The sequence below is a fragment of the Lentzea sp. NPDC058450 genome (assembly GCF_042721395.1).
In the GTDB taxonomy this organism is placed as follows: domain Bacteria; phylum Actinomycetota; class Actinomycetes; order Mycobacteriales; family Pseudonocardiaceae; genus Lentzea.
In genome coordinates, this window is the sequence record NZ_JBHXLO010000001.1 from 171675 (window position 1) to 225650 (window position 53976).

The 53976-nt window shown below is 70.4% G+C and carries 60 protein-coding genes and 1 pseudogene (2 of these 61 running past the window's edge); 32 read left to right on the forward strand and 29 right to left on the reverse strand.

Annotated features, from left to right (window positions below; all coding sequences use genetic code 11):
• Positions 1 to 435, forward strand: partial view of a hypothetical protein gene (locus ACFWNN_RS00815; protein WP_382437723.1) — the 3' portion only. 102 nt of this gene lie to the left of the window's left edge; the window shows 435 of its 537 coding nt (coding positions 103–537); its start codon lies off the left edge, out of view; its stop codon occupies positions 433 to 435.
• 13 nt (positions 436 to 448) lie between these two features.
• On the opposite strand, the gene ACFWNN_RS00820 is transcribed toward ACFWNN_RS00815, so the two are convergent.
• The 5 genes from ACFWNN_RS00820 to ACFWNN_RS00840 form a co-directional block, all read right to left on the reverse strand.
• Positions 449 to 1027, reverse strand: a complete 579-nt coding sequence (locus ACFWNN_RS00820; RefSeq protein ID WP_382437724.1) for a DUF2510 domain-containing protein — start codon at positions 1025 to 1027, stop codon at positions 449 to 451.
• A gap of 4 nt (positions 1028 to 1031) precedes the next feature.
• The gene (locus ACFWNN_RS00825) at positions 1032 to 2366 is read right to left on the reverse strand and encodes a DUF4041 domain-containing protein (RefSeq protein WP_382437725.1); all 1335 of its coding nucleotides are present in this window, start codon (positions 2364 to 2366) and stop codon (positions 1032 to 1034) included.
• Between the two features lie 54 nt (positions 2367 to 2420).
• Positions 2421 to 3440, reverse strand: coding sequence for an LLM class flavin-dependent oxidoreductase (locus ACFWNN_RS00830; RefSeq protein WP_382437726.1), 1020 nt, complete (start codon positions 3438 to 3440; stop codon positions 2421 to 2423).
• On the reverse strand, positions 3437 to 4021 hold the full coding sequence (locus tag ACFWNN_RS00835; protein ID WP_382437727.1) for an NADPH-dependent F420 reductase: 585 nt from the start codon (positions 4019 to 4021) through the stop codon (positions 3437 to 3439). Before ACFWNN_RS00835 ends, ACFWNN_RS00830 begins: the two co-directional genes overlap by 4 nt.
• A gap of 72 nt (positions 4022 to 4093) precedes the next feature.
• On the reverse strand, positions 4094 to 4873 hold the full coding sequence (locus ACFWNN_RS00840) for an alpha/beta fold hydrolase (protein ID WP_382437728.1): 780 nt from the start codon (positions 4871 to 4873) through the stop codon (positions 4094 to 4096).
• Positions 4874 to 4940: 67 nt separating this feature from the next.
• On the opposite strand from ACFWNN_RS00840, the gene ACFWNN_RS00845 reads away from it, so the two are divergent.
• From ACFWNN_RS00845 to ACFWNN_RS00855, 3 genes are all read left to right on the forward strand, one after another.
• A complete protein-coding gene (locus ACFWNN_RS00845; protein WP_382437729.1) occupies positions 4941 to 6410 on the forward strand; it encodes an ABC transporter substrate-binding protein/permease in 1470 nt (489 codons plus the stop codon).
• Positions 6407 to 7174, forward strand: coding sequence for an amino acid ABC transporter ATP-binding protein (locus tag ACFWNN_RS00850; RefSeq protein WP_382437730.1), 768 nt, complete (start codon positions 6407 to 6409; stop codon positions 7172 to 7174). Before ACFWNN_RS00845 ends, ACFWNN_RS00850 begins: the two co-directional genes overlap by 4 nt.
• A gap of 108 nt (positions 7175 to 7282) precedes the next feature.
• A complete protein-coding gene (locus ACFWNN_RS00855) occupies positions 7283 to 7591 on the forward strand; it encodes a DUF1540 domain-containing protein (RefSeq protein WP_382437731.1) in 309 nt (102 codons plus the stop codon).
• Between the two features lie 2 nt (positions 7592 to 7593).
• Here ACFWNN_RS00855 and ACFWNN_RS00860 read toward each other — a convergent pair.
• Both ACFWNN_RS00860 and ACFWNN_RS00865 read right to left on the reverse strand, forming a co-directional pair.
• A pseudogene (locus ACFWNN_RS00860) lies at positions 7594 to 8010 on the reverse strand (MgtC/SapB family protein); the annotation flags it as partial.
• Between the two features lie 202 nt (positions 8011 to 8212).
• Positions 8213 to 9037: an aldo/keto reductase gene (locus tag ACFWNN_RS00865; protein WP_382437732.1), complete on the reverse strand. Its 825-nt coding sequence runs from the start codon at positions 9035 to 9037 to the stop codon at positions 8213 to 8215.
• A gap of 30 nt (positions 9038 to 9067) precedes the next feature.
• Here ACFWNN_RS00865 and ACFWNN_RS00870 point away from each other — a divergent pair, with 30 nt between their 5' ends.
• The gene (locus ACFWNN_RS00870) at positions 9068 to 9709 is read left to right on the forward strand and encodes a TVP38/TMEM64 family protein (protein WP_382437733.1); all 642 of its coding nucleotides are present in this window, start codon (positions 9068 to 9070) and stop codon (positions 9707 to 9709) included.
• Between the two features lie 81 nt (positions 9710 to 9790).
• On the opposite strand, the gene ACFWNN_RS00875 is transcribed toward ACFWNN_RS00870, so the two are convergent.
• A complete protein-coding gene (locus ACFWNN_RS00875; RefSeq protein ID WP_065919117.1) occupies positions 9791 to 10135 on the reverse strand; it encodes an RNA polymerase-binding protein RbpA in 345 nt (114 codons plus the stop codon).
• A gap of 238 nt (positions 10136 to 10373) precedes the next feature.
• The gene (locus ACFWNN_RS00880; RefSeq protein WP_382437734.1) at positions 10374 to 11129 is read right to left on the reverse strand and encodes a thymidine kinase; all 756 of its coding nucleotides are present in this window, start codon (positions 11127 to 11129) and stop codon (positions 10374 to 10376) included.
• Positions 11130 to 11617: 488 nt separating this feature from the next.
• Between ACFWNN_RS00880 and ACFWNN_RS00885 the strand changes: the two genes are divergently transcribed.
• Entirely contained in the window at positions 11618 to 11965 is a 348-nt protein-coding gene (locus ACFWNN_RS00885) for a PadR family transcriptional regulator (protein WP_382437735.1), read from the forward strand.
• The gene (locus ACFWNN_RS00890; protein WP_382437736.1) at positions 11962 to 12843 is read left to right on the forward strand and encodes a hypothetical protein; all 882 of its coding nucleotides are present in this window, start codon (positions 11962 to 11964) and stop codon (positions 12841 to 12843) included. The genes ACFWNN_RS00885 and ACFWNN_RS00890 overlap by 4 nt, the downstream gene beginning before the upstream one ends.
• Here the strand turns inward: ACFWNN_RS00890 and ACFWNN_RS00895 are convergent.
• Both ACFWNN_RS00895 and ACFWNN_RS00900 read right to left on the reverse strand, forming a co-directional pair.
• Entirely contained in the window at positions 12840 to 14246 is a 1407-nt protein-coding gene (locus ACFWNN_RS00895) for an MFS transporter (RefSeq protein ID WP_382437737.1), read from the reverse strand. The genes ACFWNN_RS00890 and ACFWNN_RS00895 overlap by 4 nt on opposite strands.
• A gap of 54 nt (positions 14247 to 14300) precedes the next feature.
• Entirely contained in the window at positions 14301 to 15062 is a 762-nt protein-coding gene (locus tag ACFWNN_RS00900; protein WP_382437738.1) for a glycerophosphodiester phosphodiesterase, read from the reverse strand.
• Positions 15063 to 15359: 297 nt separating this feature from the next.
• On the opposite strand from ACFWNN_RS00900, the gene ACFWNN_RS00905 reads away from it, so the two are divergent.
• The 3 genes from ACFWNN_RS00905 to ACFWNN_RS00915 all read left to right on the forward strand — a co-directional run bounded on the left by ACFWNN_RS00905 (position 15360) and on the right by ACFWNN_RS00915 (position 18437).
• On the forward strand, positions 15360 to 15701 hold the full coding sequence (locus ACFWNN_RS00905; RefSeq protein WP_030475304.1) for a hypothetical protein: 342 nt from the start codon (positions 15360 to 15362) through the stop codon (positions 15699 to 15701).
• A gap of 72 nt (positions 15702 to 15773) precedes the next feature.
• Entirely contained in the window at positions 15774 to 17777 is a 2004-nt protein-coding gene (locus ACFWNN_RS00910) for an EAL domain-containing protein (RefSeq protein ID WP_382437739.1), read from the forward strand.
• Positions 17778 to 17828: 51 nt separating this feature from the next.
• On the forward strand, positions 17829 to 18437 hold the full coding sequence (locus tag ACFWNN_RS00915) for a VOC family protein (RefSeq protein WP_382437740.1): 609 nt from the start codon (positions 17829 to 17831) through the stop codon (positions 18435 to 18437).
• A 2-nt stretch (positions 18438 to 18439) separates the two neighbouring features.
• Here ACFWNN_RS00915 and ACFWNN_RS00920 read toward each other — a convergent pair whose 3' ends face one another.
• Positions 18440 to 18904 carry a PPOX class F420-dependent oxidoreductase gene (locus tag ACFWNN_RS00920; RefSeq protein WP_382438389.1) on the reverse strand — a complete coding sequence of 155 codons (465 nt, stop codon included), beginning with the start codon at positions 18902 to 18904 and terminating at the stop codon, positions 18440 to 18442.
• Positions 18905 to 18914: 10 nt separating this feature from the next.
• Between ACFWNN_RS00920 and ACFWNN_RS00925 the strand changes: the two genes are divergently transcribed.
• Positions 18915 to 19754: an alpha/beta fold hydrolase gene (locus ACFWNN_RS00925; RefSeq protein WP_382437741.1), complete on the forward strand. Its 840-nt coding sequence runs from the start codon at positions 18915 to 18917 to the stop codon at positions 19752 to 19754.
• On the opposite strand, the gene ACFWNN_RS00930 is transcribed toward ACFWNN_RS00925, so the two are convergent.
• The 4 genes from ACFWNN_RS00930 to ACFWNN_RS00945 form a co-directional block, all read right to left on the reverse strand.
• Positions 19751 to 20938, reverse strand: coding sequence for a diguanylate cyclase (locus tag ACFWNN_RS00930; RefSeq protein WP_382437742.1), 1188 nt, complete (start codon positions 20936 to 20938; stop codon positions 19751 to 19753). The genes ACFWNN_RS00925 and ACFWNN_RS00930 overlap by 4 nt on opposite strands.
• Before the next feature lie 241 nt (positions 20939 to 21179).
• Entirely contained in the window at positions 21180 to 22439 is a 1260-nt protein-coding gene (locus tag ACFWNN_RS00935; protein ID WP_382437743.1) for an MFS transporter, read from the reverse strand.
• A 3-nt stretch (positions 22440 to 22442) separates the two neighbouring features.
• The gene (locus ACFWNN_RS00940) at positions 22443 to 23786 is read right to left on the reverse strand and encodes a carboxylesterase/lipase family protein (RefSeq protein WP_382437744.1); all 1344 of its coding nucleotides are present in this window, start codon (positions 23784 to 23786) and stop codon (positions 22443 to 22445) included.
• A 133-nt stretch (positions 23787 to 23919) separates the two neighbouring features.
• Positions 23920 to 25419, reverse strand: a complete 1500-nt coding sequence (locus ACFWNN_RS00945) for a carboxylesterase/lipase family protein (protein ID WP_382437745.1) — start codon at positions 25417 to 25419, stop codon at positions 23920 to 23922.
• Positions 25420 to 25558: 139 nt separating this feature from the next.
• On the opposite strand from ACFWNN_RS00945, the gene ACFWNN_RS00950 reads away from it, so the two are divergent.
• From ACFWNN_RS00950 to ACFWNN_RS00960, 3 genes are read left to right on the forward strand one after another with little or no spacing between them, the layout of a single operon-like run.
• Positions 25559 to 26215 carry an HAD family hydrolase gene (locus ACFWNN_RS00950; protein WP_382437746.1) on the forward strand — a complete coding sequence of 219 codons (657 nt, stop codon included), beginning with the start codon at positions 25559 to 25561 and terminating at the stop codon, positions 26213 to 26215.
• Positions 26212 to 27216 (forward strand): phosphotransferase family protein, encoded by a 1005-nt coding sequence (locus ACFWNN_RS00955; RefSeq protein ID WP_382437747.1) that lies wholly within the window; start codon positions 26212 to 26214, stop codon positions 27214 to 27216. Before ACFWNN_RS00950 ends, ACFWNN_RS00955 begins: the two co-directional genes overlap by 4 nt.
• Positions 27216 to 28427, forward strand: coding sequence for an acyl-CoA dehydrogenase family protein (locus tag ACFWNN_RS00960; RefSeq protein ID WP_382437748.1), 1212 nt, complete (start codon positions 27216 to 27218; stop codon positions 28425 to 28427). Before ACFWNN_RS00955 ends, ACFWNN_RS00960 begins: the two co-directional genes overlap by 1 nt.
• A 31-nt stretch (positions 28428 to 28458) precedes the next feature.
• Here ACFWNN_RS00960 and ACFWNN_RS00965 read toward each other — a convergent pair whose 3' ends face one another.
• The 4 genes from ACFWNN_RS00965 to ACFWNN_RS00980 are packed head-to-tail and all read right to left on the reverse strand — an operon-like array spanning position 28459 to position 32331.
• Positions 28459 to 28815 carry a VOC family protein gene (locus ACFWNN_RS00965; RefSeq protein WP_382437749.1) on the reverse strand — a complete coding sequence of 119 codons (357 nt, stop codon included), beginning with the start codon at positions 28813 to 28815 and terminating at the stop codon, positions 28459 to 28461.
• Positions 28816 to 28826: 11 nt separating this feature from the next.
• Positions 28827 to 29540, reverse strand: a complete 714-nt coding sequence (locus ACFWNN_RS00970; protein ID WP_382437750.1) for a poly-gamma-glutamate hydrolase family protein — start codon at positions 29538 to 29540, stop codon at positions 28827 to 28829.
• Positions 29541 to 29599: 59 nt separating this feature from the next.
• On the reverse strand, positions 29600 to 30448 hold the full coding sequence (locus tag ACFWNN_RS00975; protein ID WP_382437751.1) for an LD-carboxypeptidase: 849 nt from the start codon (positions 30446 to 30448) through the stop codon (positions 29600 to 29602).
• Positions 30445 to 32331, reverse strand: a complete 1887-nt coding sequence (locus tag ACFWNN_RS00980) for a prolyl oligopeptidase family serine peptidase (RefSeq protein ID WP_382437752.1) — start codon at positions 32329 to 32331, stop codon at positions 30445 to 30447. The genes ACFWNN_RS00975 and ACFWNN_RS00980 overlap by 4 nt, the downstream gene beginning before the upstream one ends.
• Before the next feature lie 78 nt (positions 32332 to 32409).
• Between ACFWNN_RS00980 and ACFWNN_RS00985 the strand changes: the two genes are divergently transcribed.
• Together ACFWNN_RS00985 and ACFWNN_RS00990 are read left to right on the forward strand one after the other, a co-directional pair.
• Positions 32410 to 32976, forward strand: coding sequence for a DUF3090 domain-containing protein (locus ACFWNN_RS00985; RefSeq protein ID WP_382437753.1), 567 nt, complete (start codon positions 32410 to 32412; stop codon positions 32974 to 32976).
• A gap of 1 nt (position 32977) precedes the next feature.
• Complete coding sequence (locus ACFWNN_RS00990) at positions 32978 to 33766, forward strand: SCO1664 family protein (protein ID WP_382437754.1); 789 nt, start codon at positions 32978 to 32980, stop codon at positions 33764 to 33766.
• Here ACFWNN_RS00990 and ACFWNN_RS00995 read toward each other — a convergent pair.
• Positions 33763 to 36021, reverse strand: a complete 2259-nt coding sequence (locus tag ACFWNN_RS00995) for a P-loop NTPase fold protein (protein WP_382437755.1) — start codon at positions 36019 to 36021, stop codon at positions 33763 to 33765. The two genes, ACFWNN_RS00990 and ACFWNN_RS00995, sit on opposite strands and share 4 nt — an antisense overlap.
• Before the next feature lie 212 nt (positions 36022 to 36233).
• On the opposite strand from ACFWNN_RS00995, the gene ACFWNN_RS01000 reads away from it, so the two are divergent.
• The 4 genes from ACFWNN_RS01000 (at position 36234) to ACFWNN_RS01015 (ending at position 39362) form a co-directional block, all read left to right on the forward strand.
• Complete coding sequence (locus ACFWNN_RS01000) at positions 36234 to 37268, forward strand: S66 peptidase family protein (protein ID WP_382437756.1); 1035 nt, start codon at positions 36234 to 36236, stop codon at positions 37266 to 37268.
• Positions 37269 to 37409: 141 nt separating this feature from the next.
• Positions 37410 to 37838: a hypothetical protein gene (locus ACFWNN_RS01005; RefSeq protein ID WP_382437757.1), complete on the forward strand. Its 429-nt coding sequence runs from the start codon at positions 37410 to 37412 to the stop codon at positions 37836 to 37838.
• A 5-nt stretch (positions 37839 to 37843) separates the two neighbouring features.
• Positions 37844 to 38545, forward strand: a complete 702-nt coding sequence (locus ACFWNN_RS01010; protein ID WP_382437758.1) for an aminoglycoside phosphotransferase family protein — start codon at positions 37844 to 37846, stop codon at positions 38543 to 38545.
• A gap of 10 nt (positions 38546 to 38555) precedes the next feature.
• The gene (locus ACFWNN_RS01015; RefSeq protein ID WP_382437759.1) at positions 38556 to 39362 is read left to right on the forward strand and encodes a DUF3097 domain-containing protein; all 807 of its coding nucleotides are present in this window, start codon (positions 38556 to 38558) and stop codon (positions 39360 to 39362) included.
• Here the strand turns inward: ACFWNN_RS01015 and ACFWNN_RS01020 are convergent.
• The gene (locus ACFWNN_RS01020) at positions 39343 to 39783 is read right to left on the reverse strand and encodes a DUF3592 domain-containing protein (protein WP_382437760.1); all 441 of its coding nucleotides are present in this window, start codon (positions 39781 to 39783) and stop codon (positions 39343 to 39345) included. The genes ACFWNN_RS01015 and ACFWNN_RS01020 overlap by 20 nt on opposite strands.
• 98 nt (positions 39784 to 39881) lie before the next feature.
• Between ACFWNN_RS01020 and ACFWNN_RS01025 the strand changes: the two genes are divergently transcribed.
• The 5 genes from ACFWNN_RS01025 (at position 39882) to ACFWNN_RS01045 (ending at position 44624) form a co-directional block, all read left to right on the forward strand.
• Positions 39882 to 40307 (forward strand): NfeD family protein, encoded by a 426-nt coding sequence (locus tag ACFWNN_RS01025; RefSeq protein ID WP_382437761.1) that lies wholly within the window; start codon positions 39882 to 39884, stop codon positions 40305 to 40307.
• A gap of 37 nt (positions 40308 to 40344) precedes the next feature.
• A complete protein-coding gene (locus ACFWNN_RS01030) occupies positions 40345 to 41550 on the forward strand; it encodes an SPFH domain-containing protein (protein ID WP_382437762.1) in 1206 nt (401 codons plus the stop codon).
• A gap of 154 nt (positions 41551 to 41704) precedes the next feature.
• Positions 41705 to 42127 carry a YciI family protein gene (locus ACFWNN_RS01035; protein WP_382437763.1) on the forward strand — a complete coding sequence of 141 codons (423 nt, stop codon included), beginning with the start codon at positions 41705 to 41707 and terminating at the stop codon, positions 42125 to 42127.
• Positions 42128 to 42188: 61 nt separating this feature from the next.
• Complete coding sequence (locus ACFWNN_RS01040) at positions 42189 to 43463, forward strand: RNA polymerase sigma factor (protein ID WP_382437764.1); 1275 nt, start codon at positions 42189 to 42191, stop codon at positions 43461 to 43463.
• An 84-nt stretch (positions 43464 to 43547) separates the two neighbouring features.
• Positions 43548 to 44624, forward strand: a complete 1077-nt coding sequence (locus tag ACFWNN_RS01045; RefSeq protein ID WP_382437765.1) for a hypothetical protein — start codon at positions 43548 to 43550, stop codon at positions 44622 to 44624.
• A 36-nt stretch (positions 44625 to 44660) separates the two neighbouring features.
• Here the strand turns inward: ACFWNN_RS01045 and ACFWNN_RS01050 are convergent, their stop codons facing one another.
• Positions 44661 to 46079 carry an amidase gene (locus tag ACFWNN_RS01050; protein ID WP_382437766.1) on the reverse strand — a complete coding sequence of 473 codons (1419 nt, stop codon included), beginning with the start codon at positions 46077 to 46079 and terminating at the stop codon, positions 44661 to 44663.
• Between the two features lie 50 nt (positions 46080 to 46129).
• On the opposite strand from ACFWNN_RS01050, the gene ACFWNN_RS01055 reads away from it, so the two are divergent.
• Together ACFWNN_RS01055 and ACFWNN_RS01060 are read left to right on the forward strand one after the other, a co-directional pair.
• Positions 46130 to 46627, forward strand: coding sequence for a hypothetical protein (locus ACFWNN_RS01055; protein WP_382437767.1), 498 nt, complete (start codon positions 46130 to 46132; stop codon positions 46625 to 46627).
• A 72-nt stretch (positions 46628 to 46699) separates the two neighbouring features.
• Positions 46700 to 47572, forward strand: coding sequence for a pentapeptide repeat-containing protein (locus tag ACFWNN_RS01060; RefSeq protein WP_382437768.1), 873 nt, complete (start codon positions 46700 to 46702; stop codon positions 47570 to 47572).
• Between the two features lie 3 nt (positions 47573 to 47575).
• Here the strand turns inward: ACFWNN_RS01060 and ACFWNN_RS01065 are convergent, their stop codons facing one another.
• Positions 47576 to 48076 (reverse strand): CGNR zinc finger domain-containing protein, encoded by a 501-nt coding sequence (locus ACFWNN_RS01065; protein ID WP_382437769.1) that lies wholly within the window; start codon positions 48074 to 48076, stop codon positions 47576 to 47578.
• A gap of 26 nt (positions 48077 to 48102) precedes the next feature.
• On the opposite strand from ACFWNN_RS01065, the gene ACFWNN_RS01070 reads away from it, so the two are divergent.
• Together ACFWNN_RS01070 and ACFWNN_RS01075 are read left to right on the forward strand one after the other, a co-directional pair.
• Positions 48103 to 48309, forward strand: a complete 207-nt coding sequence (locus ACFWNN_RS01070; RefSeq protein WP_382437770.1) for a hypothetical protein — start codon at positions 48103 to 48105, stop codon at positions 48307 to 48309.
• Positions 48296 to 48910, forward strand: coding sequence for a TetR/AcrR family transcriptional regulator (locus tag ACFWNN_RS01075; RefSeq protein ID WP_382437771.1), 615 nt, complete (start codon positions 48296 to 48298; stop codon positions 48908 to 48910). Before ACFWNN_RS01070 ends, ACFWNN_RS01075 begins: the two co-directional genes overlap by 14 nt.
• Here ACFWNN_RS01075 and ACFWNN_RS01080 read toward each other — a convergent pair.
• Positions 48893 to 49426 (reverse strand): AAA family ATPase, encoded by a 534-nt coding sequence (locus ACFWNN_RS01080; RefSeq protein ID WP_382437772.1) that lies wholly within the window; start codon positions 49424 to 49426, stop codon positions 48893 to 48895. The two genes, ACFWNN_RS01075 and ACFWNN_RS01080, sit on opposite strands and share 18 nt — an antisense overlap.
• Before the next feature lie 10 nt (positions 49427 to 49436).
• A complete protein-coding gene (locus ACFWNN_RS01085; protein ID WP_382437773.1) occupies positions 49437 to 50300 on the reverse strand; it encodes a sucrase ferredoxin in 864 nt (287 codons plus the stop codon).
• 113 nt (positions 50301 to 50413) lie between these two features.
• Between ACFWNN_RS01085 and ACFWNN_RS01090 the strand changes: the two genes are divergently transcribed.
• Positions 50414 to 50785 (forward strand): DoxX family protein, encoded by a 372-nt coding sequence (locus tag ACFWNN_RS01090; RefSeq protein WP_382437774.1) that lies wholly within the window; start codon positions 50414 to 50416, stop codon positions 50783 to 50785.
• Here the strand turns inward: ACFWNN_RS01090 and ACFWNN_RS01095 are convergent.
• A complete protein-coding gene (locus ACFWNN_RS01095; RefSeq protein WP_382437775.1) occupies positions 50776 to 51105 on the reverse strand; it encodes a hypothetical protein in 330 nt (109 codons plus the stop codon). The two genes, ACFWNN_RS01090 and ACFWNN_RS01095, sit on opposite strands and share 10 nt — an antisense overlap.
• The gene (locus ACFWNN_RS01100; RefSeq protein WP_382437776.1) at positions 51102 to 51689 is read right to left on the reverse strand and encodes a PadR family transcriptional regulator; all 588 of its coding nucleotides are present in this window, start codon (positions 51687 to 51689) and stop codon (positions 51102 to 51104) included. Before ACFWNN_RS01100 ends, ACFWNN_RS01095 begins: the two co-directional genes overlap by 4 nt.
• 49 nt (positions 51690 to 51738) lie before the next feature.
• Here ACFWNN_RS01100 and ACFWNN_RS01105 point away from each other — a divergent pair, with 49 nt between their 5' ends.
• Both ACFWNN_RS01105 and ACFWNN_RS01110 read left to right on the forward strand, forming a co-directional pair.
• A complete protein-coding gene (locus ACFWNN_RS01105) occupies positions 51739 to 52434 on the forward strand; it encodes an SDR family oxidoreductase (RefSeq protein ID WP_382437777.1) in 696 nt (231 codons plus the stop codon).
• Positions 52435 to 52484: 50 nt separating this feature from the next.
• Complete coding sequence (locus ACFWNN_RS01110) at positions 52485 to 53114, forward strand: class I SAM-dependent methyltransferase (RefSeq protein WP_382437778.1); 630 nt, start codon at positions 52485 to 52487, stop codon at positions 53112 to 53114.
• Here the strand turns inward: ACFWNN_RS01110 and ACFWNN_RS01115 are convergent.
• Positions 53111 to 53976, reverse strand: the 3' portion of a protein-coding gene (locus ACFWNN_RS01115) for an epoxide hydrolase family protein (RefSeq protein WP_382437779.1). The gene runs 223 nt beyond the window's last position; 866 of the gene's 1089 nt are visible here — the last part of the coding sequence; the start codon falls outside the window, past its right edge — the gene reads right to left on this strand; its stop codon occupies positions 53111 to 53113. The genes ACFWNN_RS01110 and ACFWNN_RS01115 overlap by 4 nt on opposite strands.

A 53976-nucleotide genomic window follows, 5' to 3' on the forward strand; every position in this document is an offset into this window, starting at 1 on the left:
GCCACCGCGACGTCCGCGAAGCAGGAGGAACGGCCCCGCGAACGCCTCGACATGACCCCGGAGGACCTCGAGGCCCTCCAGGCGCCGCACGACCAGTGCATGATCGACCAGGGCCTCGACCGCAAGGGCCGCGCTGCCGAGCCCGGCAGGCCGCAGCCCACCAAGGAGGAGCTCGACAAGGCGCTGAAGGCCTGCGAGCACAAGGACCCGCTGCCGCCGTGGGAGAAGGACGCCACGAACCCGGAGGCGCTGGACTTCGCCAACCGGGTCGTGCAGTGCCTGCGCGGCAAGGGCGTCCGCTACGTCGAGGTCCACAACGAACCCGGTTCGACCATCGTCAGCTACGCGTTCGGCGGCCCGAACAACGACGCGGCGTCCATCTCGCTCGGCCTGGAACACGCGAAGGAGTGCGAGATCGCCTCCTCCAAGAAGTGAGGCGGACGGCCGCTCAGACGATGTCCAGGCGAGGTGCCGTGGACGCCGACTGGGCGGCCTGCACGACCATCTGAGCGTCACCGAGGTTGGCGACGCGGACCGAGAACGCCGGAACCGCACGTTTCGTCGGCTTGGTGACGTAGACCGAGAACATGCGCGACGCGCGGTCGTAGACGACGGCCTTGGCCTGGTTCCAGCCGACGTGGAGGAACTGCTTCCTGATCAGGCCGACGAAGAGGAAGAGCAGGCGCTGGTTCGTGCACACGAGCACGCCCTGCCCTTCACCCGCGGCGCCCGTGAGCGCGAGCACCCGCTCCTCGGAGCTGAGGTGATCACCCAGGAGGTTGATCTCCTTCATCGAACCGACGAGCAGACCGCGCACCCGGTCCACAGCCGCCGCCACGTCCGGTCGCAGGGCAGGTTGTGGCGGTTGAACCGCCGGCGACGGCTGCGCGGCGACCGGCGCGATCTGGCGGACCGCGGTGTGGAAGGTCCAGCGCTGACCGTCCCAGTAACGCACGAGCGCGTCGTCGAGGGGATCGGGCAACCACGCGGCGAGTCGTGCCGGCGCTGGCACAGGTGGGTAGGTCATGCCGTCACTCACCATCGTCGGACAGGTCGCCGTCGGCGCCGACGGAGGACAGGACGAGCGAGCCCGGCGCACCCTGCCTGTTCGACTCGGACGCACGCCACTCCAACGCCTCGGCGACGTCGTCGTACTGCAGGACGGGACTGTTCTCCAGTCGCACGACCAGGTCCTTGACCTCGGAGGGGGTCGCGTAGAAGAACTCGCGCCGGTGGTTGACCAGGTTGACGCGCTTGTGGCTCAGCTTCTGGTGCAACGCGGTCTCCAGCCCGACCGCGTCCTCGGAGAAGATCAGCGCGTGGGTGTCGAACCGGAACGGCACCGAAGCGTCACCGAGCTCCCTGACCCGGTCCATGGGTTCCTGCCGGCGCGTCATGCCGATCTTCACGACACCGGGGCCGAACGCGCCGATGTTGGAGATCACGTAGACGTAGCCCAGCCGGACGTTGGCGGCGCGCTGCTCGACCCCGGCGATCGCGTCGTCGACCGAGGCGAGCTGTTGCTCGGCCTTCGCCAGCGCCTCGACGTCGCCGTTGGCCCGCAGCTTCGCGACCGCCGCGAGGTAGTGGGCCCGTTCCTTGGCCAGACGGGCGCGTTCGCGTTCGATCTCCTTCATGACCTTGGCCTCCTCGCGCAGCCGGTCACGCTCCGCCTTGGCCTGTTCCCGTTCTTCCTCCACCTTCACGAGGTGGTCGGCGGTCAGGTCGATCTCCCGCAACCGCAGCCGGTGGTAGTCCGGCGAGACGGCGATGCGCATGAGGACACCGAGCTTGCTGATCGTGTCCTTCGTGGTCGTGAGCCGCTTCTTCACCGACTCACGGGTGTGCGGCTTCACCGAGCGCACGGCCATGTCCGCTTCGGAGTTGTAGGCGCGAAGCATGAGCTTGGCCATGTCTCTGCCGAGTCGCTGGCCTTCCTTGACTGACCCGTTGACCGCCCAGTCGACGTGACACGACACGGCGTCGCCCTTGGCGAACTCCTTGATCCGCAGCTTCAGCTCGGCCAGCGCGTCCTTGTACGCCACCGCGTCGCTCAACGGATGCGCGTACTCGTAGACGCCGACCTCCTGCAGCAACGCGAGATCACGCGTCTCGACGAGCTGGGACCGCCAGGCGTCCACCTCGGCCTGGAGCTGACGCTGGGTCGTGCCGAGCGTCACGTACTCGCTCTTCTTGTGCTCCACGGCGGCACGCAGCTGCCGGAGCTCGCCTTCCAACGCCGGGGTGCCTGCGCCGCGGAGCTGACCGACCCAGCCGCGCAGCTCCGCGATGGTGCCGTGCGCCTCGGCCAGCTGCTGCCGAAGCGCGACGACCTCTGCGTTCTCCTTGTTGCCGAACAAGACCACTCCCCAGAACGTGCGGACGTGTCTGGAGCATCGCGTGGTCGCCGAACATCATTACTAGGCCAGCATGTCGCGCACCATGGGGACGACCTTCGTGCCGTAAAGCTCGATCGTGCGCATCAGCGACTCGTGCGAGAGCCCGCCGATGCCGTACTTCAGGTCGAACCGGCTGGCGTCGAGCTTCTTCATGGTGCGCGCCATCTTCTCGGCCACGGTGTCCGGCGAGCCGACGAACAGCGCGCCGTGCGGCCCCACCTCGTGCGCGTACGACTCCGGCGTGGGCGTGGCGAACCCGCGCGTCTTGCCGAGGCGCCCGATCACGTCCAGGTAGTGCGGCCAGAACTCCTCACGTGCCTGCTCGTCGGTCTCCGCCACGTGGCCGGGGGAGTGGATGCCGATCGGCAGCGGGTCGCGGCCGAACTTCTCCAGCGCGTGCTTGTAGAGCTCGGAGAACGGCGCGAACCGGCCGGGGTGGCCGCCGATGATCGCGAGCATCAGCGAGAACCCGTACGACGCGGCCCGCACCACGGACTGCGGGCTGCCGCCGACACCGATCCACGTCGGGAACGGCTCGGTGTACGGCACGACGTCCTGGTCGGTCAGCGCCGCGCGGGTCTTGCCCTGCCAGGTGATCGGGCCGCCCTTGAGCAGCTCGGCGAAGAGGTGGGTCTTCTCCTCGAACAGGTCCTCGTAGTCGGCGAGGTCGTAGCCGAACAACGGGAACGAGTCGACGCTCGACCCGCGGCCCAGGATGATCTCGGCGCGGCCGTCCGACACGGCGTTCAGCGTGGAGAAGCGCTGGAACACCCGCACCGGGTCGTCCGAGCTGAGCACCGTCACCGCCGACCCGAGGTGGATCGTGGACGTGCGCGCGGCGATCGCGGCCAGCACCACGTCGGCCGCCGAGAGCGGCATGTCCGGGGTGTGGTGCTCGCCGATGCCGAAGAAGTCGAGGCCGACCTGGTCGGCCAGCACGCCCTGCTCGACGACGTTGCGGATGGTCTGCCCGTGCGTGATCGGCGTGCCGGACGCGTCGTGCGTGACGTCGCCGAAGGTGTCGAGGCCGAACGTGGTCATGACTGCTCCTTCAAGAAGGTCTCGAACTCGTGCCGGTGGGCCGCGACGCCGAACAGCGGGCTGCCGGGTTCGAGCAGCCGTCCGGCGGCCAGCGGGCCCATCGGCACGGGGTCGAACCCGATGCGTTCCAGGAACTCCGCGACGGCTCTGAGCGCGTCGGGGTCGTTCCCGGCGAACCCGACGGCACGGCCGCCGGCGGGTTCCATGTCCTGGTAGGCCACGTGGTTGAGGGTCTTCACGACCTGCGCGCCGGTCAGCCGTTGCGCGACCTCTTCACTGGTGCCCAGCGGGTGCTCCGACGGTGGCCAGTGGTTCATCGCGTCGATGACGACCTTGCCGGCGAACGTTCCCGGAGACAGCGCCGGGAACCGGTGCCACGGGATGGCCAGCACGACCAGATCGGCGTCCTGCACGGCGTCGGCGGTGGTCTGCGCGACGGCGCCGGGCGCGAGGAAGTCGACGATCATCTCGATCCGCGCGGGATCTCCCGACCCCGCGATGCCCACCTCGTACCCCGCCGCCAGGGCGAGGCGCGCGAGGACGGGACCCACGTGGCCCGCCCCCAGAACAGCGATCTTCACAGCCCACCCGATCCAGTTGGTTGATGTGTCATCAAGCCTAACCGGACCAGCCCCCGGATAATTCCAGGGGGTCTAGAGGGTCGCGCCGAGGAACCTCTCCAGGTGCGGGTTCACGTCGCCGGAGTGGGTGAGGCTGAGGAAGTGCGCGCCGCCGTCCACCAGCACCAGCGGTTCGGCCTTCGGCAACGCCGCGACGAGTGCTTCCGCCTTCGCGACCGGGTAGGCGAGGTCCGCGGTGCCGTGCAGCACGAGCGCGGGCACTTCGATCGCACCGATCCGGTCCAGCACGCCCTCGCGGGAGACCAGTGCGCTCATGATCAGCCGCAGCCGGTCGGGCTCCACCGCGCTCCACTTCGGCGTCCAGCCCGACGGGTCGTAGTCGCCCAGGCAGATCTTCGCCACGGCCTCGATCACCGTCTCCGGCCCCTGCGCGATCCACACCTCGGCGAGCTGCTCGTACGCGGCGGCCACCTGCTCGTCCTCGGGCTCGCCGGACGTGCCCAGCAACGCCAGCGCGGTGATCCTCTCCGGCGCCAGCAACGCCATCCGCATCGCCACGAAGCCGCCCTGACTCGTGCCGATCACGGCCGCTCGGGAGACGTCCAAGGCGTCCATCACGGCGAGGGCGTCGCGCGCCACGTCCCAGTGGTCGAACGGCGCCGTGGCGGGGGTGTCGCCGTGGCCGCGCTCGTCGATCGCGATCAGCCGGTACCGGTCACCGAACGCCGCCACCTGCGGCGCCCACATCGTCACGTCCATCAGATAGCTGTGCAGCAGCACGACCGCCGGGCCGTCACCACCGTGGTCCACGTAGGACACCGACTGCCCGTCCGCCGTGGTCAGCGTAGCCATGCCGCACACCCCGTCCCGCATAGTGGATCTTCAGCGGCGCCCGCCCGGTTCGCTCTACCCTGCCCGGATGCGACAAGTGTTCAGGGGCGCGGTGCTGCTCCTGCTGCTGTTGATCGTCGTCCCCGCACCGGCGTACGCGCAACAAGAGCAACCACCGTTGGTCCGCGTCGGCACCGAGGGCACGTATCCGCCGTTCTCCTTCCACGACCCCTCGACCCAGGAACTGACCGGGTACGACATCGAGGTCATCAAGGCGATCGGAGCCAAGGCCGGGTGGCGGCTGGAGTTCGTCGAGACGCAGTGGGACGCGATCTTCCCCGCGCTCGACGCGTCCCGCATCGACCTCATCGCCAACCAGGTGTCGCGCAACCCCGAACGCGCCGCCAAGTACGGCCTGTCGAGCACCTACACCTACTCGCGCGGCGTGATCGTGCGGCGGACGGGCGACGACCGGATCAAGTCCATCGCGGACTTGCGCGGCAAGACCACCGCCCAGTCCAGCACCAGCAACTGGGCCAAGGTCGCCCGCGACGCCGGCGCGAACGTCGAGGCGGTGGAAGGGTTCGCGCAGGCCGCCGCGCTGCTGCAGCAAGGTCGCGTGGACGCGATCGTCAACGACAACATCGCCGTGCTCGACTACCTCGCCACCACCGGCTCGAAGGACGTCGAGATCGCGGGCGACGCCGGGCAGGCGGGCAGCGAACAGGTCCTCGCGTTCCGGCAGGCCGACGGCGCGTTGCTCACGCAGGCGAACACGGCGATCGACGCGTTGAAGGCCGACGGCACGTTGCGCGGCATCTCGCAGAAGTACTTCAAGGCCGACGTGTCCGTTGAGGACGGTGGCGCGGCGGACCTGTCCGAAGGCCGCGGTCCGCGCAGCACGTGGGACATCCTGGCCTCGACGGCGTGGCCGATGTTCGTGGGGCTGGTGAAGGTCACCATCCCGCTGACCGCGCTGTCGTTCGCGATCGGCCTGGTCCTGGCGTTGCTGGTGGCGCTGGCCCGGATCTCGCCCTACCGGGTGCTCTCCGGCCTCGCACGGGCGTTCATCTCGATCATCCGCGGCACGCCGTTGCTGCTGCAGCTGTTCATCGTCTTCTACGGCCTGCCGCAGATCGGCCTCAAGTTCCCGCCCTTCACCGCCGCCGTGGTCGCGTTCTCGCTGAACGTCGCCGGTTACGCGGCCGAGGTGATCCGCTCGGCGATCCTGTCCGTGCCGAAGGGACAGTTCGAGGCGGCCTCCACGATCGGCTTCGGCTACGCGCAGACGTTGCGCCGCATCGTGCTGCCCCAAGCCGCGCGCACCGCCGTGCCCCCGTTGTCCAACACGCTGCTGTCCCTGCTGAAGGACACCTCACTGGGCTCGGTCGTGCTGCTGACCGAACTCTTCCGCGAGTCGCAGCTCGCCGCGGCCGAGAGCAACGAGTTCCTCGCGCTCTACGCCTTCGCGGGCCTCTACTACTGGGTGATCTGCGTGGCGCTGTCCGCCGGGCAGAAACGACTGGAGACCAGGCTGAACAGGTACGTGATCGCATGACCGACATCCGCATCGAGGTCTCCGGCCTGCACAAGTCGTTCGGCTCGCTCGACGTCCTGCGCGGCATCGACTTCAGCACCCCGCGCGGCACCTCCACGGTGCTGCTGGGCCCGTCCGGCTCCGGCAAGACCACCCTGCTGCGCTCGCTCAACGTCCTCGACACCCCCGACAGCGGCGTGGTCCGCATCGACGACGTGTCGGTCGACTTCTCCGCGCTGCCGCCCGGCAAGGCGGGCCGAGCCGAGGGCGCCCGGCTGCGCGCGCAGAGCGGCATGGTGTTCCAGTCGCACAACCTCTTCCCGCACCGCACGGTCCTGCAGAACCTCACCGAGGGCCCGGTCGTCGCCCAGCGGCGACCCCTCGAAGAAGTCGTGGCCGAAGCGCGGGTCCTGCTGGACCAGGTGGGCCTCGCCGACAAAGCCGATTCGTACCCGTACCAGCTTTCCGGCGGACAACAACAACGCGTAGGTATTGCCCGTGCGCTCGCTTTGAAACCTCGCGTCGTGCTGTTCGACGAGCCCACTTCCGCACTTGATCCCGAACTGGTGGGGGAGGTGCTCGCCGTGATCAAGGACCTGGCCTCGGAAGGGTGGACCACGGTCATTGTCACGCACGAGATCCGGTTCGCCGAGAAGGTCGCCGACCAGGTGCTCTTCCTCGACGGCGGCGTGATCGTGGAACGCGGAACCCCAGGTCAGGTCATCGGTGATCCAGGCGAAGAACGCACCCGCAAGTTCCTGCGCCGCGTTCTGGACCACGAGTGAAATGATTCTTGGAGGATAGGCTCGCCTAATCCCTCTCGAATTGCGGGGCCCCTGCCGCGGTGGCATCGTCCGGATTACCGAACCTTTCCCACCACGGCAGGAGCGGACATGACCACCCTCGAGAACAGGCCGATGCCCGCAGTCCACGACTGCAGCGTGAGCGACTGCTCCTACAACCACGACGGCTGCCACGCGTTCGCGATCACCGTGCGCGGCGACAACGGCGCGGCCGACTGCGGCACGTTCATCCCGCTGGGCACGAAGGGCGGCCTGGACAAGGTCGTCGCGCAGGTCGGCGCCTGCTCCCGCACCGACTGCACGCACAACGCCTCGCTGGAGTGCACGGCGCAGAGCGTGCGGGTCGGGCAGGGCGAGGGCGACCACCACGCGAACTGCCTGACGTACCAGCCGCGTTAGTCGTCCTCCTTGCGGTCGACGGCCCTGCCGAGTTCGCGCAGGCCCACGTTGACCGCGATGATCGCGACCGTGCCGGCCGCCGCGACGACGTGCAGTCCGGCGCCCGCGAGCGAGCCCACCGCGGCCGCGCACCAGAGCGTGGCCGCGGTGTTGAGGCCGCGCACCGACAGGCCGTCGCGCAGGATCACGCCCGCGCCCAGGAAACCGATGCCGGAGACCACCTGCGCCGCGACGCGGGTGGGGTCGCCCTGGCCGTCGAAGCCCTGGGCGGACAGCAGGACGAACAACGCGGCGCCCACGGCCACCAACGCGTTGGTGCGCAGGCCCGCCATCCGAGCGCGGTACTGCCGCTCGAAACCGATCAGCGCGCCGAGGCCCATGCTCTCGGCGATGCGCAGGGTCATGTCGAAGACGTGCATCGTGTGACTCCCCTTGTGTGCAGGGGTGTGCGTCACACGCCAGAACTCAAGCGTGCGAGGTGCGGGCACCTGCGCGGGCTACTGTCGCCTGGCATGTGTCGCTCACCTCGCTTCCTTGTGTCGTGGTCGGTGAAACCGAGCAGTCACGTTAGCGGGCCGTGCGTGAGCCCGGAGTGAGAGTGGGACGCGCGTCTCATTCCGGCTAGAGCATCGCCAGCGGCGTGGGGCCGGCCGGGGGAGGGAAGGCGCGGTCCAGGTCGGCCAGGTCCTCGGGGGACAGGCGCAGATCGCGCGCCGCCGCGTTCTCCCGGACGTGCTCCGGCGTGCCCGCCTTGGGGATCGCGTTGACGTGCGGGTGACGCAGCACCCAGGCGAGGGCGACCTGCGCGGGCGTGGCGTCGTGCCGGGAGGCCACGGCGGCCAGGGCGGGGGAGCCGAGCAGGCGGCCCTGTTCGACGGGGGAGTAGGCCATGATCGGGATGCCCGCACCGGCGTGCCACGGCAGGAGGTCGTGCTCCGGGCCGCGGCGGGTGAGGTTGTAGAGGATCTGGTTGGTCTGGCAGAAGCCCGGCAACGCGGTGAGCTCGCGCATGTCGTCCAGGTCCAGGTTGCTGACGCCCCAGTGGCGGATCTTGCCCGCCTCGGTGAGGGCCGCGAAGCCGTCGACGGTCGCGGCGAACGGGACGTTTCCGCGCCAGTGCAGCAGGTAGAGGTCGAGGCGGTCGGTGCCGAGGCGGCGCAGCGAGGCCTCGCAGGCGCGGACGGTGCCCGCCGCCGACGCGTGGGACGGCAGCACCTTCGACACCAGGAACACCTCGTCGCGGCGACCCTCGACCGCCTCGCCGACGAGTTCCTCGGACACGCCGGAGCCGTACATCTCGGCCGTGTCGATCAGCGTCAGGCCCAGGTCGAGGCCTGTGCGCAGGGCGGTGACCTCCTGCGTGCGCCGGGACGGGTCGTCGCCCATCATCCAGGTGCCCATGCCGAGCGCGGGGACGGTCTCGCCGGAGGGGAGCAGCACGGTCATGGGCTCCAGCCTGCCGGGTACGTTGGGCTGATGCGACGTGTGGGCCTGATCGTGCTGGTGCTGCTCGTCGTGGCGCTGGCGGTGGCGGCCCAGTTCGTGGATCTGCCCGATGGTGCGCAGTTGCGTGCCCTCGTCGACCGCGCCGGCGGGTGGGCGCCCATCGCGTTCGTGGCGGTGTGCGCGGCGGGCACGGCGGTGTTCTTCCCCAAACCGGTGCTCGCGACGGCGGCGGGACTGCTGTTCGGCGTGGGGTGGGGGAGCGCTCTCGCGATCATCGGGTTCACGGCGGGCGCGATGATCGCGTTCGGGGTCGCGCGCGGGCTCGGCCGGGAGACGGTCAAGGGCTGGCTCGGGGCGCGCCTCGCCGTGCTGGAACGGGTCTTCGAACGGCGCGGGGTCGAGGCGACGCTCGTGATCAGGTTGTTGCCGGTCCTGCCGTTCACGCTGGCGAACTACGGCGCGGGCGTGACCTCGGTGCGCGGCCGGCACTTCGCGCTCGGTACGGCATTGGGGCTGGTGCCGTCGACGGTGCTCGCCGCCGTGCTGGGGGACGCGCTGAGCGATCTCGGCTCGCCGCGGTCGATCGTCGCGTTGGCGATCTGGGCCGTGCTGGCGGCCGTGGGCGTGTGGTGGGGCCGGAACTTGATCACAGGCGCTCTGCGGGCCTCCTAGGGGCCTTTGTGTGGCACGCAAAAAGCCGTCCCGGCGGGAGACCGGGACGGCTTGAAGCGTCTGCGACCTTGCGGGCCTGGATCAGGCCGTGCGGGTGCGGCGTCCGCGAAGCTCTTCGAGCCGCTCGTCGAGCAGCTCCTCGAGCTCGGGGATCGACCGGCGCTCCAGGAGCATGTCCCAGTGCGTGCGCGGCGGCTTGATCTTCTTCACCTCCGGCTCGACACCGTCGATGATCTTCGACTCGGTGCCGTGGAGGCGGCATTCCCAGGTCGGCGGCAACTCGGCGTCGTCGGAGAACGGGACCTCGAAGTCGTGTCCCTTGGGGCAGGCGTACCGCGCTGCCCGGCGCGGAGCGAGATCGTGGTTTCGGTCGGTCTCGTAGCTGACTGCTCCGAGCCGGCTTCCACGCAAAACGCGGTCGGCCATGGCGGTGTCCTTTCGCTCGGCTCAGGGCCGGGGCCCAGGCTTCTTGCTCACCGTGTGCAACGCCCGGATTGCTCCGTTTGTTTCCGGTTCGCTCTCATGGTCGCCCACAGTGACGTCGTTCACTCGTCAACGAAGGCTTCCTTCTAATGGATGCGATCGCCACAGGATCGTGACGCGTTATCAAGCTCCTGCGCTCATGCATCACTCTAATGGCCCAGTGGGGGCTGTGGGTAGTCGCCTATGCCAACCGAAGCTGACCACTTTGTGCGACGTCAGGGCCTAGGTCGCCCAACCGAAAGTGACGCCTACAGAGCACCTGATAACGGACAGTAGTTTCCGTGTTGTCCGTTACAGTGTTGCTCTCTGTACCCGATCGGTGCTGTTCCGTGTCCGAAACCGTGTCGGCAACCAGGACCGTGTCCCCGGCGCGAATCACCCGTCCGGCCCGCACCCGTGCGTTGAACCTCCCGGGAACCCCGCACCAGCACAGCACCTCGACCTGAATCGCCTTCAACTCGTCGGCGAGCTCGAACAGCCGCCGCGACCCCGGGAACATCTCCCCGCGGAAGTCCGTGGCGAGCCCGAAGCAGTAGACGTCGACCTGGACGTCGTCCGCGAGCTCCGCCAGCTGCTCCACCTGCTCGCCCGTGAGGAACTGCGCCTCGTCCACGATCAGGTAGTCCACCCGCCTGCCCTCGGCCCACTCCGAGCGCACCAGCAGGCGGAGATCGTCGTCGCGGATCTCCGCGGCCTCGCGGGTGATGCCGATGCGGCTGGAGATCTGCGGCCGCCCCGACCGGTCGTGCCGCACCAGCAGCAGACCCCGCCGGCCCTGGCGCGAGTTGTTGTGGTCGATCTGGAGCGCGAGCGTCGACTTGCCGCAGTCCATCGGACCGAAGAAGAACTTGAGGTGCCCGACCACCGGCGTCGAGCGCCGGGAACCAGCGACAGGTACAGCGGAAAGGGCGTCTGTCGGATCGGGAAGGGCGTCCACGGCGGGTCACCCTAGTGCCTCGATCCCGATCTTGAGGAATCCCCACGGTTCGTGCACCCCCTCGCCTGGGTTCGTTCGGCGCGACCTGCCCATTTCCGGTCGACATAGCCGCTGGGCCGGGACTTCAAACATCGTCTCGGCTCGGATCACTCGAAGGTTTCAGTGTGGACTGAGGACCGGGCACTCGCTGGGCGGTTCGCCGAGTGGGGCAGGGGAGGTGCAAGGCGCCGAGGGGGCGCGGGAGGCGAGTGGGTCGGGTGCGGCGGGGGAGGGGAGTGGTGCGGGTTGGCGGGCCGTCAAGGTCCGACGATCAGGCTCGTCGGCGCCGGCCGGGCGTCGCCGCGCGCTGTGCCTGGCGAGCGAGTCGGGTCCGGCTTGCGCGGCGTCCAATTTCTTGGGCGACTCGATAGTTTCAGTGTTGACCGAAGGCAAGCCTCCACCTGTAGTCCGCTTCCCGATATAGCTCGCGCCGCGATATATTCAACGACATGAGTGGTCGGGTCATGTCCGAGCAGACGTTCTTGGTGCTCACCGCGCTGGCGGAGGAGCCCCTGCACGGCTACGCCATCGTGCAGGCGGTGGAGCAGCTGTCGGAGGGGCGGATGGTGCTGCGGGTCGGCACGCTGTACGGGGTGCTGGACAGGTTGGTGGCGGACGGGTTCGCCGAACGCGACCGCGAGGAGGTGCACCAGGGGCGGCTGCGGCGCTACTACAAGCTGACCGACTCCGGGGTGCGGGCGTTGCAGGCCGAGGTGGCGCGGCTGAGCGCCAACGTGCGGGCGGCGAGTGCCGTGCTGAAGGGACGAGGTGTCCAGGCGTGGGCGGGGCGGGCATGAGGAACCTGGAGCGCCGGTATCGGGCGCTGCTGAAGGTGTTGCCCCGGTGGTACCGCGCGGACCGCGAGGAGGAGATGGTCGGGATCTTCCTGGCCGAGCGGGACGACGACCTCGACCTGGAGCACAGCTGGCCGGGGTGGGGGGAGACGTGGGCCGTGCTGGGGCTGGCGGTGCGGACCCACCTCGCGGCCGGCGCGAGCTTCACGAGCGTGCCGGCGAAGGTCGTGTGGCGCGGTGAGATCGTGCGGGCGCTGGGGATGCTCGGGTTGTTGCTGGGGGTGTACTACGCGACGGCGGCAATCGTGAACCTCGCCGCCGGGGTGCGGCAGGACCTGAGCTGGTGGCGGGTGCTGGAGCTGGCGCCGCTGGTGGCCTTCCCGGCGTTGCTCACCGGGCGGCGGACGCTCGCGAAGGTCGCGGCGGCGGCTCCGGCGCTGCTGTCGATTCCGGCGCTGACCCAGCCGGGGCCCGCGGCGGCGATGTGGGCGGTGTTCCAGTTGCCGTCGCTGGTGACGTTCGCGTGCCTGTGCCTCGGGTTCCACCGGGAGGCTCCGACGCCGCCGGCGAGCAGGATGCTCTGGTGGGGTGGGGGAGCGGTGGTGCTCGGTGTCGTCGGCGGGGTCGCGACGGGGACCGGACTGGCGTTGCTCGCCGTCGTGACGGTGGCGCTGCGGGTGTTCGCGTTCGTGCGCGGGGACGCGGTGTTCGGGCGGGCGTTGTCGTTGTTCGCCCTGGTCCAGTTGGTGCCGTTGGTGTTCCTGGTGCTGGCGTGGGACGAGGTCGTCACGTCCAGGACGGCGATCGTGGTGCTGCTGGCTCTGGCGGTGGTGCTGCCGGTGCGGCGCCGCTCGAAGGCGACGCCGCACGCGACGGCCTAGACGAGGGCGGGTTCCTCGTTGCCGACGGCCTTGATGGCGCGGCGGACGGGGACGAAGATCAGCAGGACGAAGCCCGCGACGAAGAAGATGATCAGGGCGAGGATGGCCGGGCGGAGGCTGCCGGTGGCCTGGCCGACGCCCGCGAACACCAGCGGGCCGAGCCAGCTGGTGGAGCGTTCGCCGACCTCGTAGAGCGAGAAGTACTGGGCTTCGCGTCCGGGCGGCACCATCTGGCTGAAGAGGCTGCGGGACAACGCGTTGGTGCCGCCGAGGACGATGCCGATGCCGGCGGCGACGAGGTAGAACGAGGTCTCGTCGCCGGCCTGGACGAAGAACGCCGCGGTGATCACGACGATCCAGACGACCAGGGAGCCGAGGATCGTCTTCTTGGCGCCGATGCGGCGGGCGACGAAGCCGTGCAGGACGCCGCCGACGAAGGCGACGAACTGGACGATCAAGATGACGGTGATGAGCGTCTGCTGTTCGAACTTGAGCTCGACGCTGCCGTACTGGGCGCTGACGTTGGCGACGGTGGCGATGCCGTCGGTGTAGATCAGGTAGGTGCCGAGGAACGCGAGGGTGAGCGGGAAGGCCTTGGCCTGCCGCAGGGTGGTGCCGAGTTCCTTGAAGCCGGCGGAGATGACGGACGCGCCGTGCTCGCCGCCGTGGGGGCGCTGGTGTTCGGTCAGGGCGCGCAGCGGGATGATCGTGAAGGCGGCCCACCAGACGCCGGAGATGACGAACGCGATGCGGGCGGCGTCTCCTGAGGTGATGCCGAGGGAGTCGGCGGAGAGCGTGATGCCGAGCTGGATGGCGAGGGCGACGCCGCCGCCGAGGTAGCCGAAGGCCCAGCCGCGGCTGGAGACGGCGTCGCGTTCGTCGGGGGTGGCGATCTCGGGGAGGAAGGCGTAGTAGACGACGACGCTGGAGCCGTAGCAGATGTTGGCGATGATGAAGAAGACGACGCCGAGCTTCCAGTTGGTGCCTTCGACGGCGGCGAGTGCGATGGTGGCGGCGGAGCCGGTGAAGGCGAAGGCGCCGAGCATCTTCTTCTTGTTCTGGGTGCGGTCGGCGATGGCGCCCATGACGGGCAGCACGATCACCTGGACCACGGTGGCGATGGAGAGCAGGTAGCCCCACAGGGAGCCGCTGGGGAACTGGAGTCCGAGGATCGTGACGTCGCAGTTGGCGAAGGCGTTGTCGTCCGCGCACGGGTTGGCCCCGTTGAGCGCGGTGTCGGCCTTGGCGGCGTTGGTCGCGATGCTCGTGAGGTAGAGCGAGAGGAAGACGGTGATCACCGAGGTGGGGAACACGGAGTTCGCCACGTCGTACCAGACCCAGCCGCGTTGTTCTTTCTTGCGGCGCCGCGCGGTGGTGGCGGTGTCGTCGCCCGTGCTCTTCATGTCGGCGGACTGTACTTGTCCGCCGACCGCGCTGATGATCTGTGTTCCAACCTGTTACCAGCTGTTGCGGGACTGGAGAACTTCGCGCAGAACATCTGGCCTGTCGGTGACGAGTCCGTCGACGCCGAGGTCGAGCAGGGCGCGCATGTCGGCTTCGTCGTCGATGGTCCAGACGTGGACTTCGAGTGCTCTGCGGTGGGCTGCCTGGACGAAGCGGCGGTCGACGATGTGCAGGCGTCCCTGGCTGACGGGGACCTGGGCGACCTGGCCGCGGACGGCGGCTCCGGCGAGGGGGATGCGGCGTGCGGCCCAGAGGGCTCCGGCGGAGCGGGGGCCCATGGAGGTGAGGAGTTCGGGGCCGGCGATCTTGCGCAGGCGGGCGAGGCGGTTGTCGCTGAAGCTGGCGAGGCAGACGCGGTGCAGGGCCTTGGTCCTGCGCAGGAGTGTGATGATCGGCTGGACGGCTTCTTCGGATTTGACGTCGATGTTGAAGAAGGTGCCGGGGAGTTCTTCGAGGACGTCGGCGAGGCGGGCGACGGGTTCGCGGCCGCCGATGCGGGCGCGGGCGACCTCGGTCCAGGGGAGGGTGGCGACGTGGCCCTGGGCGTCGGTGGTGCGGTCGAGGGTGTGGTCGTGGTGGACGACGACGTGTCCGTCGGCGGTGGCGTGGACGTCGGTCTCGATGTAGCGGTAGCCCTCCTGCACGGCCCTGCGGAACGAGCTGAGCGAGTTCTCCATGCCGGCGAGGTCTCCGACGTGCCAGCCGCGGTGGGCGAAGGCTCGGGGGCGTGGGCCTGCGAGGTAGGGATGTGTCACGGGTGGTGAGTCTGCCTTCCGGCGGTGGCTCCGGGGTGGACAGTGGGTGGCGACACACTTTCTGATTTACCTCTATTACTTCAGTGCAGACCAAAACCTTGCCTCTCGGCCAATCGGTCCCGGCGCACCCCCTGGTCCACAACCGTCAAAGACGAGAGAAAACCAACGGAAGTTGATCAAACCGGGGCCGAAAGCGACACGAACGGCCCTGCGGGTACTGTCCGGTTCCCTACGAAGGTCGGGCTTTCTGGCGCGTCGCTGGAGACCACCCACCGCCATTCGCTACCGTCGCGCGCCATGGAGCGCTCCATGGAGGCGGATGAGCCCAGGCACTGCGCGTGGTGCGGGAGGCGGTTGCCCGGGAGCGGGCGGATCGGCCGGCCGAGGCGGTACTGCGCGCAGCCGTGTCGTCAGCGCGCGTACGAGCGCAGGGCGGCGTTGCAGCGGGGTGGTCTGCCGGAGGACGCGGTGGTGCTGAGCACCGCGGAGCTGGCGGATCTGCAGGACAGGTTGTTCCAGCTGCGGTGCGCCGCGGAGGATGTGGTGACGGCGGCGCAGGACGGGGCGGAGAACGAGGAGCTGAGGAAGCTGGCCGCGGAGCTGGTGGAGTCGGCGAAGGGCCTGGAGCGGCTGCGATAGCCGTTCGCACAACAGCGAACTGACCGGCGTAGCGGGTTGCTTACGTCCGGTGATCGGACGATCATGACGCGCGTGACCTCCTACTGCCGCACGGTGCTGGACCGGGCGGGTGTCGGCTATGCCGTGACGGACTCGCGCGGGAACCTGCTGTGGTGCAACCGCGCGCTGGGTGTTGTGCTGGGGGTTCCGGTCGAGCAGGCGTACGGGCGGTCGTTGCCCGCGTTGCTGCCGGGAGTGCCCGAGGTTCCTGCTCCTGTGCGGGAAGTGCTGGTGCCGGGGCCGAAGTGGCTCGAGGTGCGGTGCTCGAAGCTGGGCGACGACCTGATGTACGAGGTCGTGGACGTGTCGGCGTGGCGTGATCGTGAGTTGACGGTGACGCAGGAGGCGGACGCGCTGCGGCGTGCTCAGGCGCTCGGTCGCATGGGGACGTGGGAGTGGTCGATCCGCGATGACCGGGTGACCTGGTCGGACAGCTTCCTGGAGATGTTCGGGTTCGCGCCGGGGACGGCGTTCGACTTCGGGCTGTACTCGCAGCTGGTGCATCCGGACGACCTGCCGATGATCGAGGAGACGCTCGACAACGCGCTCAAGACCGGTTCGGTGTTCACGTACACGCATCGGATGTTGCGGCCGGACGGCAAGGAGCGGGTGTTCGAGTGCTTCGGCGAGGTCGTGCTGGGTGATGACGGCACGCCGTTGCGGGCTCTGGGGACGGCGCACGACGTCACGCAGTCGTCGCGGGTGCACGACGAGCTGGTGCGCATGGCCGAGCAGGATCCGTTGACGGGTCTGCCGAACCGGCGTGCGTTGACGCGGGCGTTGGAGCAGGAGCTGGCGAACAACGGGTCGGGCGCGTTGCTGGTGCTGGATCTGGACAACTTCAAGGACGTCAACGATCTGCGCGGGCACGCCGTCGGTGACCGGGTGATGCGGATGCTGGCGTCGGCGTTGCAGTCCCGTTTGGGTGACAGGCTGATCGCTCGTCTGGGTGGTGATGAGTTCGCGGTCGTGTTGCCGGGGGCGTCGCCGAAGGACGCGTCGGAGGTCGCTGACGGGTTGCGGGACGCGGTCGCGGGGTTCCCGCTGGCGGGGATCGGGACGCCGGCGCGGATCACGGTGAGCACGGGGCTGGCGGAGTTCGGTCCGGGTGACTCGTGGGAGCTGGTGCTGGCGAACGCGGATCTGGCGTTGTACGCGTCGAAGGCGGCGGGCCGGGACCGGGTGACGGTGTACGAGCCGAACCACTACGCGGACACGGTGAAGCGGGTCAGCGTGCTGGACCGGCTGCGGGCGGCGCTCGCGGGTGGCGGTCTGGCGCTGTACGGGATGCCGATGGTGGAGCTGGCGACCGGTGAGGTGCTGGGTCACGAGTTGTTGCTGCGGCTGCAGGACGGTCAGGAGCCGTACCTGGGGCCGGCGGACTTCCTGCCGGTGGCGGAGCGGTCGAACCTGATCCTCGAGGTCGACCGGTGGGTGCTGACGACGGCGATCGAGGCGTTGGTGGCGCAGCCGGATCCGCGGTTGCGGTTCAACGTGAACGTGTCGGGCCGGACGCTGGAGGATCCGGACTTCGGTGGGTTCGTGCTGGACATGCTCGGGTCGGCGGGGGTGGCGCCGGGCCGGTTGGGGTTGGAGATCACGGAGACGGCGGCGGTGACGAACCTGGACGCGGCGGTGACGCTGGCGACGCAGCTGCGCGGGTTCGGGTGCCGGATCACGCTGGACGACTTCGGGTCGGGTTTCGGGTCGTTCGTGCACCTGAAGCACCTGCCGATCACCGGGATCAAGATCGACGGTGAGTTCGTGAAGGGCATCGAGACGTCGGACGCGGACGCGGTGCTGGTGTCGGGGATCGTGCAGATCGCCAACGGGCTGGGTCTGTCGGCGGTGGCGGAGTGGGTGGAGCGTCCGTCGCAGGTGGACGCGTTGAAGGGGCTCGGGGTGCGGGTGGGGCAGGGTTTCCACCTGGGCAAGCCGGTGCCGTTGAGTGACATCGTGAGCGCGGAGCGCATGCCGCCGAATGGCGCATTGTCGTCTCAGGTGGTCGGAGCAGAGGATGGTGCGCGCCGCCCCTGATCCCCGCCCGATGGGATGCCCGTGTCGTCTTGTGGTCTTCGTCGTCTTGAGTTGAGCGTTGCCGAGCCGGAGAAGTCGGTGGACTTCTTCGCCGGTGTTCTCGGGTGGGCGGTGATCGCGGAGCCGGGTGGGTCGTTCTCGGGGTGGGGCGGGGATCGGCTCGCGGCGCAGGTCGTTGCGGGGGAACAGGGTTGGTCCGTGTTCTTCGGCGGGGACGAGTCGCGGGAGCTGAAGGTCAACTCCTCTGTGGACGGTGGCAGGGTGTTGCACGGTCCGTGGGCGCCGCCGCCGCGGTCGGGTGAGCCGTGCTGGGTGGAGCTCTCGACCGCCTCGCCCGAAGACGGGTATTGGTGTACCGAGCTCGGCTGGGAGAGCCGGGAGGCGGCCGAGGACCTGGTGGTGTTCACGTCGTCGCGGCACGGTGACGCGCGTGCGGTGGCGGGGCGGCTGAGGACGTCGGACGGGGACGGCTGGCGGCCGTTCTTCGCGGTGGACGATCTGGACGGCGCGGTGGCGCGGGTGTCCGAGTTGGACGGTCGTGTGCTGCTGGAGCCGACGACCGTGCCAACCGGACGGATCGCGTCGATCGAGGGCCCGCACGGCGGTTCCTGTGTGCTGCTGGAGAAGCCTGCGGGCTGGGGCGGTGCGTGGGCTAGCTGAGGTCACTGCTCCAGTTCGGGTGGGAAGCCGCCGGTGGCGATGGGGCCCCAGGAGTCGATGGTGACGCGGATGAGGGACTTGCCCTGGCGGAGCATGGCCGCGCGGTACTCGTCCCAGTCGGGGTGTTCGCCGGCGATGCAGCGGTAGTACTCGACGAAGTCCTCCAACGCTTCGGGCAGGTCGAGGACCTCGGCGGTGCCGTCGATCTGGACGTAGGCGTCGTTCCAGTCCTCCGACAGCACGCACATCGTGACGCGGGGGTTGCGGCGGGCGTTGCGGACCTTGGCGCGCTGGGGGTAGGTCGCGATGACGATGCGGCCCTCGGTGTCGACGCCGCAGGAGACGGGAGAGACCTGCAGGCCGTCCGTGCTGCTGCGGTGGGTGATGAGGACACCGTGGTGGCGGGTTTTGAGGAACTCGAGCAGCTGCGGCCGGTCGACGAGGTCGGCCGTGGCGATCTTCGGCATGATGTGCAGCATGGCACGCTTCACCTCGTTCGACGGCACGGAACTCGCCTATCGGGAAGTGGGTGAGGGCGCCCCGCTGATCGTGCTCGCTGGTGGTCCCGGCAGGGCGTCGGAGTACCTGGGGACGCTGGGCGGGCTGGACGCGTCACGGCGGTTGGTGGTGCTGGACAACCGGGGTACGGGCGAGTCGGACGAGCCGGCGGATCCGTTCACGTACCGGCGGGACATGCTGGTGCGGGACGTGGAGATGCTGCGCCGGCACCTGGGGCTGGACGTGGTGGACGTGCTCGGGCACTCCGCGGGTGCGGGGATCGCGATGGGGTACGCGGCGGACTTCCCCGAGCGGGTCGGGAAGCTGGTGCTGCTCACGCCGGCGTTGCGCAGCGTGGGGTTGTCGCCGGAGCAGTCCGACTGGGACACCTTCCTCGCCGCTCGCACGGGTGAGCCGTGGTTCGAGGCGGCGACGACGGCGCTGGACCGCAACGCCGCGGGGGACGACTCGGTGGAGAACCGGGTGGCGGCGTCGCCGTTGCTGTACGCGCGGTGGGACGAGACGACGCGGGCGCACGCCGACGCGGAGCTCGGGCAGTGGAAGTACGAGGTCGCTGCCGGGTACAACGCCGAGGGCGCGTTCGTGCCGGGGGTGCTGCGGCGGGCGCTGGCCGAGTTCGGTCACCCGGTGCTGGTGTACGCGTGCTCGGAGGACCCGATCTCACCGGTGCGCCGGTGTGTGGAGCTGGCGGGGCTGTTCAGCGACGTCACGCTGCACGTGCACGAGGGTGTGGGGCACTACCCGTGGGTGGAGGAGCCTGACGCGGTGTCGTCGCGGCTCGCGGCGTTCCTCGGCTAGAAGACCTGGGCGGTGGCGACGCGGTCGCGGCCGTTGCTCTTGGCCTGGTAGAGGGCCTCGTCGGCGGCGAGCAGCAGTGGGCTGAGCTCGGTCGCGGTGTCGGGGCAGACCGCGGCGCCCACGGAGGCGGTGAGTCCGGCGACGACCTGGTCCTCGCCGAGGCGGTCGACCACGAGGATGTGCAGGCTCGCGATCTCGAACCGGATGCGTTCGGCGGTGGCCTTGACCTCGTCGGTGCTCACGCCGGGCAGCAGCACGGCGAACTCCTCGCCGCCGAAGCGGCCGACCAGGTCGTAGGAGCGCACCGAGTGCTTCAACGCATCGGCGACCGCGCGCAGGACGCGGTCGCCGGCGAGGTGGCCGTAGGTGTCGTTGATGAGCTTGAAGTGGTCGAGGTCGAGGATCAGCACGCCGACGGTGGAGGTCAGGCGGCGGGCGCGTTGCAGTTCGCGTTCGGCGACGTCGTGCCAGAACGTGGCGTCGACGAGGCCGGTCTTGGAGTCGGTGCGGGCGGCGACGCGGAACTGGGGCAGCAGCAGTCCCATGTGCAGCGCGAGCACGGTGAGCAGCAGCATCGGCGTGAGCCACGGCCGCCAGTTGAGGATGATCGCGACCCCGGAGCCCAGGCCCACGGAGGCGAGCACGATCAGCACGTCGGAGGCGTTGCCGAGGGCCGTGCGGATGGGGTTCTGGCGGTTGGTGAAGTAGATGGCCGTCACGACCATCGCATAGTTGATGAACCAATACAGGGCGCCGGCCGTAACCAGTGCCAACAGGCCGAGCGGGCCGTCAACGTCAACAGCACGGTCCGGAAAGAGACCTAGGACGAGTTGCGCCACGGCACTGCCCAGGACGACAGTGGCCGCGGAGAACACCTTGCGGAACAGGACCGCCCGCCGCTTGTAGACCCGGTACCACGAGTGCGTGTAGCTGATGACGATCAGCGCCACGAGCAGTGGCATCGGTAGTACGAGCACGCCCGCGAACAGCCACACCGACTGCATGTGGGCGTGCGGTGACCCTTCGGCGCCGATTTCGCGGATCCGTTCGATTCCCCGTGCCGCTTCCAGGTGCACCACGGCACCACCGGCGAGCAGCAGGAACCAGGGCCAGTTCAAGGCCTCGGCAGGGGTACGCCATGCGGTGGCGAGCGTGACGAGGGTCGCCAGAACAACCACCGTCACGACATAGGCCAGCACCACAGGAGGAAGCGACCATAACTTCCACCGGCGCGGGTCGAGCCAAGGCACGCTGCCACCCCCACACCACCGTCCAGGAACCAACCACTGTAGCTACCGGGTAACGCAAAGTCGTGGCTCCATGTGGGGGACCTCACTGTGAGTAGTCCTCACTGTTCGCACGCCAATCGCACGCCAAAAACCTTTGCATCAACCGCACAACGAACACCCATAGGAGCAGTCATGATCAACCGCGCTTCCGCCACCGGCCGTCCCGTCCGTCCGACCGACTGGCTGCGTCCGACTGACTGGGCCCGTCCGACCGACTGGCGTCGCTGAGCCTCCACAGGATCGCCGCACCGCCTGCCGCGAGCACCCCGAGTGCTCCGGCGGCGGCGACGACCCGGTGCACCGCGACGGTCTCGGCCGCCACACCCGCCAGCGCCACCCCCACGCCCTGGGACACGCGCAACGCGGTGACGGCCAGACCGAAGGCCTGACCTCGTGACTCGTCCGGCACGGCGCGCACGAACCGCGTGTTCGCGACCAGGTGATAGGCGCTGGCCGCCCCGGACAGGGCGAACATCCCCACACTGACGACCAGGCCCGGCCGCAGCGCGGCCGGGACGAGAACCGCGCACGCCGCGATGGCCAGCCACGGCATGCACCGCGACTGCACCTCTTCTTTGAGGTGGGCGACGACGAGCATGCCCGCGGCCGCGCCCGCCGCGTAGGCACCGAAGATCATGCCCACCCCGGCCGGCCCCGCGCCCAGCTGTGCCGCGTACGGCACGGCGAGCGCCTCGCCGACGATGTAGAACCCGGACACGCAGGCGAGCGCGACCAGTGCCCGCAGCCGCCGGTCACCCCACACCAGCCTCGTCCCGCCGACCAGGTCCGTCGGCCACGCCCTGCGGTGCGTCCGGACCGGCGCGGGCCGGTCCAGCAGGAACACGCCGAGCAGGAACGCCGACACCCCGAACGTCACCGCGTCCGCGACCAGCACCAGCGCCGGGCCGAACCACGCCACCAGCGCGCCGCCCGCGATGAACCCGGCGACCTGCGCCGCCTGCGTCACGGTGCCCATCACGGCCTGGCCGAGCGGATAGCGTTCGTCGGGCAGGACGTGCGGCAGCAGCGCCGCCCGTGCCGCGCCGTGCGGTGCCCCCGCGAACTGGACCAGCACCACCACGGCCGCGAGCGCCCACAACGGCAGCCCCGGCACGGCCATCAGCAGCAGGAGGGCCGCCCGGACGAGATCGGCGGCCACCATCACCTGCTTGCGTTCGAACCTGTCGGCGAGCCCCGACAGCAGGGGCCCGCCGATCAGATCCGGCAGGAACGTCAACGCGTAGGCGAGCGCGGTGAGGCCGGCGCTGGCGGTGCGGTCGTAGACGTGCACCGTGAGCGCGACCCTGGCGAACTGGTCCCCGGCCACCGACACCACGTGCGCCGTGAACAACGCACGGAACTCGCGATCACTCGCGAGGGCGCGGTAGCCGGGCATGCCTCACATGGTGGACCAGAACCCGCACTGATGATCCCTCGCGAAGTCGGCCGGGCCGACCCCGCTCGCCTGGAGCGACTGCACGTCCGCCCGCCAGCCGGGGTCACCGGTGCGCGCGAACCTGCCCCACGCCGCGATCATGTAGTCCGACAGTTCCCTCTGCTTCGCGGTGAGCGTCACGCCGGGGAACTCGAACAGCAGCGGGATCTCCGAGGCGTGGAACGCGCCGTAGCCGCCGGGGAACTCCGGCAGGCCGGGGAAGAACATCGGGACGTCCTTCTCCGCGAACTCGTAGCCCGACACCCGGCCGCGCAATTCGTCGCGGGTGGTGCGGGCGGTGCACGACCACAGCTTGTCGGTCAGCAGCCGGGCGATCTCGTCGCGGGCGTCCCCGTTGCCGTTGACGGGGTAGCGCGCGGCGACTTTCTCAGCGTTCGTGGTGAACAGCCCGGCCAACGCCTGCCCGTAGGCCGCCTCCGGAATGGGCTGCGGGAAGACCTGCGGCATGAACAGCGTCATCTCGTCGTGTGTGGTGCCCACCAACGACGGCACCCGGTGCATGCGGCCCGTCCGTTGCGCCACCACCGGGTCGATCGGCAGCAACGCGGTGTCGAAGGCCGGGGTGGAGAACCGCTCGTGCACCGTGAGCAGCCGGTCGACCGGCAACGCGCGCAGGCACGCCAGGTCGGCGCACCCCGCAGCGCCCACGCCGCTCTGCTCGACCTCGGTGCGCGGCTTCCACAGGTGCGTGAACGTCCCCGGCTCGTCCGGCGCCTGCACCCCGCACGGCCCGGACTGCATGATCGCCTTCGCGAACAACCCCGCCGCCCTCGGCGACGCCAGTTGGGCGCAGATGCTCAACGCGCCGGCCGACTCTCCGAACACCGTGACGTTCCGCGTGTCCCCGCCGAACGCCCGCGCGTTGCGGTGCACCCACGTGAGTGCGGCCTGCTGGTCGGCGAGCCCGAACGTGCCCGAGCCGGGCAGGCCGGGGTAGCCGAAGAACCCGAACACGCCGAGCCGGTAGTTCACCGTCACGACCACGGCGTCGTTCTTCGTCGCCAGCCACCGCGCGTCGTACATCGACGCGCCGCCGGAGACGAACGACCCGCCGTGGATCCACACCAGCACCGGCCGCGGCGTGCGGCTGGGCGCGGCCGGGGTCGTGACGTTCAGGTACAGGCAGTCCTCGGCCTGCGACGGCTGGCCGCCCAGTTCCGCGGTCTGCGCGCACATCGGCGCGGGCGTCGTCGCGTCCCGCACCCCCTGCCACGGCGTGACCGGCCGCGGGTCACGCCACCGGTTCTCACCGATCGGGGGAGCGGCGAACGGGATCGAGCCGAACACACGCGCTCGGTGCTCGTGACCGTCCCCCGGACCGCGCCCTTGTCGGTCAGCACGACCGACCGGTCCGTCGCGCCCGCCGGACTCACCACCGCCGCGCACAGCACCACCGCGAGCACAGCCGTCAGCGTCTTCCTCACAGCGACCCCCAGAATCCGCACTTGTGGTCCTTCACGAAGTCGGCCGGGCCGACCCCGCCCGCCTTGAGCGACTGCACGCCCCTCCATCCCGGATCGCCGGTGCGGGCGAACCTGCCCCACGCCGTGACCACGTAGTCCGACAGTTCTCTTTGTTCCGCCGTGAGCGGCAGGCCCGGGAACTCGAACAGCAACGGCAGCTCCGAGGCGTGGTAGGCCCGGTAGCCGCCGGGGAACTCCGGCAGGCCGTCGAAGATCATCGGCATGTCCGGCTGGGCGAAGTCGTAGCCGGTCACCGGCATCCGGCGACCCAGCTGCTGCCGTGTCTCGTGCGCCGGGCACGCCCACGACCGGTCCGTCATCGCCGCCGCGAGCTCGTCGCGGACGTCGCCGTTGCCGTTGAGCGGGTACCGGGCCACCACCTGGGCGCCGAGGTCCTCGCCGAACACCGACCCGGCCTTCGTGACGTACTCGCCGTCGAGGATGGGTGCGGGGTAGATCAGGCCCGCGTAGAGCGTCATCTCGTCGTGCGTCGTGCCCACCAGCGTCGGCACCCGATGCGTGCGGCCGGTGTTCTGGGCGACGTGCGGGCTGATCGGCAGCACCGCCGTGCCGAACGCCGGTCGCGCGAACGCCGTGTGTGCCGCGAGCAGCCGGTCCGGCGACAACTCCCGCAGGCACGCCAGGTCCGAACACCCCGGCGACAGCGCGGCGCCGTCCTTCTCGACGTCCGCACGCGGTCGCCAGAACGTCTCCAGGCCGCCCTGCACGGCGGGGTCCGGCACGCTCAGCCCGCACGGCCCCGACTGGATCACGGCCCTCGCGAACAACCCCGCCGCGGCGGGGGAGGCGAGCTGCGCGCACACGCTCAGACCGCCCGCCGACTCCCCGGCCAGCGTCACGTTCCGCGGATCGCCCCCGAACGCCCGCGCGTTGCGCCGCACCCACCGCAGCGCCGCCTGCTGGTCGGCTATCCCGAACGCCCCCGACCCGGGCAGGCCGGGATAGCCGAAGAACCCGAACACCCCCAGCCGGTAGTTCACCGTCACCACGACCGCGTCGTTCTTCGTCGCCAGCCACCGCGCGTCGTAGCCCGCCGCGCTGCCGTTGATGAACCCGCCGCCGTGGATCCACACCAGCACCGGCCGCGGCGTGCGCGCGGTGCCGGCCGGTGTCGTGACGTTCAGGTACAGACAGTCCTCGACCGTCGACTCCGTCTCGCCCAGCCCCGCTGCCTGCGCACACCTCGGCGACACCCCGGTCGCGTCGCGCACCCCCTGCCACGGCGTCACCGGCTGCGGGTCACGCCACCGGTTCTCACCCACTGGGGCAGCGGCGAACGGGATGTTCCCGAACGTCCGCGCCTGCTGCGTGACCGTGCCGCGCACGGCCCCCTTGTCCGTGCGGACGACCGAACCGTCCCCGGCGGAAGCCGCCGGTACCCCCAGGACGGCGAACGCCATCGCGGCGGCCGTGGCCACCGTCGCAATCCTTGCCATGAAGACCCCCTTCGGCCTCGAACGTAGCGAGGACCAGCGGGGTCGGAAACCGCACAAAGACCACTTGTTCCATCCGCCGAAAGTCGCGGCTCGCCGTCCCCGGTTGCCGACATACCGACCGGTCGGTACCCTCCGACGCGTGGGTGACACAACGCTTCCTCAGCAGCCGCTGGTCGACGCCCTGATCTTCGACTGGGGCGGCGTCCTGACCGTCTCCGTGCCCGAGTTCGTCGGAGCCTGGCTGCACGCCGAGTCCATCGACCGCGAGGTCTACCGCCGGATCATGCGCGACTGGCTCAGCCGCGACGCGCTGCCGGGCAACCCGGTGTTCCGGCTGGAGACCGGCGAGCTGACCGTGCCCGAGTTCGAACGCCTGCTCGCCGCCGAGCTGATCACCGTCGAGGGCACGCGGGTCCAGGAGAACGGGCTGCTCAAGCGCATGTTCGGCGGTGCCACGCCCGACCCGGCGATGGTCGAGCTCGTGCGCAAGGCCCGTGCCGCCGGCCTGCACACCGCGCTGCTGTCCAACAGCTGGGGCGAGGGCTATCCGAAGGACCTGCTGCTCGAACTGTTCGACACGATCGTGATCAGCGGCCGCATCGGCCTGCGCAAGCCCGACGAGCGGATCTACCTCCACACCCTCGAGCAGGTCGGCATCACGCCCGGCAGGTGCGTGTTCTTCGACGACGCACCCGTCAACGTCGAAGCCGCCCAGGCCGTCGGCATGCACGCCTTCCGCCACACCGACGCCGAGAGCACCCGCGCCCACCTCGCGACCCTGGGAGTGACCCTGTGACCGACCTTCCCGGCCTCGACCTCGGCGCGCTCGCCACCCACCTGGGCACCGGCCCGCTGACCGGCGAGCTGTTCCGCGGCGGCCGCTCCAACCTCACCTACCGCGTCAGCGACGGCACCCAGACGTGGGTGCTGCGGCGCCCGCCGCTGGGCCACGTGCTCGCCACCGCGCACGACATGGCCCGCGAGTTCCGCGTCATCTCCGCCCTGGCCGGCACGTCCGTGCCCGTGCCGGGGGCGCGGCAGCTCGTCGAGGACACCTCGGTCATCGGCGCGCCGTTCTACCTCATGGAGGAGATGCCCGGCGCCGCCCTGCGCGAACGGTCGCAGTGCCCGTGGCTCACCCCCGAGCAGGCCCGCACCCTGTCCGAACGGCTCGTGGACGTGCTCGCCGACCTGCACTCCGTCGACCCCGACTCGGTGGGCCTCGGCGACTTCGGCCGTCCGGAGGGCTTCCTCGCCCGCCAGGTCAAGCGGTGGAGCAAGCAGCTCGACGCCTCCCGCAGCCGCGACCTGCCCGGCATCGAGGAACTGCGCGACAAGCTCGCCGACACCGTCCCCGCCTCCCCGCGCGCCACGATCATCCACGGCGACTACCGCCTCGACAACGCGCTGGTCACGCAGGAACCCCTCGCCATCAGCGCCGTCCTGGACTGGGAGATGGCCACCCTCGGCGACCCGCTCGCCGACCTCGGCCTGCTCTACGTCTACTGGGCGGGCCTGGGCGCCGACAACGACCCCATCACCGGCGGCGTCACCTCGCTTCCCGGGTTCCTCACCGCCGACGAGCTCGTCGCCCGCTACACCGCCCGCACCGGCACCGACACCTCCGGGCTCGGCTGGTACATCGCCTTCGGCTACTTCAAGCTCGCCGTCATCGTCGAAGGCATCCACTTCCGCTTCGCCAGCGGCAAGACCGTCGGCGCCGGCTTCGAAAAGCTCGGCGCGTTCACCGTTCCCCTCGTGCGGCAGGGACTCGCCGCCGCCCACAAGGAGCTCTAATGGACTTCGCCTACGACGACAAGACCGAGGAACTGCGCGCCAAGCTCCTCACGTTCATGGACGAGTTCGTCTACCCGGCCGAAGCGGTCCTCGAACAGCAGTTGCACGACGCCGCCGACCCGTGGGAACGGCAGCCGATCCTCGAGGACCTCAAGGCCGAGGCCCGCCGCCAGGGCCTGTGGAACCTCTTCCTGCCGGACGCCGAGCACGGTGGCGGCCTGACGAACCTGCAGTACGCGCCGCTCGCCGAGATCACCGGCCGCAGCCCGCACCTCGCCCCCGAGGCGTTGAACTGCGCCGCCCCGGACACCGGCAACATGGAGGTGCTGACGATGTTCGGCACCGACGAGCAGAAGAAGCAGTGGCTGCAGCCGTTGCTCGACGGCGAGATCCGCTCCGCGTTCTGCATGACCGAACCCGAGGTCGCGAGCTCCGACGCCACCAACATCGCCACCCGCATCGACCGCGACGGCGACGACTACGTCATCAACGGCCGCAAGTGGTGGTCCTCGGGCGCGATGAACCCCAACTGCGCCATCTTCATCGTCATGGGCAAGACCGACCCCGACGCCGAACGCCACCGCCAGCAGGCCATGATCCTCGTGCCCCGCGACACCCCCGGCGTCACCGTCAAGCGCGCAATGCACGTCTTCGGCTACGGCGACCACGCCCACGGCGGCCACGCCGAGATCGTGTTCGACAACGTCCGCGTGCCCGCCTCGAACCTCATCGCCGGCGAGGGCGAGGGCTTCGCGATCGCCCAGGCCCGCCTCGGCCCCGGCCGCATCCACCACTGCATGCGCCTGATCGGCATGGCCGAACGCGCCCTCGAACTGCTGTGCAAGCGCGCCCTGTCGCGGGTCGCGTTCGGCAAGCCCATCGCCGCCCAGGGCGTCGTGCACGAGTGGATCGCCGAGTCCCGCGTCCGCATCGAACAGGCCCGCCTGCTCGTGCTCAAGACCGCGTGGCTGATGGACACCGTCGGCAACAAGGGCGCCCACACCGAGATCCAGGCCATCAAGATCGGCGTCCCGGCCATGACCGAATGGGTCCTCGACAAGGCCATCCAGGCCCACGGTGGCGCCGGCGTCAGCCAGGACTTCCCCCTGGCCGAACTGTGGGCCGCCACCCGCACCCTGCGCCTCGCCGACGGCCCCGACGAGGTCCACCGCATGTCCCTCGCGAAGCGCGAGCTCAAGAAGTACGCGTAAGTCCCCAGGCGTGACCGTTCTGTCTGTTCGCCTACCCGGTGAACAGACAGAACGGGTGCCCGTCGGGGTCGATGAGCACCCGCACGTTCTCCTGCGGCTGCGCTACCGCCATCACCGCCCCGCACGCCACCGCGTGCCCGGCGGCCGCGTCCAGGTCGTCCACCTCGACGTCCAGGTGCTGCGACGCTATCTGCTCACCGGCTACCGCGGGCCACACAGGCCTGCGGAAACACCCCTCGTGCTCGAAGTTCAGCGTCAGCCCGCCCGGCACCCGCACCTGCGCCCAGTCCGGTTCCTCGCGGGCCACCTCTCCGCCCAGCAGGCGCGCGTAGAACGCGGCCAGCTCCAACGGCCGTGACGTGCCCACCGTGACCGACGTGAGGCGCATGCCCGGACACGCTAGTTGTTCAGCGCCTCCCGGGCCGCCAGCGCCGCCCGGCACGCGTGCACGAAGTCCCAGAACACCTCGGTCGTCGTGTGCCGCCGGTCCGACCGCGAGTTCTCCTCGAACATCGCCGACCGCAACGGCGTCGTCAGCTCCAGCTGCCCGCCCTGCCGCGACTTCGTCCGGTTCGCGATGTTCGCCCGGTCGAACCCGCCCAGGATCGGGTGGTCCACCGCGTCGATCGTGTGGAACCCGGCCCGGCGCAGCCGCGTCAGCAGCTCCACCCGCAGCAACGCGTCCCGCCCGCCGACCAGCACCGCCCGGTCGTGGTCCTCCAGCCCGGCCGCCGCCGCGGTGCACCCGTGCAGCCCCAGCGCGTGCGAGGCCCCGGTCACGAGCGTCCGCGCCACCCGGTCGTCGCAGTTCGACGACGTCACGTGCAGCTCGTCGTTCGCCGCGGTGCGCAGGCCCTCGAACATCCAGTAGTCGTGGGTCTGCCCGATCGGCACCCGCGTGCCGGGGTGGAAGCCCGCGATCGCGAGGCACAACTCGGACGTCCCGACCTCGATGCCGCCGCCGTGCGGGGCGAGGACGACGGAAGGCGTGCGGGGGCGGTGCCGCTTGAAGCGACGCCGGTAGTCCACCCGTTCCACCAGTCGGGGATCGGCGTAGAGGTCGGAGTTCGACGCGTAGACGTCTAACGCCGCCCACTGAGGCTGGGGTCTCATGGCGGCCGGAAGCCTACCTGTCGTCACCCGGTCGGCCGCGGCCCACCGGGTGACGACACTCACACGAGCGTCAGAGTTCGTGCCGCCACGTCCAGCGCCGCGGCCACACCCAGCGGCAACGACCACGACCCCGCGCAGTGCCCGAAACCGAAGTCGCCCAGGATCGGCACTCCCAGACCCGACAGGCGGTCCGCGAGGACGTCAGTGACGTCCCCGCAGTCCGTCCACGAGCCCAGCACGATCCCCGACACCGGCTCGAACCAGCCCGCCCGCAGCAGCTGCGTCAGGATCCGGTCCAGCCGGTAGGCCTCCTCGCCGACGTCCTCCAGCAACGCGATCGCGCCGTCCGCGGGCCGTTCCCAGCGCGGACCGCCCACCGAGGCCGCCAGCAACGCCGCGTTCCCGCCCACCAGCACCCCCTCGGCCTGGCCGGGGACCACGGGCGTGCCGGCCGTCCACGACGACACCCCGTCGAACAACACCGACCGCAGCCGCTGCTGCGCCAGCGGGTCGTCCACGAAGTCCGCCGTGCCCGGCATCGGGCCGAACACCGTCGGCTGCCCCACCGCGTTGAGCTCCGCGTGCAGCACCGTCACGTCCGACGAGCCCACGAACACCCGCGACGGCAGCGACTTCCACGGCACCAGGTCCGTCATCCGCAGACACCCGTAGCCGCCGCGCACGCAGAACACCGCCGCCACGTCCGAGCGCCAGGCGTCGACGAACTCCCGCGCCCGCACCTCGTCCGGCCCGGCCAGGTACGGCAACGCCCACGGCCGCACCACAGGTGTGGTGACCTGAAGGCCCCACGAGCGCAGCACCTCGGCACCCGCCGCCACCCTGGACGGAAGGGCCGGGCCGGCCGGTGACACCAGCGCGACCCGATCCCCGGGAACCAGCAGCGTCACTCCGACAGTTCCAGCACCGGCACACCCACAGGCGTGAACCCGAACGCCTGCCCGTAGAACGACAGCTCCGCCTCCAGCGCCGTCTTGATGTTCTGCGCCATCCGGAACCCGTGCTGCTCGCCCTCGAACGTCAGGTACGCGTGCGGGATCCCCGACCCGGCCAGGTCGGCGGCGAACCGGTCCGCCTGCTCCGGCGGGCAGATCTCGTCCTCCAGGCCCTGCAACAGCAGCACCGGCCCCGACGCCGAGCGCGCCTTCGTCGACGGCGACCGGTCCCGGTAGCGGTCCGCGGCCTCCGGCAGCGTGCCGACCAGGCCCTCCACGTACCGCGACTCGAAGTCGTGCGTCTCGCCCCCCTCGCCGGTCCAGCCCGCGAGGTCCAGGATCGGGAACGCGACCATGCCGCAGCGGTAGACGTCGGTCGAGGTCAGCGACGCCGCCGACGTCCAGCCGCCCGCCGAGCCGCCCCGGATGCCCAGCCTCTGCGGATCCGCCGTGCCCTCCTTCGCGAGCTCCTGGGCCACGAACGCGCAGTCCGCTACGTCCACGACACCCCACTGCTCGCGCAGCCGCTCCCGGAACGCCCTGCCGTAGCCGGTCGAACCGCCGTAGTTGACCGCCACCACGCCGATGCCGCGGCTGGTGAAGTAGGCGATGTCACTGTCGAGCTTGGGCAGCGACCGCCCCGTCGGGCCGCCGTGCACGTGCACCACGTACGGCGGCAGCTCGTCCTCCGGGCCCGCGAAGTCGGGGTTGGACGGCGGGTAGACGTAGGCCGGGATCTCGCCGAACATCCGCTCGACCGGTTCCGGCAGGTACGCCGCGTCGGGGGAGGCCTCGCCGCCGGTCAGGTAGGTGAGCTCGCCGTTGGACAGGTCCAGGCGCACCACCGCGTAGTCCGACGTCGGGCCCGCCGCGCCGCAGATCACCACGCCGTCGCGCACCGACAGGTCCGGCACCCAGGTCGGCAGGTCGGTCTGCACGTCGGTGACCGTGGCGCTGCGTTCGTCCAGGACCGCGAGGTGCCCGGAGCGCACGACCAGGTACCGGCCGGGCGAGACGGTGGCGAACCAGCGGTTGCCCAGCCGCCACATCGGGCCGCCCAGCTCCTCCTCGCACGGCGCGAGGTTCTTGCGGGTGCCGTCGGGGGAGACGCGAAACAGGTTCCACCAGCCGTCCGGGTCGGTCAGCGCCAGCAGCGCGTCACCTTCCCACTCGAACTGGCACACCGCCTCGGTCTGCGACCCCGCGACGACGCGGTGCTCGGTCGAGCCGACGTCGGCGACGCACAGCTCGGCGCCGTCCCACGGCATCTGCGGGTGGTTCCAGCCGATCCACGCGAACCGCGTGCCGTCCGGGCTGATCCGCGGGCCCGTCATGAAGTGGTGGGACGCCCCCAGCACCCTGATTTCACCGGAACGTGTGATCGCCACCAGGTCCCGCGCGATGTCCGTGCGCGCGTCACCCGTGACGGTCTCCCGCACGCACCACACCTCGCCGTCCGGGCCCGCCGACAGGTCCGAGTAGCGCACCCCGTGATGACGCTCCGGCGCGGGCGTCAGCGGCGCCGGTGCGGGCGAGTCCGGGTCGAACACGTAGATCCGCTGGTCGTCCCAGTGCGTGAACGCCACCAGGTCGTCCGCGAGCACCACGAACGGCCGCCCGCCGTACTCGTGCACCCGGTTGCGGGCGTTCCACGGCGCGGGCAGCACCTCCACGCCGTCGCGCACCAACGCCACCCTGCCGGCCTGTGCGGGCCGGCTCTCCGCCCACCACACGCGGTCGGCGTGCAGGTCGGCCCACTGGAATCCACCACCGGGTTTCGAGGTGTCTCCCGCCGTGATCGGCGAGGTCCAGGTCCCGTACGAAGCGATCTTCACCACAACCCGACCCTATACGCGGAGTGTTTGGTGGGGGAGGACCTGCCGACGATCTCCGCGTGGCCTAGGGTCGTATCTGCCATGGCTCGCGTCATTCACGTATTCCGCGCACCCGACCGGTTCATCGCAGGAACCGTCGGGCAGCCCGGCGACCGCACCTTCTACCTGCAGGCCTCAGAGCAGAGCAGGTTGATCAGCGTCGCCTTGGAGAAGCAGCAGGTCCAGGTCCTCGCCGAGCGCATCGGCTCGCTTCTGGAGGAGGTGCACCGCCGCTTCGGCACCGACGTGCCCGACGACTCCCCTCCGGACGACCTCGACACGCAGCCCCTCGACGTCCCCGTCGAGGAGGAGTTCCGCGTCGGCACCATGGGCCTCGGCTGGGACGCCGAGTCCAAGGCGGTCGTCATCGAGCTCCTCGCGATCTCCGAGGAGGAGGTCGACGAGGCCGTCGTGCTCGACGACACCGAGGAGGGCCCCGACGCCGTGCGGGTCTTCCTGTCCCCGTCCGCCGCCCGCGCGTTCGCCGAACGAGCCGACCGCGTGGTCAACGCCGGCCGCAAACCCTGCCCCCTGTGCGCCGAACCGCTCGACACCGACGGCCACATCTGCCCGCGGCAGAACGGCTACCGCCGCACCGAAGAAGACTGACGTGGACACCTCCGCGGCCCTGCACCTGCTCGAACACGGCCGCATCGAGGTCGAGGGACGCCTCGTCGACGCCTCCAACGCCACCTTGTTCTGCAAGATCTCGTTGGACGGCGTCGACGCCCAGTGCGTCTACAAACCCGTGCGCGGCGAACGCCCGTTGTGGGACTTCCCCGACGGCACCCTCGCCGGCCGCGAGGTGGCCACCTACCTGATCTCCGCGGCCTCCTTCGACGTGGTCCCACCCACCCTGCTGCGACCGGGCCCGTTCGGCACCGGCATGGTCCAGCTCTGGGTGGACACCCGCGAAGAGGACGAACTCGTCGACATAGTCGGCGTCGACGACGTCAAACCGGGCTGGATCCCCGTCTTCCACGCCCACGACCGCTTCGGCGACCCCGCCGTCCTCGTCCACGCCGACCACCCCCGCATCGCCGACATGTCCGCCTTCGACGTGGTCGTCAACAACGCCGACCGCAAGGGCGGCCACGTCCTGCACGCCCTGGACGGCTCCGTCTACGGCGTCGACCACGGCATCTGCCTGCACACCGAACCCAAACTCCGCACCGTCCTGTGGGGCTGGGCCACCCAACCCCTCCCGGACCACGTCCTGGAAACCCTGCGCCGCCTGAGATCCTCTCTGGACGGCGGCCCGCTGGACGAGGCCCTGCACGACCACCTGACCCGAGCCGAAGTCCGCGCCGTGGGCGAACGCGTCGACAAACTCCTCGCCGCAGGCGTCTACCCCGAACCCTCCGGCGACTGGCCCGCCATCCCCTGGCCGGCCTTCTAGGTCAGCATCTCGGCCAACTTGGCGATCTGTTGGCCGTCGTACTCACTCAGGATCTTCAACACCCCTGTGCGAAACGCCTTGTGCCGATCGCCGGTGAGTTCGTACTTCGCGACCTCGACTTCCCACAGCACGTTGTCCCCGGCAGCGCCCGCGAGCGCCCTCAGTCCGTGCACGCCGTCGACCCGCCGATGCAGATTCCGCTGCGACGCGGGCCACCGCGCCACGATCTCCGCCAGCAGCACCAGGTCCTGAGCCCTGCGTGCGGCGGCGGGGCCTTCCGCGGGACTGATCCGGTCCAGCACGCGGATGTAGAACATCCACACGGTGACAATCCGCTTCGCCTCTCGCACTGACAGGTCCGGCTGTGCCTTCAGCCGCTCCGCGAACCGTTCCTGCACCCGCACGTCGTGTTCCAGCGCCTCGATCACCGGCTCCCGGGCCACGACCTCGGCCGCTGCCGACACGTCGACCTGCGCCGTCATCGTCACGACCGGCCGCAGTCCCGCCACTTCCTCCTCGGTGATCACCGGTTGCGGCGGCGCCGTCCCGAGCAGCCCCTTGAGCAACGGCTCGACCTGCGTGCGCGCCACCCGAGGCAACGGCAGCGGTAGCTGGATCAGCTTGCGCAGGAACGTCCACCCCGGACTCGGATCTGCCGCGTCCTTCCCGGCGCCCGTCGCCACCAGCGCCGAGTAGACGGCGTCGAGGTGCGCGGCCGTCGCCGCCGCGTCGATCCCCAGCACGAACCGGATCGCCGGGAACGACTCGCTCAGGAACCCGTTGATCGCCTCGAACACGTCCGCCGTCGTGCGCGGCGAACACCGGTCCAGGTCGTCGATGAACACCACCAGCTGAGTCTTGTTCGCCCCCAGTTGCCGGATGAGCCGATGCACGTCCTCCTGCGCGCTGAGCAACTGCCCCTTGCGGAGCCGCCGCTGCGGGTCGCGCAACGGGTCATCTGTGCCCACCGCCGTGGAGTACGCCCTCATCGCCCCGGAAGGCCCGAACAGCTCCGCGGGCAACACCGTGTCCGCGGCCCGGAACAGGTACCTGCCGGCGGTGTGCGCCAGACCGGCGACCAGCAGTGCGACCACCACCCAGAACACCAGATGGTGCGGTGCGAGGTCGAACCCGAACACGCGGTACGACGTGGTCGCCCGCAGCAGCTGGATCAGCACGGGCACCGGCAACGCGAACACCGCCAGCTTCAGCACCGGCGACACGAGCCGCTTGCGCAGCGTGCGCTGCACGTGGCTGCGGTCGAGCTGCTCGGTGTTGTGCTGGAACCAGAACCGCTGCAACGACGAGCTCGACTCCCGCGCGATCACCGGCGCACCCGTCGCCACGATGCAGTCGTTGAGGCCCGCCCACACCTGCTCACCGGTCTGCGCGGACCACGGGTTGTAGACCGCCGTCAGCACTCGAGGCGCCGTCACCCGCGTCTTCCGCCACGGCCGCCAGAACCAGCCGCGCAACATCAGGTCGGCGTCCCACGCCCGCACCCGGCGCTGCCGCCAGTCCGCCACCTCCTCCGGCCACGCGCCGGCGGCGTCGAGGCGGTCCCTGGTCATGTCCATCAGCGTGCTCTTGCCCGACCCCCACGCACCCTCGATGGCGATCACCGTCGGCCCCGCCAGATCCGGATCCAGGTCGGAATGGGCCAGCAGCTCCGCCAGTGACTCCACATACGCCTGCCGGGCCAGCAGATCGGTGTGCGCGACCCGATCTCCGTGACCCATCGTCCTGAGTCGAAACGCCACCGCGGAGTTCTGGCTGAGGGCAACGGCCAAGGCCATCGCGAACCGGGCGGCGACGTCCACACCGGAAGGCCTGTCGGCGCTCGAGTCCGCAGAGCTCCCGACGAAGGTTCCGTGGAGCACCAGAGTCGGTGCCCCGAACCTGTGCCTCGCCGCGACGGCCTCGGAGACGTCGTCCACTCCGAACACGAGACTGATGCCCGGCGTCGCATAGGGGGAGTCGGGCAGGAGTTGCCACCACGGGGAGTGCGCCAGGCGGTTCGCATCCCACTCCAGCACGTTCGTGGCGTTGTCCTGAAGATCTGCCGCCACGACGACTTCGCTTTCCGCGCTTCCTGGCGGCTTGGCCTCGGTCACGACGAAGACGGCCGGCGGCTGGAGCTGGGCGAGTGTCTCGGGGTGGGGTGCGTCGCCCGAGGTGCCGGCGAAGATCGCGACACGGGTGGACGTGCCTCCGATGGTTCCGATCTCGACCTGTCGACGACCGTTGAGCACCACCCGCCGAGAATCGACGAGAAGAGACTGCCAAGCGTTGTAGGCGAAAGCTGACGAGGTCGACAGCAGCGCATGGACTTGCTGACTGGACGCGGGGACGTGGGATCCCGCTGGTTCTCCACCCGGGACTGTCATGTGTGATCCCCAGGACGTTCGGCTACCGGCAACACCAAAGGTCGTGCCGCCACTCGCAGGCGTTACTACGCTCGGCACCCATGTCGTTGATCAACCCGCCCAAACCCCAGCCCGGCGACCGCGTCGCGATCGTCTCCCCGGCCGCCGGCATCGCGGGCCTGTACCCGTTGCCCCACGAGCTGGGCCTGGAGCGCCTCAAGACCGAGTTCGGCCTGGTCCCGGTCGAGTACCCGACGACCCGCAAGATGGGCGCCACCCCGCAGGAACGCGCCGACGACCTGCACGCGGCGTTCGCGGACCCGGACATCAAGGCCGTGATCGCGACCATCGGCGGCGACGACCAGATCACCGTGCTGCCGCACCTGGACGCCGAGCTGATCAAGGCCAATCCCAAGCCGTACTTCGGGCACAGCGACAACACCAACATCCTCATGTGGCTGCACAACCGGGGGATCCAGGGCTTCTACGGCGGCAGCGTCATGGTGCAGTTCGGCCGGCCCGGCGCCATGCACCCCGCCACCAAGGACTCGCTCAAGGCGGCGCTGTTCACGCAGGGCGAGTACGAACTCACCCAGTCCACCGCGTACGGCGACAAGGACAGCCCCTGGGAGGACCCCGAGACGTTCACGAAGGAACCGGTGCTCGAACCCGCGGGAGGGTGGATCTGGCACCAGCCGACGAAAACGGTCAGGGCGAGGTCGTGGGGCGGGAACCTGGAGATCCTGTCGTGGCTGATGATGGCCGGCAAGGAGATCGACGAACCGGACCACTACGACGGCAAGGTGCTGTTCTTCGAGACCTCGGAGGAGATGCCGAGCGCCACCGAGGTGTACCGGATCCTGCGCAACATGGGGGAGCGCGGTCTGCTCGACAAGTTCCCCGCCGTGCTCGTGGGCAGGGCGAAGGCGTGGTTCTTCACCAACCAGGACACCGACCGTGCGACTCACACGCGAGAGCAGCGCGAAGCGGTGCTGCGAGCGTTCGGCGAGTACGCGCCCGAAACCATGATCGTGTTCGACGTCGACCTCGGGCACACCGACCCGCAGGTGATCATCCCCGTCGGCGGCACGATCGAGGTCGACGGGCCGCGGCGGCGCATCACCGTGACGTACTGAGTCATCGGAGAACTATTCCTTGCCCATTGATATACCCCAATTGAGACCCGGCAAAGGTTTGACGGGCGATCAGCGTGGCCCCTAATCTTTCTCGTTGGCGTTCTGACCTGCGGAAACATTCTGATTGTGAATGCGGGACACATGAGCTATCTGGAACGGATCGTCGTGGTGGGCGCGGCCGGGCTCGGCGCGTGGGCGGCGGCGTGCCTGGCGCGCAGGTTCGGGCCCGTGGACCTGATCGGGCCGGGTAAGGCGACGCTCGCGGACATCGGGGTGCGGCACCTGCCCGGGGCGACGGTCCGCGACTTCGACCTCGACACGCCCGCGGTCATCGTCGAGAACGACGGCGGGCGGCTGCAACGGCTCGTGTGCGACCGGCTGCTGGTGGCGGGGTGGCCCGTGCCGTTGCTGCCCACCAACCGGTGGATCATCGACGGCAAGGTCGTCGTCGCACGCGACGGTGCGGACCTCAAGTTGTTGTCGACGTGTTTCGACGCCAACGGGTTGTGGCGGCCGGCGCTCGCGGACTACCAGTTCCGCCGACAGTCCGGAGCGAACTCGCTAATCTGAATCGGGTGATCGATGAGGACGCGAGAGCGCGATTAGTCCGCCGTTTCGGCCAAGACGTCACCGCATGGATCGACGCGCTGCCCGACCTGGTCGCCACCCTCACCGCCCGCTGGGGCCTCACCCTGGTGAAACACCTGCCCGGCGGCACCAGCGCCACGTTCCTGTGCACCAACGCCGTCCTCAAGGTCACGCCGGAGCACGACATCGCCGTGCACGAGGCCCGCGCGCTCGCCGCCTGGGCCGACACCACCGCGATGGTCGACCTGCTCGACACCGACATCGCCCGCGGCGCGCTGCTGCTCGAACGCCTCGACCCCGGCACCCAGGCCACCGATCCCGCGAAGGTCGTCCCCGCCCTGCACGAGGCGAACACCAAGGGGTTCCCGCCGCTCAAGGCCCGCGTCGACTACCTGTTCGAGACCGTGCTGACCCGCCGCACCGGCACCTACTACGCCACCGAACACCACCGTGCGCGCAAACTCGCCGACGACAACGTCAAACCCGTCCTGCTGCACGGCGACATGCACCCCGGCAACGTCCTGAACACCCGGCGCGGACCGGTCGCGATCGACCCGCGCGCCTGCGTCGGCGACCCGGCGGTCGACTGGCTCGACTTCGTGCACGGCGGCCACGACCTGCACGGCGCCGACGTCGACCTCGACCGCGTCCACGAGTGGCTCGCCGCCTTCAAACCCTTCTACGGATAGGGTCGGCCCCGTGCGTTCCCACGACTACGGCCGCGACGTCCTCAACACCCCGAAGCGCAAGAAGGTGCCCGAGGTCGCGGCCGAACCCGGTCTCGTCGTCGAGGACCCCGCCAGCGGCTTCTGCGGCGCGGTCGTCAAGTTCGAGTACGGCCAGGTCGTGCTGGAGGACCGCCACGGCCGGCACCGGCTGTTCCCGCTCAACCCGGCCGGGTTCCTGCTCGACGGCAAGCCCGTCACGCTCGTGAAGCCCGCGCCCGGGCCGCAGAAACCCAGGATCAGCGCGTCCGGCTCGGTGAAGGTCGAGGGGCTGCGCGCCCAGACGGCGAAGGCCAGCCGCATCTGGGTGGAGGGCAAGCACGACGCCGAGCTCGTCGAACGCGTCTGGGGCCACGACCTGCGCGTCGAGGGCATCGTCGTCGAACCCCTCAACGGCGTCGACGAGCTCCCGCAGCGCATCAGCGAGTTCGGCACCGCACCCCACCGGCGCCTCGGCGTGCTGGTCGACCACCTCGTCGCGCACTCCAAGGAACAGCAGATCGTCGACCGGATCACCGACCAGAACGTGCTGGTGACCGGCCACCCGTACGTCGACATCTGGCAGGCGGTCAAACCGCAGGCCGTGAGGATCAAGGCCTGGCCGGTGATCCCGCGCGGAACGGACTGGAAGACCGGTGTGTGCGAGCAGCTCGGCTGGGGCGAGACCTGGGAGGGCTGGCAGCGCGTCCTGAACTCGGTCAGCAGCTACCGCGACATCGAGTCCGACCTGCTCGGCGCCGTCGAGCGCCTGATCGACTTCGTCACGGTGCCTCAGGACTAGCCTGCTCAGGGGTGGGTCGGGCGGGCGACCACACGACCAGGTTCATCACGACCGAGCCGAGGATCACCACGCCCAGCATCACGCCCATCACCCAGAATCCCTGGTCGTTGTCGGCCAGCGCGGCGTCGACGACCTTCCCGTCCTCCAGGTCGTAGCGCACCTCGACGCGCGTGCCCGTCTCGTGGATCGAGCCGTTCTCCGACAGCGTCGTCACGTGCGTGCCGCCGCCGGGCAGCGGGAACTCGACGCGGACCTTCGCGTTCTTGCCCGACTTGATGCGCTCCTGCACCACGGCCTCGGTGCTCGACCACGAGTGCTGCTCGTTCGCCGTCTGGAGCAGGATCACCAGCCCGACGACCGCGCTCACCAGCACGAGCCCGGCCACGATCCGGCCCTTGCGCGATTTCACCGACTTCGCCACGACCAGAACATCTCCCGTTGATCGATTTCGTTACGGTCCGGGGCCCAGCACGGTGAATCTCCCGGTCAGGCACTCCCCGTTGGTGTATGTATGGGCTCATGGCCGCGCTGATCTGGCTGATCGTCGGGATACTGCTCGTCGTCGCCGAGGTTCTCTCCGGTGACTTCGTGCTGGTCATGCTCGGCGCCGCCGCGCTGGCCGCGGCAGGCGTGTCCGCACTGGGTGCCGCCGACCTGGTGAGCGTGCTCGTCTTCGCGGCGTCGTCGCTGGGCCTGATCGTCACGGCCCGGCCGTTGCTCAAGAAGCGGTTGCAGCTCGGCTCGAACGTCAGGATGCACCACGAGGCGCTGCTGGGCAGCAGGGCCGTCGCGGTCACGCGGGTGGACGAGCACGGCGGGCAGGTGAAGATCGGCGGCGACACCTGGAGCGCGCGCACCCTCGACGGGTCCGTGATCGAAGAAGGCGAAGCCGTCACCGTTGTCGAGATCTCGGGAGCCACCGCCGTCGTCATCGCCGCCGTGTGACCCCCTGGGTGCGAACCCAAGAAGGAAGTGAACCGAGTTGGACCCGATCACCCTCGTGATCATCGCGGTCGTCGCGATCTTCGTGCTGACCATCGCCGTCAAGTCCGTGCTGGTCATCCCGCAGGCACAGGCCGCCGTCATCGAACGCCTCGGCCGTTTCCGCAACACCGCGGCGCCCGGCCTGAACATCATGGTCCCGTTCATCGACAAGGTGCGCGCCCGCATCGACCTGCGCGAGCAGGTCGTGTCGTTCCCGCCGCAGCCGGTGATCACCCAGGACAACCTCACGGTGTCCATCGACACGGTCGTGTACTTCCAGGTCACCGACCCGCGCTCGGCGGTCTACGAGATCTCCAACTACATCGTCGGTGTCGAGCAGCTCACCATCACGACGCTGCGCAACCTCGTCGGTGGCATGAGCCTCGAGGAGACCCTGACCTCGCGTGACCACATCAACGGCCAGCTGCGCGGCGTCCTGGACGAGGCCACCGGCCGCTGGGGCCTGCGCGTGGCCCGCGTCGAGCTCAAGTCGATCGACCCGCCGCCCTCCATCCAGGACTCGATGGAGAAGCAGATGCGCGCCGACCGCGAGAAGCGCGCCATGATCCTCACCGCCGAGGGCCAGCGCGAGTCGTCGATCAAGACCGCCGAGGGGCAGAAGCAGTCGCAGATCCTCGCCGCCGAGGGCGCCAAGCAGGCCGCGATCCTGGGCGCGGAGGCCGAGCGGCAGTCGCAGATCCTGCGCGCGCAGGGTGAACGCGCCGCCCGCTACCTGCAGGCCCAGGGTCAGGCCAAGGCCATCGAGAAGGTCTTCGGCGCGATCAAGGACGGCAAGCCCACCCCGGAGGTGCTGGCGTACCAGTACCTGCAGACGCTGCCGCAGATGGCGCAGGGCGACGCGAACAAGGTCTGGATGATCCCGACCGACTACGGCAAGGCCCTCGAAGGGTTCGCCCGCATGCTCGGCGCGCCCGGCGACGACGGCGTGTTCCGCTACGAGCCGCCGGCCGACACCGCGCAGCGCCCCAAGCCCGAGGACGACGACGAGTCGATCGCCGACTGGTTCGACACCGCCCCGGACCCGAAGGTCGCCGAGGCCGTCGCCGCGGCGGAGGCCGTGGCCCGCAAGGAGGTCCCCGGACCGCTCTCGACGCCGCCGCGTTCGGTCGCCGCGCCGTCGCCGGTGCCGGAGCTCGAGGCCGAGCAGCCCCGGTCGCTGCACCAGCCCGAAGACCAGTTCTGAGCAGATAACAGCAGGTGAGCGGCCCGTTCCCGATCTTCGGGGGCGGGCCGCTCAACTTTTTCCGGGACTCGTGTCGATCGAACGGCCTGCCCGTTCGACCTGAGCGTGAAAGGGTCCACAACGGACCCACACGAACCACCTGGGAGAGACCGACATGAAGTTCATGCTGATCTGGCGCGCCACCTCCGACGAGGCCTGGGCCAACCTCGGCGAGATCGACTTCGACGCCATGCTGGAGACCGTCGGCCGGTTCAACGAGGAGCTGATCGAGGCCGGCGTGCTGATCGCCGCCGAAGGTCTCGCGCCCGCCGAGGAGGGCGTGGTCGTCGACTTCTCCAGCGAACCGCCCGTGGTCACCGACGGCCCGTACGGGGAGACCAAGGAGCTGTTCAACGGCTTCTACCTGATCAACGTCCCCACCATCGAGGACGCCGTCGAGTGGGCCAAGCGCACGCCGATGACCGCGGCCGGGTTCAAGACCGAGATCCGTCGCGTCCCCACGATCGACGAGTTCCCGCAGGACAACGAGTGGATCAAGAAGGAACGGGCGTGGCGCGAGTCCACCGGTCAGCTCTGAGCAGGTGCGCTCAGGCCCGTTCGGCTGACCCGCCCGGGCCGCTTGATCTAGTTTGGGCGCCATGAGCGACCCGACCGGCCGCAAGGCCGTGGCGGCGGTGTGGCGCATCGACTCCGCGAGGATCATCGGTGCGCTCACCCGCTACACCGGCGACTTCGCCCTCGCCGAGGACCTCGCCCAGGAGGCACTGGCCGAGGCGCTGGTGACGTGGCCGCGTGAAGGCGTGCCGAACAACCCCGCCGGCTGGCTGCTCACCGTCGGCAGGCGGCGTGCGATCGACGCGTTCCGCCGCCGCAGCGCCCGCGACGAGAAGTACGCGGCCATGGCCCACCACCTGCCCGAGGGAGGCGCGTTGACCGGCGCGGACCCCGGGCCCGCACCCGACGAGGTGCTGTGGGACCCCGACCAGATCGACGACGACACCCTCGCGCTGATCTTCACCTCGTGTCACCCGGTGCTGTCGCGGGAGGCCGGGGTGGCGCTGACGTTGCGCGTCATCGGCGGTCTGACCAGCGACGAGATCGCGCGGGCGTTCCTGGTGCCCACCGCGACCGTGCAGGCCCGCATCACCCGCGCGAAGAAGACCCTCGGCGCGGCCGGGGTGCCGTTCGAGGTGCCGCCGGTCAACGAACGCCCGGCCCGCCTCGCGCAGGTGCTCAGCGTGCTCTACCTGATCTTCACCGAAGGCTCCTCCGCGAGCTCCGGCGACGAGGTGATCCGCCTCGACCTGGCGGGTGAGGCCCAGCGGCTGGCGCGCATCCTGTCGCGGCTGATGCCCGAGGAACCCGAGGTGCACAGCCTGCTCGCGCTGCTGGAGCTGACCGCGGCGCGCTTCCCGGCCCGGCGTGGTCCCGACGGCGAGACCGTGCTGCTGGAGGACCAGGACCGGCGCCGCTGGGACCGGTCCGCCGTGGCGCGCGGCCGGGCTGCGCTGGCGAAGGCCGCCGACGCCGGCCGCGGGTACGGCTACTACGGGCTGCAGGCCGCGATCGCCGAGTGCCACGCCGTCGCCGCGTCGGTCGAGGACACCAACTGGGGACGCATCGTCGCGCTCTACGACGGGCTCGGCAGCCTCGCCCCCTCACCGGTGGTCGATCTCAACCGCGCGGTCGCCGTGTCGATGGCGCAGGGGCCCGGCGCGGCGTTGCCGATCGTGGACGCGCTTGCCGGTAGCGAGGCGTTCAAGGGCTCGCATCAGCTACCGGGCGTGCGCGGAGAGTTACTGCGGCGTCTCGGCAGGGTCGACGAGGCCCGCACCGAGCTGGAGCAGGCCATACGTCTGTGCGGCAATGAACGGGAGCGCGTCGTGCTGGCCCGCAAGCTGGCGGAGCTGTAGGCGTTCGAACACCGAGGGTGAACCTTAAATCCGTCTGGGCGACATGAGTGGCACTCGACCAGGTGACGGCGAGATGATGTTGTGATGGACTCGCTGCCCACCACCGTCGCCTCCGCGCTCGCCGAGGCCGACCGCGAGACCACCGACTGGCCCGCGCAGTGGCAGGCGCTCACCGCGGTGTCCGTCGAGCTGCAGTCGTTGCTGGTCACCGACCCCGGGCCACGGCTGGTGGCGTTGATCGAGCAGATCGTCACGCAGCTGGCCGACGGGGTCGCCACCACCCGCCGCCACCGCGTCGAGCTCGCCGAGCTGGCCCATCGCGTGCTCGGCACGCACGCCCGCGCGTGCGCCGAGACCGCACCCGACCCGGTGCGGCTCGCGGACTGGCTGCTGGACCTGCAGCTGGAGCACCCCGACGCGCCGGACGTGAGTCTCGCGGCCTACGGCGACGCGCTCGACGACGAGGGCCTGGCCCACTACCGGCGCCGCGCGGTGGAGCTGTTCGAGCCGCTGCCGGTGATCGGGTTCGGCGAGACCGGCCGCTACGACCGCGCCCGGTGGGCGTTGCTGCGCGTCATGGAGGAGCTCGCCGAGTACACCGAGGACGTCGACCTGCAGCTGCTCGTGCTGTCGAAGGACCTGTCCTCGGGGTGGCACTACCTGCAGGTCGCGACCGTGCTGCGGGACAACGGCCGCTCGGACGAGGCGCTGGAGTGGGTGGAACGCGGGCTGCGCGCCGTGGGCGGTCGGGGCGCGGCGTTGCGGCTGATCGACCTCGCGGTGGAGGAGCACCTGCGGCGGGGCTCGCCGCAGCGGGCGGTCGCGGTGTGCCGGGAGGCGTTCCTCGCGCGGCCCAACCTCGACGTCTACCTCAAGCTGCGGGCGCTGGTCGTGCACACCGACGAGTGGCCGCCGTTGCGCGCGGAGCTCGTCAACCACCTCGTGCAGGACGCCAGCCGGCTCGCCGTCGAGGTGTACCGGCGGATCGTGGAGGTGGAGCTCGCCCGGCGCGGCATCGAGGAGCAGGAGCTCGTCGTCGAATGGCTCCAGCAACTACGCGGTCTGCAGCCCGACGCGTTCGCCGACTACCTGGACCACATCAAGTCGCGGCACGTGGCGGACCGCGAACTGCTCGACGAGTTGTCCCGCCGCGGATTCTGACCGATTCGACCTCGGATAGTCCGTACTCGTAATATCCTAGTTCGCATGATCGAGGCCGGAGGGGGTCCGGTCCGCCCACGGCCGGGCACGTTCCAGCTGGGCGGACACCGACAGCAGCGTGCACTCGTCGTGCTGGCGGCCCACGAGCTGCACCGCGAGCGGCAGGCCGGTGGCCGAACGCCCGGCGGGCACCGCGGCGGCGGGGTTGCCGACGATGTTCCACAACGGCAGGAACGTCGTGTAGTGCGAGGCGGCGAGCAGCGCGGTGAAGGCGCTGCGGGAGTCCCACTCGCCCACGCGGATCGGCGGGCGGGTCAGCGCCGGGGTGAGCAGCACGTCGATCGAGGTGAACACGCGGTTGGCGTAGGCGGTGAGTGCCGCGTCGTCCTTGGCCGCCCAGCGCGCCACCGCCGCCGGCACCCGACGACCGAGTTCGCTGACCGCACGCGTGCGCGCCTCGACGAGGTCCGGGAACTCCATGCCCGTGTGCGCCAGGTGGGCGTTGTGCAGGTAACGGGCGGCGAACTGGGTGGACGCGCTCAGGTCGCGCATCGGCGGGTCGAGGCGCACGACGTCGTGGCCGAGGTCGGTGAGCAGCGCGGCGGTGTCCTGCACGGCGTCGCGGACCTCGTCGGCGAGCGCGATGCCCGGACCCCACGGCCGCAGCGACACCCCGATCCGCAGCCGGCCCGGATCGGTGCGCGCGGCCTCGGTGAAGGTGGTGCGCGGCGGATGGGCGACGTGCGCGTCACCGGGGGCGGCGCCGTGGATCTGGTCGGCGATCAACGCCCAGTCCTCGACCGTGCGGGTGAGCGGTCCCGCCACGACCATGCCGCCCCACATCTGCGGTTCCGGTGCGAGGGAGACGCGGCCGCGCTGGGGCTTGAGCCCGAACAGGCCGGTCATGGCGGCGGGGATGCGGATGGAGCCGGCGCCGTCGGTGCCGATCGCGGCCGCCGCCAGTCCCGCCGCCACGGCCGCGGCCGACCCTCCGCTGGAGCCGCCGGGGGAGTGCGTGAGCGACCACGGGTTGCGCGTCGGCCCGGCCCACGCGCTCTCGGTGAACGGCCACAGGCCGAGCTCGGGCATGCGGGTGCGGCCGATGATCACCGCTCCGGCCGCGCGCAGCCGGGCCACGATCGCCGAGTCCTGCGGTTGCGGGGTGCGGGCGGCGTTCGTGCCCTTCGTCGTGGGCAGACCGGCGATCGCGATGTCCTCCTTGACCGCGATCGGGACGCCCAGCAGCGGCAGATCCTCGCCCCGGCGGGCGTCGGCCCGTTCGGCCTCGGCCAGTGCCTGCTCGGCGAAGACCAGCCGGAACGCGTTGAGCCTCGGGTCGAGCCGCTCGATGCGCGCCAGGTGTGCGGCGACCAGGCCGGCCGCGCTCACCTCGCCGTCGCGCACGGCCCGCGCCTGCCTGGCGGCCCCGGCGAAACACAGCTCCGTCAGCTCCATGAACCGACCCTAAGCGCCCACAGGTGATCTACGGAATGGGAGTAGTCCGCATGAGAGTTCTCGCGATGGCCGCCGTCGTCCTGCTCGCCCTGAGCACGCTGGTGTCGCCGGCGCAGGCCGCGCAGGTGTCCCGGCAGGAGATGATCACCCGCGCGAAGTCGTGGCTGACCGCGAACAACGGGCGGCCCGTCCCGTACTCGCAGACCTCGTTCTGGGGTGCGGAGCGCTACCGGCAGGACTGCTCGGGGTTCGTGTCGATGGCCGCGAAGCTCGGCGCGCCCGGTCAGCGGACCGTGGAGCTCGCGCAGGCGCCGTTCTCGACCTCGATCGCGATGAGCGACCTGCGGTGGGGCGACATCGTGGTCGACTCGATCGGCACCGGCGACACCCGCCACGTCGTGATCTTCGAGAAGTGGGCCGACCCGTACAAGACCGCCTACCACGCCTACGAGCAGCGTGACGTGCACGGCACGACCTACCGGGTGCTGCGCTACGGCCTGGGCGGCGACCAGTACGTGGCGCGCAGGCTCACCAACGTGACCGGCTGAGGATCGGCGGGTGGGTCCCGCGTTGAAAACCACCACTGTCTGCAGGGATGACCCACGTCACATCATCGAGGTATGTCCCTCCTCTCTCGTTGGTTCGCAGCGACCTCTGATGTCCTGACCTCGGTGGCGGTGTTCGGCCGGCGTCGCGTGGTGACGGCCCGGCCCCCGGTGACGCGGTCGGCGCCGTCGTCCCCGTTGCAGGACATCGGCGCGCGGATGCGGTCCGCCGAGTCGGACGTGCGGCTGGACGGGCTGCGGGACTGGGTCGCCTACGGGGAGAGCCTGGTCGATCACCGCCAGCCCGCGCTGGACGAGCTGTGCGCGGTGCTGCGGGACCTGCCCTCGCCCGGCACGGAGGTCGAGCAGCGGTGGCGGAGGGTGCTGCAGGCGACGCTGGCCGCCCGGTTGCGCCCCGGTCCGGGGTTCTGGCTGGGCTGCGACGTCGACCTGCGGCACACGACGCTGGTGGACTTCGACCTGTCGGACTGCCGGCTGCGCACGGCCCGGTTCGACGGCACCCGGTTCCTCGGCGACACCCGCTTCGACCACACGAGCTTCCTGGGCGGGTTCATGGCCCCCGGCGCGCACTTCGAGCGGCACGTGCTGTTCACGAGGTCGGTGTTCGCGCGGGGGTTCGGCCTGCGGGGCGCGACGGTGTGCGGCAACGGCGAGCTGTCGCACATCCAGGTCGCCGGTCCGGTGGCGCTGGGCCGTGCGCGGTTCTCCGGCCGCGCGGACTTCACGTGCTCGCGGTTCGGCTCCGACGTCGACTGCTCGTTCGTGCGCTTCGGCGGGCGGGCGGTGTTCCGGCGGGCCTGGTTCGCGGGTGCCTCGACGTTCGAGGGCACGTGGTTCCGCGGCCGGGAGGACTTCGTGGAGTCGTCGTTCGGCGGAGAGTCGTCGTTCGAGAAGACCCGCTTCGGCCACCGCGTGCACGCCGACTGAGCCCTATGCCGTCTGGCGGCTGCGGTGGGCGGCCACGGCGACCCGGTTCGCGCACTTCGTGGAGCAGAACCGGCGCTTGCCGTTGCGGCTGGTGTCGACGAACACCGTGTCGCAGCCTTCCCGGTCGCACCAGCCGATGCGCCCGGCGTCCTCGCAGAACAACGCCGCCATCCCCGCCGCCGTGTAGGCCTTGAGCCGCACGTCCGTGGGCGCGTCCTCGCGCGCGTAGTGCAGGTGCGGCGCCCGTCCGTCGTGGGTGGAGATGTAGTGCGTGGTCGAGGACTGCGCGAGCAGGTCGTTGAGCAGGTCCACCGCGGGCTGCCGGAACACCTGCCGGAGCCGTTCGATCCAGTCTCGTACGTCACGTTCCTGGCGTGCGTCGAGCGAGCCGAGCGGCTTGTAGTCCGACGCTTTCAGCACGTCCAGCAGGTCGCGGCCCGGATCGGCGTTGACCAGCGCGGCGGCGAGCTCGGCGGCCGCCCCGCCGTAAGGGTTGAAATGCACTAGACCATGACAGCACGCTGGTGGGCATGATCGCCACCTGCCCCGCCTGCCACTGGCCCAGCGCCGCTGCGCTGTCCTCGCACGGCGCCGTGTCCTACGTCCGCTGCGTCTGCGGCCTGTTCCTCGTGGTGGAGCGCGGCACGGTCACCGCGACGGCCGGGACCAGCACGTTCGCCCCGGCTCCGCAGAGAGGTGGTGATCTTGCTAGTGTCCGGACCCGTGAGCCGTCGTGATCTTCTGTGCGACACCGCGATCCAGATCCTCGCGGTGGAGGGCGGCCGGGGCCTGACCCACCGCGCGATCGACCGCGAGGCAGGCGTCCCCATCGGCACCACCAAGAACTACTTCCCGACCCGCGAGTCGATCCTGACCGCCTGCGCCGCCCGGATGACCGCCCTGCACCAGGCCGCCGTGGAGCGCCTGCGCGAGACGACGCCGCCCGCGATCAACGCCACCGACGTGGCCGAGCTCTACCCGGCGCTGCTGCGCCGCGCCGTCGCCGACGACCCGACCCAGATGCTCGCGATGGTCGAGCTCTACCTGGAGGCCGTGCGCCGGCCGGGCGTGCGGGAGGCGTTGTCGGGCATGGTGCTCGCGAACGCGGAGGCGGGCGCGGCGTTGCAGCAGGCGGCGGGGCTGCCGTCGACGGTGCGCGACACGGGCCTGCTGGACGCCTACTTCCTCGGCGTGGCGATCTCGCTGCTGGCGTTGCCGGTGGAGACGCTGCGCACGGTAGGCCTGGACGACCCGTACGCGCTGGGCATCGGCGTGTTCTCCGCGACCGTGCCGAGCACGGAGCCGGGTTCGGGCGAGCGGTCAGCGGGGTCGCGCTGACCGGTTCATGGCCGTCAGCAGGTCCGCGTATGTCTGTTCCGCCCCGCCTGATGCCTCGATGACTTCAGTGCCGGCCGTGAGATAAGCCTCGATCCGTCCGTGGCTCTCGTGGATGACCCGCTCTCCACCCAAAGCCTCCACGACGTGGTCGATGTGGTGTGTGCGTTCTCGGTACCGCTCGACCGCCACCTCGACGGGTGCGCGCAGCACGAACTCGACGTAGTCCGCGCCCGCCGAGGTCGCCGCGGCGGCGAACCTGTCCCGTTCGGAGTGCCGCATGATCAACTGCGGCATGACCACGTCGTGGCCTGCTGCCAGGTGGGTCGCGGCCATGCTCAGCGCCAGGGGCCGCACGAGGTCGACCGCGCCGTAGAAGTCCGCCTGCCAGCCGCCGACGAGCCGGACGATCTCGTCGGCGTCGAGGTTGAGCGTGAGGGGGTGGTCTGCGGCGTACCGCGCGGCGAGGGTGGACTTGCCGACGCCGGTGGGGCCGTTGAGGTGGATCAGCCGGGGCACTGGATCAAGGCTAGCGGCAGACGTGGACCAGTTCGTCGATCGCGGTGGCGACCAGCGCGATCGCGATGTCCGGCGACTTCCCGCAGCTCGCCGGCCGCGGCGGCACCGGCTGCTCGGTCAGCGTCACGCGCCACTCGCGTCCGTCGGCGTGCCGCACGGTCGCCGAGTCCGGCGTCTCCGCCACCACGGTCAGCACGTCGCGGTGCTCGCCGATCTGCGAGCGCACCGCGACCTCGGCGACCTGACCCCGCGGGGTGAAGCAGGACCGGCCTCGGCACCGGTCGGCGACGATGCCCTCCGTGACGACGCGCTGGGCCAACTGGTGATCCAGGCGTCCGTACAGGTGACCTGTGGGCAAAAGGACCCCGGTGGGCGCGAACCTGTGCCCTCCGGTGTGGGTGCACTCCCACAGGTTCAGCGCGGTGGCGATCGGACGGCCGTACAGGGCGCAGCAGACGTCGCGTTTGCTGTTCGTGCAGACCAGCAGCAGCGGATCGGCGACGGGGGTGCCGAACGCGGTCGACCGGCCCGCGCCGAGGGCCTCGAAGTCGAGTTCGAGCGCCTCCTCGGGCGAGGCGAGATCGGCCTGTTCCAGCCATGACGCGCCGGGCTTCGTCGAGGCCAGGTACAGGCGGCGGCGTGCGGGGACGTGGTCGTCGAAGTGCTTGCCGGGGCGGCGGATCAGCAGGATGCGCACGCCGGTGCCGGCGGCCCGGCGCGACAGTTCGGCGCCGAGTTCGGGGTCGAGGTGGCTCTCCAGCAGGGCGTCGCGGCCCCAGGGGCCCGGCTGTTCCAGGCACAGCCACGCCGTCGCGGTCGCGGCCGTGCCGGCCAGCGGTTCGCCCGCGAAGTCGGAGAGTATCGAGCACCTCATCTGCACACTCTATACGGCCGTTCGGGTGATGACTAAGGCCACCCTTACCTTGATCGAAGTGGTGTCGGTCACCTGTGGTCTCCTCGCTCGGCACAGGGCTAGGTTCGGTGGTCATGAACGTCGTGGTGTGGATCGTGTCGGGCGTGCTGGCGGCGCTGTACCTCATGGCGGGCTTCACCAAGCTGGCGAAGCCGAAACAGGACCTGCTGGCCGAGCCGCGGATGGCGTGGGTCGGTGACTTCACGTCCGGGCAGGTCAAGAGCATCGGCGCGGTCGAGGTGGCGGGCGCGCTCGGGCTGGTGCTGCCGTGGCTGACCGGCGTGGCGCCGATCCTCACGCCGATCGCGGCGCTGGGGCTCGCGCTGGTGCAGGTGGGCGCGGCGATCACGCACATCCGGCGTGGTGAGGGCGCGACGGTGCCGGTCAACCTCGTGCTGTGCGCGCTGGCGGTGTTCGTCGCCGTGGCGCGGTTCGGTCAGCTCTGAGTCTCCAGCTCGCGCACGCGCTCCCGCATCGAGGCCTCCAGCCGGGCGCGGTAGCCGATGAACAGCTTGTTGGCCAGGTACGGCGCCCAGTTGCCCTGGCGCGCGATGTTGTAGACGCGGTGACGCACGAGCGTGCCCTCGGGGTGGGGGTGCAGGGAGTCCTCGCCGCGGTACCACCAGTCGCCCCAGTAGGCGATGACGCCCTGCTCGCGGTCCACGAGCCGCTTGGGCCCGGACTCGCCGGCGTCGGCGAACATCCGGTCCCGCACGTCCTCCAGCGGCCTGTGCACGACGCCGGTCACTTCGAACAGCAGTCTCATCGGTGGCGCTCCTCCCAGGTGTCGTAGCCGCCGACCGTGCCTTCACGGGTGGCGGTGGTGAACCACAGCAGCCATTCGCGTTCGGCGCGCAGCACGGCCATGCGGTAGTCGAGTTCGATCCACGCGATCTGCGGCAGCCCCATGCCGGCGAGCCGTTCCAGCAGCACGGCCAGGGCGGTGAGCTGCTCGCCCACGGCCTCTGATCTCCGTTGCACGACCTCCAGTGCCTCGGCGGGCGGCAGCAGGCCGACCATCGAGATCCCGGCCTCGAACTGCCGGTACTCGCGCGCGGGTTCGGCGATCAGTGCGCGCAGCCACGAGTGCAGCTCGGCCGTGCCCGGCTCGGTGATGGCGTAGACGGTGCGTTCGGGCCGGTTGCCCGCCTTCTGCACGGCGGAGGCGGTGATCAGCTCGTGGCGGTGCAGCGACTCCACGACGGTGTAGAGGGAGCCGTAGTTGAGCTTGATGACCTCCTCCTGGTGGCGTTCGCGCATGGTCTGCGCCATCTCGTAGGGGTGCATGGGCCGCTCGGCGAGCAGGGCCAGCACCGCCAGGGCCAGGGGGTTCGTGCGCTTGAACGTCATATCCGCTCCCGTATATCCGGCGCCGAGTATACGGGTTAGGGTGGGTGGCATGACAACGGTGATCACCGGGGGAAGCCGGGGTATCGGCGCCGCGACCGCGCGCAGGCTCGTCCGCGACGGCCACGAGGTCGTGATCAGCTACCGCCAGGCGCACGACGAGGCGCGGGCGTTGGAGAAGGAGCTCGGCGTCACCGCGATCCAGGCGGACACGGCGAGCGAGGACGACGTGGCGCGCCTGTTCGACGCCGCGGGCGAGATCACCGGCGTGGTCAGCAACGCGGGCATCACCTCCCCGGTCGGCCCGCTCGCCGACCTGCGCACCTCCGACCTGCGCCGCGTGGTGGACGTCAACGTCGTGGGCGCGTTGTTCGTCGCCAGGGAGGCGGCGCGGCGGATGAGCGGCGGCGCGATCGTGAACGTGTCGTCGGGCGCGGCGACGCTGGGCAGCCCGGGGGAGTACGTGCACTACGCCGCCACCAAGGCCGCCGTGGACGCGCTGACGATCGGCTTGGCGAAGGAGCTCGCTCCGCGCGGCATCCGCGTCAACTGCGTGCAGCCCGGCACCGTGCGCACCGACATCCACGCGCTGTCCGGCGTGCCCGACCGCCCGGACCGGGTCGCCTCTCGGATCCCGCTCGGGCGTCCCGGCGAGGCCGACGAGATCGCGAACGCCATCGCGTGGCTGCTCTCGGACGAGGCGAGCTACACCACCGGCGCGATCCTGCGGGTGGCGGGCGGGATGTGAGGCTTTCGCCTCTGCGGGCGCACTCCGCGCTGCCCCTAAGCTTCTCCGTCATGTCCGCGCCCACGCTCACCGACTTCGTGCTCGCCAACACGACGCTGGCCCCCGTGCCGCTGGTGCCCGAGGTGCTGCTGCACAGCGCGGCCGAGGCGATGGACCTGTGGGAGCTCACCCACCACGACCAGCCGCCGTTCTGGGCGTTCCCGTGGGCGGGCGGCCAGGCCCTCGCCCGGCACCTGCTCGACAACGCGGGCCTGGTGCGCGACAAGAAGGTGTTCGACCTGGCGTCCGGCTCGGGCCTGGTGGCGATCGCCGCCGCGCTGGCCGGGGCGGACTCGGTCACCGCGAACGACATCGACCCGCTGGCGCTGGCCGCGGTCGACCTCAACGCGGCGGCCAACGGCGTCACGATCCGCACGGTGGGCGGTGACCAGCTCGACAGCGATGCCCTCGGCGCTGACGTGGTGCTCGCCGGGGACGTCTTCTACGACGCCGAGATCACGGCCCTGGTGCTGCCGTTCCTGGTCCGCGCGGCCGCCCGCGGCGCGCTGGTGCTGCTGGGTGACCCGGACCGGGCGCACCTGCCGCCCGGCCGCTTCGCCGCGCAGGCCCGCTACGAGGTCCCGGTGCCGATGACGCTGGAGAGCACCGAGACCCGCCGCGCCACGGTCTGGCGCGCCTAGCCCCGCGTCTTCGCGAAGAACACCCGGATGTCGCCCGCCAGCAGTTCCGGCGAGTCGTGCCCGGAGTAGTGCCCGCCGGTCTCGAACTCCGACCAGTGCACGAGGGTGTGGTGGTCGCGTTCGGCGAAGCGGCGGATGGTCTGGAAGTCGTCGGGGAAGATCGCCACGCCCATCGGCACGGTCGTCGGGCCCGGCTGGTCCTCGCGGTGGGCGTCCTCGAAGTAGAGCCGCGCGCTGGACCCGGCCGTGGTGGTGAACCAGTAGATCGCCACGTTGGCCAGCAGGAAGTCCTTGGTGACGGCCGGTTCGCCCATCAGCTGCATGGTCCAGGCGAGCTGGCCGGCGGGGGAGTCGGCGAGCCCGAACGCCACGTTCTGCGGCCGCGCCTGCTGCAGCTTCGCGTACCCGGACATGGTCTCCCAGAAGTTCTGCAGCACGCCCAGGCGCCGGTGGTCGTCCTCGGTCAGCCCCTCCATCTCGGCCGGGTCGCCGGAGGGGAACGAGAAGATCTGTGTGACGTGCACGCCGACGACGTGCTCCGGGTCGGCCTGCCCGACCTGAGGGGCGATGATCGCGCCCGCGTCGTTGCCGTGCACCCCGTACCGCTCATAACCGAGCCGCGCCATCAGTTCGGCGAACGCGGCCGCGATGCGCCCGGAGTGCCAGCCGGTGTCCTTCGTCGGCCCGGAGAACCCGAACCCGGGGATCGAGGGGATCACCAGGTGGTGGTCCTCGCGCAGGTGCTCGATGACGTCCACGAACTCCATCACCGACCCCGGCCAGCCGTGGATCAGCAGCACCGGCAACGCGTCCGGGTTCGGGCTGGTGACGTGCAGGAAGTGAACGTTCGTGCCGTCGATCT

Excerpts from the sequence above, each read along its gene's own strand:
- ACFWNN_RS00820 (WP_382437724.1), bottom strand. The coding sequence starts at position 1,027 with ATGACCTACCCACCTGTGCCAGCGCCGGCACGACTCGCCGCGTGGTTG.
- ACFWNN_RS00830 (WP_382437726.1), bottom strand. The coding sequence starts at position 3,440 with ATGACCACGTTCGGCCTCGACACCTTCGGCGACGTCACGCACGACGCG.
- ACFWNN_RS00840 (WP_382437728.1), bottom strand. The coding sequence starts at position 4,873 with ATGGCTACGCTGACCACGGCGGACGGGCAGTCGGTGTCCTACGTGGAC.
- ACFWNN_RS00845 (WP_382437729.1), top strand. The coding sequence starts at position 4,941 with ATGCGACAAGTGTTCAGGGGCGCGGTGCTGCTCCTGCTGCTGTTGATC.
- ACFWNN_RS00850 (WP_382437730.1), top strand. The coding sequence starts at position 6,407 with ATGACCGACATCCGCATCGAGGTCTCCGGCCTGCACAAGTCGTTCGGC.
- ACFWNN_RS00855 (WP_382437731.1), top strand. The coding sequence starts at position 7,283 with ATGACCACCCTCGAGAACAGGCCGATGCCCGCAGTCCACGACTGCAGC.
- ACFWNN_RS00865 (WP_382437732.1), bottom strand. The coding sequence starts at position 9,037 with ATGACCGTGCTGCTCCCCTCCGGCGAGACCGTCCCCGCGCTCGGCATG.
- ACFWNN_RS00870 (WP_382437733.1), top strand. The coding sequence starts at position 9,068 with ATGCGACGTGTGGGCCTGATCGTGCTGGTGCTGCTCGTCGTGGCGCTG.
- ACFWNN_RS00875 (WP_065919117.1), bottom strand. The coding sequence starts at position 10,135 with ATGGCCGACCGCGTTTTGCGTGGAAGCCGGCTCGGAGCAGTCAGCTAC.
- ACFWNN_RS00885 (WP_382437735.1), top strand. The coding sequence starts at position 11,618 with ATGAGTGGTCGGGTCATGTCCGAGCAGACGTTCTTGGTGCTCACCGCG.
- ACFWNN_RS00890 (WP_382437736.1), top strand. The coding sequence starts at position 11,962 with ATGAGGAACCTGGAGCGCCGGTATCGGGCGCTGCTGAAGGTGTTGCCC.
- ACFWNN_RS00895 (WP_382437737.1), bottom strand. The coding sequence starts at position 14,246 with ATGAAGAGCACGGGCGACGACACCGCCACCACCGCGCGGCGCCGCAAG.
- ACFWNN_RS00905 (WP_030475304.1), top strand. The coding sequence starts at position 15,360 with ATGGAGCGCTCCATGGAGGCGGATGAGCCCAGGCACTGCGCGTGGTGC.
- ACFWNN_RS00920 (WP_382438389.1), bottom strand. The coding sequence starts at position 18,904 with ATGCCGAAGATCGCCACGGCCGACCTCGTCGACCGGCCGCAGCTGCTC.
- ACFWNN_RS00925 (WP_382437741.1), top strand. The coding sequence starts at position 18,915 with ATGGCACGCTTCACCTCGTTCGACGGCACGGAACTCGCCTATCGGGAA.
- ACFWNN_RS00935 (WP_382437743.1), bottom strand. The coding sequence starts at position 22,439 with ATGCCCGGCTACCGCGCCCTCGCGAGTGATCGCGAGTTCCGTGCGTTG.
- ACFWNN_RS00945 (WP_382437745.1), bottom strand. The coding sequence starts at position 25,419 with ATGGCAAGGATTGCGACGGTGGCCACGGCCGCCGCGATGGCGTTCGCC.
- ACFWNN_RS00960 (WP_382437748.1), top strand. The coding sequence starts at position 27,216 with ATGGACTTCGCCTACGACGACAAGACCGAGGAACTGCGCGCCAAGCTC.
- ACFWNN_RS00965 (WP_382437749.1), bottom strand. The coding sequence starts at position 28,815 with ATGCGCCTCACGTCGGTCACGGTGGGCACGTCACGGCCGTTGGAGCTG.
- ACFWNN_RS00970 (WP_382437750.1), bottom strand. The coding sequence starts at position 29,540 with ATGAGACCCCAGCCTCAGTGGGCGGCGTTAGACGTCTACGCGTCGAAC.
- ACFWNN_RS00985 (WP_382437753.1), top strand. The coding sequence starts at position 32,410 with ATGGCTCGCGTCATTCACGTATTCCGCGCACCCGACCGGTTCATCGCA.
- ACFWNN_RS01000 (WP_382437756.1), top strand. The coding sequence starts at position 36,234 with ATGTCGTTGATCAACCCGCCCAAACCCCAGCCCGGCGACCGCGTCGCG.
- ACFWNN_RS01005 (WP_382437757.1), top strand. The coding sequence starts at position 37,410 with ATGAGCTATCTGGAACGGATCGTCGTGGTGGGCGCGGCCGGGCTCGGC.
- ACFWNN_RS01025 (WP_382437761.1), top strand. The coding sequence starts at position 39,882 with ATGGCCGCGCTGATCTGGCTGATCGTCGGGATACTGCTCGTCGTCGCC.
- ACFWNN_RS01035 (WP_382437763.1), top strand. The coding sequence starts at position 41,705 with ATGAAGTTCATGCTGATCTGGCGCGCCACCTCCGACGAGGCCTGGGCC.
- ACFWNN_RS01040 (WP_382437764.1), top strand. The coding sequence starts at position 42,189 with ATGAGCGACCCGACCGGCCGCAAGGCCGTGGCGGCGGTGTGGCGCATC.
- ACFWNN_RS01045 (WP_382437765.1), top strand. The coding sequence starts at position 43,548 with ATGGACTCGCTGCCCACCACCGTCGCCTCCGCGCTCGCCGAGGCCGAC.
- ACFWNN_RS01050 (WP_382437766.1), bottom strand. The coding sequence starts at position 46,079 with ATGGAGCTGACGGAGCTGTGTTTCGCCGGGGCCGCCAGGCAGGCGCGG.
- ACFWNN_RS01055 (WP_382437767.1), top strand. The coding sequence starts at position 46,130 with ATGAGAGTTCTCGCGATGGCCGCCGTCGTCCTGCTCGCCCTGAGCACG.
- ACFWNN_RS01060 (WP_382437768.1), top strand. The coding sequence starts at position 46,700 with ATGTCCCTCCTCTCTCGTTGGTTCGCAGCGACCTCTGATGTCCTGACC.
- ACFWNN_RS01070 (WP_382437770.1), top strand. The coding sequence starts at position 48,103 with ATGATCGCCACCTGCCCCGCCTGCCACTGGCCCAGCGCCGCTGCGCTG.
- ACFWNN_RS01085 (WP_382437773.1), bottom strand. The coding sequence starts at position 50,300 with ATGAGGTGCTCGATACTCTCCGACTTCGCGGGCGAACCGCTGGCCGGC.
- ACFWNN_RS01090 (WP_382437774.1), top strand. The coding sequence starts at position 50,414 with ATGAACGTCGTGGTGTGGATCGTGTCGGGCGTGCTGGCGGCGCTGTAC.
- ACFWNN_RS01095 (WP_382437775.1), bottom strand. The coding sequence starts at position 51,105 with ATGAGACTGCTGTTCGAAGTGACCGGCGTCGTGCACAGGCCGCTGGAG.
- ACFWNN_RS01100 (WP_382437776.1), bottom strand. The coding sequence starts at position 51,689 with ATGACGTTCAAGCGCACGAACCCCCTGGCCCTGGCGGTGCTGGCCCTG.
- ACFWNN_RS01105 (WP_382437777.1), top strand. The coding sequence starts at position 51,739 with ATGACAACGGTGATCACCGGGGGAAGCCGGGGTATCGGCGCCGCGACC.
- ACFWNN_RS01110 (WP_382437778.1), top strand. The coding sequence starts at position 52,485 with ATGTCCGCGCCCACGCTCACCGACTTCGTGCTCGCCAACACGACGCTG.